59 protein-coding genes (1 of these 59 only partly in view) are annotated in these 55,668 nt (G+C 69.1%); 15 read left to right on the forward strand and 44 right to left on the reverse strand.

Translation table 11 applies throughout. The features are described from left to right. Window positions 1-532 precede the first annotated feature (532 nt). The 3 genes from AB0C16_RS31970 to AB0C16_RS31980 all read left to right on the forward strand — a co-directional run bounded on the left by AB0C16_RS31970 (window position 533) and on the right by AB0C16_RS31980 (window position 3,841). A complete protein-coding gene (locus AB0C16_RS31970) occupies window positions 533-1,105 on the forward strand; it encodes a hypothetical protein (RefSeq protein ID WP_357688376.1) in 573 nt (190 codons plus the stop codon). Further along, the gene (locus AB0C16_RS31975) at window positions 1,102-2,073 is read left to right on the forward strand and encodes a hypothetical protein (protein ID WP_357688378.1); all 972 of its coding nucleotides are present in this window, start codon (window positions 1,102-1,104) and stop codon (window positions 2,071-2,073) included. The genes AB0C16_RS31970 and AB0C16_RS31975 overlap by 4 nt, the downstream gene beginning before the upstream one ends. Window positions 2,074-2,461: 388 nt before the next feature. Continuing rightward, a complete protein-coding gene (locus tag AB0C16_RS31980; RefSeq protein WP_357688380.1) occupies window positions 2,462-3,841 on the forward strand; it encodes a recombinase family protein in 1,380 nt (459 codons plus the stop codon). On the opposite strand, the gene AB0C16_RS31985 is transcribed toward AB0C16_RS31980, so the two are convergent. Then, the gene (locus tag AB0C16_RS31985; RefSeq protein WP_357688382.1) at window positions 3,803-4,417 is read right to left on the reverse strand and encodes a histidine phosphatase family protein; all 615 of its coding nucleotides are present in this window, start codon (window positions 4,415-4,417) and stop codon (window positions 3,803-3,805) included. The genes AB0C16_RS31980 and AB0C16_RS31985 overlap by 39 nt on opposite strands. Before the next feature lie 235 nt (window positions 4,418-4,652). Beyond that, complete coding sequence (locus AB0C16_RS31990) at window positions 4,653-5,987, reverse strand: PEP/pyruvate-binding domain-containing protein (RefSeq protein WP_357688384.1); 1,335 nt, start codon at window positions 5,985-5,987, stop codon at window positions 4,653-4,655. On the opposite strand from AB0C16_RS31990, the gene AB0C16_RS31995 reads away from it, so the two are divergent. Together AB0C16_RS31995 and AB0C16_RS32000 are read left to right on the forward strand one after the other, a co-directional pair. After that, the gene (locus tag AB0C16_RS31995) at window positions 5,961-6,356 is read left to right on the forward strand and encodes a DNA-binding protein (protein WP_357688386.1); all 396 of its coding nucleotides are present in this window, start codon (window positions 5,961-5,963) and stop codon (window positions 6,354-6,356) included. The two genes, AB0C16_RS31990 and AB0C16_RS31995, sit on opposite strands and share 27 nt — an antisense overlap. Next, entirely contained in the window at window positions 6,353-6,988 is a 636-nt protein-coding gene (locus AB0C16_RS32000; RefSeq protein WP_357688388.1) for a transcriptional regulator, read from the forward strand. The genes AB0C16_RS31995 and AB0C16_RS32000 overlap by 4 nt, the downstream gene beginning before the upstream one ends. A gap of 265 nt (window positions 6,989-7,253) precedes the next feature. On the opposite strand, the gene AB0C16_RS32005 is transcribed toward AB0C16_RS32000, so the two are convergent. Both AB0C16_RS32005 and msrA read right to left on the reverse strand, forming a co-directional pair. Further along, window positions 7,254-7,757 (reverse strand): hypothetical protein, encoded by a 504-nt coding sequence (locus AB0C16_RS32005; protein WP_357688390.1) that lies wholly within the window; start codon window positions 7,755-7,757, stop codon window positions 7,254-7,256. An 83-nt stretch (window positions 7,758-7,840) separates the two neighbouring features. After that, window positions 7,841-8,530 (reverse strand): peptide-methionine (S)-S-oxide reductase MsrA, encoded by a 690-nt coding sequence (msrA, locus tag AB0C16_RS32010; RefSeq protein WP_357688392.1) that lies wholly within the window; start codon window positions 8,528-8,530, stop codon window positions 7,841-7,843. A 121-nt stretch (window positions 8,531-8,651) separates the two neighbouring features. On the opposite strand from msrA, the gene rarD reads away from it, so the two are divergent. Next, complete coding sequence (rarD, locus tag AB0C16_RS32015) at window positions 8,652-9,575, forward strand: EamA family transporter RarD (RefSeq protein ID WP_357688394.1); 924 nt, start codon at window positions 8,652-8,654, stop codon at window positions 9,573-9,575. Here rarD and AB0C16_RS32020 read toward each other — a convergent pair. The 17 genes from AB0C16_RS32020 to AB0C16_RS32100 form a co-directional block, all read right to left on the reverse strand. Further along, the gene (locus AB0C16_RS32020; protein ID WP_357688396.1) at window positions 9,543-10,532 is read right to left on the reverse strand and encodes a polyprenyl synthetase family protein; all 990 of its coding nucleotides are present in this window, start codon (window positions 10,530-10,532) and stop codon (window positions 9,543-9,545) included. The genes rarD and AB0C16_RS32020 overlap by 33 nt on opposite strands. 12 nt (window positions 10,533-10,544) lie before the next feature. Beyond that, window positions 10,545-12,131: an NADH-quinone oxidoreductase subunit NuoN gene (gene nuoN, locus AB0C16_RS32025; protein WP_357688398.1), complete on the reverse strand. Its 1,587-nt coding sequence runs from the start codon at window positions 12,129-12,131 to the stop codon at window positions 10,545-10,547. Further along, window positions 12,128-13,693 (reverse strand): NADH-quinone oxidoreductase subunit M, encoded by a 1,566-nt coding sequence (locus AB0C16_RS32030; protein ID WP_357688400.1) that lies wholly within the window; start codon window positions 13,691-13,693, stop codon window positions 12,128-12,130. Before AB0C16_RS32030 ends, nuoN begins: the two co-directional genes overlap by 4 nt. After that, window positions 13,693-15,537, reverse strand: a complete 1,845-nt coding sequence (gene nuoL, locus AB0C16_RS32035) for an NADH-quinone oxidoreductase subunit L (RefSeq protein ID WP_357688546.1) — start codon at window positions 15,535-15,537, stop codon at window positions 13,693-13,695. Before nuoL ends, AB0C16_RS32030 begins: the two co-directional genes overlap by 1 nt. 73 nt (window positions 15,538-15,610) lie before the next feature. Then, window positions 15,611-15,907 (reverse strand): NADH-quinone oxidoreductase subunit NuoK, encoded by a 297-nt coding sequence (gene nuoK, locus AB0C16_RS32040; RefSeq protein ID WP_189124928.1) that lies wholly within the window; start codon window positions 15,905-15,907, stop codon window positions 15,611-15,613. Then, a complete protein-coding gene (locus AB0C16_RS32045) occupies window positions 15,904-16,662 on the reverse strand; it encodes an NADH-quinone oxidoreductase subunit J (RefSeq protein WP_357688402.1) in 759 nt (252 codons plus the stop codon). Before AB0C16_RS32045 ends, nuoK begins: the two co-directional genes overlap by 4 nt. Continuing rightward, the gene (gene nuoI, locus AB0C16_RS32050) at window positions 16,655-17,170 is read right to left on the reverse strand and encodes an NADH-quinone oxidoreductase subunit NuoI (protein ID WP_357688404.1); all 516 of its coding nucleotides are present in this window, start codon (window positions 17,168-17,170) and stop codon (window positions 16,655-16,657) included. Before nuoI ends, AB0C16_RS32045 begins: the two co-directional genes overlap by 8 nt. Further along, a complete protein-coding gene (gene nuoH, locus AB0C16_RS32055; RefSeq protein ID WP_357688406.1) occupies window positions 17,157-18,473 on the reverse strand; it encodes an NADH-quinone oxidoreductase subunit NuoH in 1,317 nt (438 codons plus the stop codon). Before nuoH ends, nuoI begins: the two co-directional genes overlap by 14 nt. Continuing rightward, window positions 18,470-20,857, reverse strand: a complete 2,388-nt coding sequence (locus AB0C16_RS32060) for an NADH-quinone oxidoreductase subunit G (protein ID WP_357688408.1) — start codon at window positions 20,855-20,857, stop codon at window positions 18,470-18,472. Before AB0C16_RS32060 ends, nuoH begins: the two co-directional genes overlap by 4 nt. Then, window positions 20,854-22,143, reverse strand: coding sequence for an NADH-quinone oxidoreductase subunit NuoF (gene nuoF, locus AB0C16_RS32065; protein ID WP_357688410.1), 1,290 nt, complete (start codon window positions 22,141-22,143; stop codon window positions 20,854-20,856). Before nuoF ends, AB0C16_RS32060 begins: the two co-directional genes overlap by 4 nt. After that, a complete protein-coding gene (gene nuoE / locus AB0C16_RS32070) occupies window positions 22,140-22,817 on the reverse strand; it encodes an NADH-quinone oxidoreductase subunit NuoE (protein WP_357688412.1) in 678 nt (225 codons plus the stop codon). The genes nuoF and nuoE overlap by 4 nt, the downstream gene beginning before the upstream one ends. Window positions 22,818-22,860: 43 nt before the next feature. Next, a complete protein-coding gene (locus AB0C16_RS32075) occupies window positions 22,861-24,186 on the reverse strand; it encodes an NADH-quinone oxidoreductase subunit D (RefSeq protein ID WP_357688414.1) in 1,326 nt (441 codons plus the stop codon). Window positions 24,187-24,232: 46 nt separating this feature from the next. Further along, on the reverse strand, window positions 24,233-24,877 hold the full coding sequence (locus AB0C16_RS32080; protein WP_357688548.1) for an NADH-quinone oxidoreductase subunit C: 645 nt from the start codon (window positions 24,875-24,877) through the stop codon (window positions 24,233-24,235). 59 nt (window positions 24,878-24,936) lie between these two features. Next, complete coding sequence (locus tag AB0C16_RS32085; protein WP_189124919.1) at window positions 24,937-25,488, reverse strand: NADH-quinone oxidoreductase subunit B; 552 nt, start codon at window positions 25,486-25,488, stop codon at window positions 24,937-24,939. Between the two features lie 2 nt (window positions 25,489-25,490). Continuing rightward, window positions 25,491-25,886, reverse strand: a complete 396-nt coding sequence (locus AB0C16_RS32090) for an NADH-quinone oxidoreductase subunit A (protein ID WP_189124918.1) — start codon at window positions 25,884-25,886, stop codon at window positions 25,491-25,493. Window positions 25,887-25,962: 76 nt separating this feature from the next. Then, the gene (locus AB0C16_RS32095; protein WP_357688416.1) at window positions 25,963-27,219 is read right to left on the reverse strand and encodes a geranylgeranyl reductase family protein; all 1,257 of its coding nucleotides are present in this window, start codon (window positions 27,217-27,219) and stop codon (window positions 25,963-25,965) included. Between the two features lie 458 nt (window positions 27,220-27,677). Further along, window positions 27,678-28,394 carry a demethylmenaquinone methyltransferase gene (locus tag AB0C16_RS32100; protein WP_357688418.1) on the reverse strand — a complete coding sequence of 239 codons (717 nt, stop codon included), beginning with the start codon at window positions 28,392-28,394 and terminating at the stop codon, window positions 27,678-27,680. 78 nt (window positions 28,395-28,472) lie between these two features. On the opposite strand from AB0C16_RS32100, the gene AB0C16_RS32105 reads away from it, so the two are divergent. Beyond that, window positions 28,473-29,684, forward strand: a complete 1,212-nt coding sequence (locus AB0C16_RS32105) for a hypothetical protein (protein ID WP_357688420.1) — start codon at window positions 28,473-28,475, stop codon at window positions 29,682-29,684. Here the strand turns inward: AB0C16_RS32105 and AB0C16_RS32110 are convergent. Further along, a complete protein-coding gene (locus AB0C16_RS32110) occupies window positions 29,681-29,899 on the reverse strand; it encodes a DUF4229 domain-containing protein (RefSeq protein ID WP_357688422.1) in 219 nt (72 codons plus the stop codon). The genes AB0C16_RS32105 and AB0C16_RS32110 overlap by 4 nt on opposite strands. A gap of 256 nt (window positions 29,900-30,155) precedes the next feature. On the opposite strand from AB0C16_RS32110, the gene AB0C16_RS32115 reads away from it, so the two are divergent. Beyond that, window positions 30,156-30,377 carry a BldC family transcriptional regulator gene (locus tag AB0C16_RS32115; RefSeq protein WP_181616591.1) on the forward strand — a complete coding sequence of 74 codons (222 nt, stop codon included), beginning with the start codon at window positions 30,156-30,158 and terminating at the stop codon, window positions 30,375-30,377. Between the two features lie 199 nt (window positions 30,378-30,576). Here AB0C16_RS32115 and AB0C16_RS32120 read toward each other — a convergent pair whose 3' ends face one another. Both AB0C16_RS32120 and AB0C16_RS32125 read right to left on the reverse strand, forming a co-directional pair. Beyond that, the gene (locus AB0C16_RS32120) at window positions 30,577-30,819 is read right to left on the reverse strand and encodes a hypothetical protein (protein WP_189124913.1); all 243 of its coding nucleotides are present in this window, start codon (window positions 30,817-30,819) and stop codon (window positions 30,577-30,579) included. A 10-nt stretch (window positions 30,820-30,829) separates the two neighbouring features. After that, a complete protein-coding gene (locus AB0C16_RS32125) occupies window positions 30,830-31,780 on the reverse strand; it encodes a hypothetical protein (RefSeq protein WP_357688424.1) in 951 nt (316 codons plus the stop codon). Between the two features lie 160 nt (window positions 31,781-31,940). On the opposite strand from AB0C16_RS32125, the gene AB0C16_RS32130 reads away from it, so the two are divergent. Continuing rightward, entirely contained in the window at window positions 31,941-32,246 is a 306-nt protein-coding gene (locus AB0C16_RS32130) for a PLD nuclease N-terminal domain-containing protein (RefSeq protein ID WP_357688426.1), read from the forward strand. A gap of 66 nt (window positions 32,247-32,312) precedes the next feature. Here the strand turns inward: AB0C16_RS32130 and ccsB are convergent, their stop codons facing one another. The 5 genes from ccsB to AB0C16_RS32155 all read right to left on the reverse strand — a co-directional run bounded on the left by ccsB (window position 32,313) and on the right by AB0C16_RS32155 (window position 36,923). Continuing rightward, a complete protein-coding gene (ccsB, locus tag AB0C16_RS32135) occupies window positions 32,313-33,287 on the reverse strand; it encodes a c-type cytochrome biogenesis protein CcsB (RefSeq protein WP_357688428.1) in 975 nt (324 codons plus the stop codon). After that, window positions 33,277-34,836: a cytochrome c biogenesis protein ResB gene (locus AB0C16_RS32140; protein WP_357688430.1), complete on the reverse strand. Its 1,560-nt coding sequence runs from the start codon at window positions 34,834-34,836 to the stop codon at window positions 33,277-33,279. Before AB0C16_RS32140 ends, ccsB begins: the two co-directional genes overlap by 11 nt. After that, window positions 34,836-35,558, reverse strand: a complete 723-nt coding sequence (locus AB0C16_RS32145; RefSeq protein ID WP_357688432.1) for a cytochrome c biogenesis protein CcdA — start codon at window positions 35,556-35,558, stop codon at window positions 34,836-34,838. Before AB0C16_RS32145 ends, AB0C16_RS32140 begins: the two co-directional genes overlap by 1 nt. After that, window positions 35,551-36,117, reverse strand: coding sequence for a TlpA disulfide reductase family protein (locus AB0C16_RS32150; protein ID WP_357688433.1), 567 nt, complete (start codon window positions 36,115-36,117; stop codon window positions 35,551-35,553). Before AB0C16_RS32150 ends, AB0C16_RS32145 begins: the two co-directional genes overlap by 8 nt. 164 nt (window positions 36,118-36,281) lie before the next feature. Beyond that, window positions 36,282-36,923 (reverse strand): histidine phosphatase family protein, encoded by a 642-nt coding sequence (locus AB0C16_RS32155; protein ID WP_357688435.1) that lies wholly within the window; start codon window positions 36,921-36,923, stop codon window positions 36,282-36,284. 154 nt (window positions 36,924-37,077) lie between these two features. Here AB0C16_RS32155 and AB0C16_RS32160 point away from each other — a divergent pair, with 154 nt between their 5' ends. Further along, window positions 37,078-37,929: a DMT family transporter gene (locus AB0C16_RS32160; RefSeq protein ID WP_357688437.1), complete on the forward strand. Its 852-nt coding sequence runs from the start codon at window positions 37,078-37,080 to the stop codon at window positions 37,927-37,929. Here the strand turns inward: AB0C16_RS32160 and AB0C16_RS32165 are convergent. Next, complete coding sequence (locus tag AB0C16_RS32165; RefSeq protein WP_357688438.1) at window positions 37,922-38,842, reverse strand: LysR family transcriptional regulator; 921 nt, start codon at window positions 38,840-38,842, stop codon at window positions 37,922-37,924. The genes AB0C16_RS32160 and AB0C16_RS32165 overlap by 8 nt on opposite strands. 183 nt (window positions 38,843-39,025) lie before the next feature. Here AB0C16_RS32165 and AB0C16_RS32170 point away from each other — a divergent pair, with 183 nt between their 5' ends. Further along, window positions 39,026-39,967, forward strand: coding sequence for an EamA family transporter (locus AB0C16_RS32170; RefSeq protein ID WP_357688440.1), 942 nt, complete (start codon window positions 39,026-39,028; stop codon window positions 39,965-39,967). Here the strand turns inward: AB0C16_RS32170 and hemL are convergent. The 7 genes from hemL to AB0C16_RS32205 form a co-directional block, all read right to left on the reverse strand. Then, a complete protein-coding gene (gene hemL, locus AB0C16_RS32175; protein ID WP_357688442.1) occupies window positions 39,865-41,154 on the reverse strand; it encodes a glutamate-1-semialdehyde 2,1-aminomutase in 1,290 nt (429 codons plus the stop codon). The genes AB0C16_RS32170 and hemL overlap by 103 nt on opposite strands. A 49-nt stretch (window positions 41,155-41,203) precedes the next feature. After that, window positions 41,204-41,833: a bifunctional DNA primase/polymerase gene (locus AB0C16_RS32180; RefSeq protein ID WP_357688444.1), complete on the reverse strand. Its 630-nt coding sequence runs from the start codon at window positions 41,831-41,833 to the stop codon at window positions 41,204-41,206. Window positions 41,834-41,961: 128 nt separating this feature from the next. Then, the gene (gene hemB / locus AB0C16_RS32185) at window positions 41,962-42,945 is read right to left on the reverse strand and encodes a porphobilinogen synthase (protein ID WP_357688446.1); all 984 of its coding nucleotides are present in this window, start codon (window positions 42,943-42,945) and stop codon (window positions 41,962-41,964) included. Then, window positions 42,942-44,486 carry a bifunctional uroporphyrinogen-III C-methyltransferase/uroporphyrinogen-III synthase gene (locus tag AB0C16_RS32190; protein WP_357688448.1) on the reverse strand — a complete coding sequence of 515 codons (1,545 nt, stop codon included), beginning with the start codon at window positions 44,484-44,486 and terminating at the stop codon, window positions 42,942-42,944. Before AB0C16_RS32190 ends, hemB begins: the two co-directional genes overlap by 4 nt. Next, window positions 44,483-45,388: a hydroxymethylbilane synthase gene (gene hemC / locus AB0C16_RS32195; RefSeq protein WP_357688450.1), complete on the reverse strand. Its 906-nt coding sequence runs from the start codon at window positions 45,386-45,388 to the stop codon at window positions 44,483-44,485. Before hemC ends, AB0C16_RS32190 begins: the two co-directional genes overlap by 4 nt. Continuing rightward, a complete protein-coding gene (locus AB0C16_RS32200) occupies window positions 45,385-46,641 on the reverse strand; it encodes a glutamyl-tRNA reductase (protein WP_357688452.1) in 1,257 nt (418 codons plus the stop codon). The genes hemC and AB0C16_RS32200 overlap by 4 nt, the downstream gene beginning before the upstream one ends. After that, the gene (locus AB0C16_RS32205; RefSeq protein WP_357688454.1) at window positions 46,638-47,315 is read right to left on the reverse strand and encodes a redox-sensing transcriptional repressor Rex; all 678 of its coding nucleotides are present in this window, start codon (window positions 47,313-47,315) and stop codon (window positions 46,638-46,640) included. The genes AB0C16_RS32200 and AB0C16_RS32205 overlap by 4 nt, the downstream gene beginning before the upstream one ends. A gap of 111 nt (window positions 47,316-47,426) precedes the next feature. Between AB0C16_RS32205 and AB0C16_RS32210 the strand changes: the two genes are divergently transcribed. Further along, entirely contained in the window at window positions 47,427-47,672 is a 246-nt protein-coding gene (locus AB0C16_RS32210) for a glutaredoxin family protein (protein ID WP_357688456.1), read from the forward strand. Window positions 47,673-47,678: 6 nt separating this feature from the next. Here AB0C16_RS32210 and AB0C16_RS32215 read toward each other — a convergent pair whose 3' ends face one another. After that, the gene (locus AB0C16_RS32215) at window positions 47,679-49,133 is read right to left on the reverse strand and encodes an antibiotic biosynthesis monooxygenase (RefSeq protein WP_357688458.1); all 1,455 of its coding nucleotides are present in this window, start codon (window positions 49,131-49,133) and stop codon (window positions 47,679-47,681) included. A 178-nt stretch (window positions 49,134-49,311) separates the two neighbouring features. Between AB0C16_RS32215 and AB0C16_RS32220 the strand changes: the two genes are divergently transcribed. From AB0C16_RS32220 to AB0C16_RS32230, 3 genes are all read left to right on the forward strand, one after another. Next, entirely contained in the window at window positions 49,312-49,950 is a 639-nt protein-coding gene (locus AB0C16_RS32220) for a sigma-70 family RNA polymerase sigma factor (RefSeq protein ID WP_357688460.1), read from the forward strand. A gap of 71 nt (window positions 49,951-50,021) precedes the next feature. Further along, window positions 50,022-50,663 (forward strand): DUF5667 domain-containing protein, encoded by a 642-nt coding sequence (locus AB0C16_RS32225; RefSeq protein ID WP_357688462.1) that lies wholly within the window; start codon window positions 50,022-50,024, stop codon window positions 50,661-50,663. A gap of 22 nt (window positions 50,664-50,685) precedes the next feature. Further along, a complete protein-coding gene (locus tag AB0C16_RS32230) occupies window positions 50,686-51,549 on the forward strand; it encodes an HAD-IB family hydrolase (protein WP_357688464.1) in 864 nt (287 codons plus the stop codon). Window positions 51,550-51,621: 72 nt separating this feature from the next. On the opposite strand, the gene AB0C16_RS32235 is transcribed toward AB0C16_RS32230, so the two are convergent. From AB0C16_RS32235 to AB0C16_RS32260, 6 genes are all read right to left on the reverse strand, one after another. After that, window positions 51,622-52,662, reverse strand: coding sequence for an LCP family protein (locus tag AB0C16_RS32235; protein WP_357688466.1), 1,041 nt, complete (start codon window positions 52,660-52,662; stop codon window positions 51,622-51,624). A 2-nt stretch (window positions 52,663-52,664) separates the two neighbouring features. Further along, window positions 52,665-53,246, reverse strand: a complete 582-nt coding sequence (locus AB0C16_RS32240) for a sigma-70 family RNA polymerase sigma factor (RefSeq protein ID WP_357688468.1) — start codon at window positions 53,244-53,246, stop codon at window positions 52,665-52,667. A gap of 87 nt (window positions 53,247-53,333) precedes the next feature. After that, complete coding sequence (locus AB0C16_RS32245; RefSeq protein ID WP_357688470.1) at window positions 53,334-54,233, reverse strand: lysophospholipid acyltransferase family protein; 900 nt, start codon at window positions 54,231-54,233, stop codon at window positions 53,334-53,336. Continuing rightward, a complete protein-coding gene (locus tag AB0C16_RS32250; RefSeq protein ID WP_357688472.1) occupies window positions 54,230-55,225 on the reverse strand; it encodes an NAD-dependent epimerase/dehydratase family protein in 996 nt (331 codons plus the stop codon). Before AB0C16_RS32250 ends, AB0C16_RS32245 begins: the two co-directional genes overlap by 4 nt. Before the next feature lie 22 nt (window positions 55,226-55,247). Further along, window positions 55,248-55,346 carry an AURKAIP1/COX24 domain-containing protein gene (locus AB0C16_RS32255; protein WP_018654693.1) on the reverse strand — a complete coding sequence of 33 codons (99 nt, stop codon included), beginning with the start codon at window positions 55,344-55,346 and terminating at the stop codon, window positions 55,248-55,250. Window positions 55,347-55,523: 177 nt separating this feature from the next. After that, a protein-coding gene (locus AB0C16_RS32260; RefSeq protein WP_043629748.1) for a helix-turn-helix domain-containing protein crosses the window boundary here: on the reverse strand, window positions 55,524-55,668 show its 3' portion. 59 nt of this gene lie beyond the right edge of the window; 145 of the gene's 204 nt are visible here — the last part of the coding sequence; the start codon falls outside the window, past its right edge; the stop codon is at window positions 55,524-55,526.

Consider the following 55,668-nt stretch of genomic DNA (forward strand, 5'->3'; position numbering starts at 1 on the left):
TTCGCCCGCCTCATCGTGCCGGCCGCCAGCGCCGTCGAGCATGTCCTGGCCTGGTCCAGATTCCGGCAAGCCCACCAAACCCGCGCTCTTATCAGCCACTACCGCCGACGAGGCGACTTGTTACCACGCGATCTACGGATGTAGTACAGGTCCGCCGCCCGCGAAAAGACCGGCCGGGCCGCCGGGCGTTCGACATAGCCGCCGAGGGCGACAACGGCTACCGCGGGCCGCACAACGATCATCCCGAGCAGGCGAATCGATCGCCTCGCTGGTGTCCGACCGCGCCGCGATGCGGTAACCACCGCGATACACCCATCACCCGACGAGCTCAAGCCAGCACGTCCCAACCGCTATTTCCCATGAGGCCGTAATGGCCCCGGCGGTCGTCCCGGCCCTTTCTCGCGACGTGGGATCCTCAACGCATGTCCACGATCATGAACGGTATTCCCGATCCTCTACCCGAGTTCTCTGACTGCGGTTGCTCGGACATCTACTACTGTCCGCGAGTCGGTGAGGAGGACGGAAGGCGTTGATGGCCGGTTACGAGGGTGCGTGGGACACCGAATACACCTGGGAGGAGTTCTGGAACGGTCTTTCACCGATATGGCGGCGGGTGTTGTGCGGCTCCGACACCCTCACGCCTCCGCCTGCGGATCCGATTCTGCGACGCCGCCGCCTCACCACCGACTTTGAGTGGGTATGGCACTTCGACCCCATCAGGACGCTACCGAAGGTGACGGAGGCGCTGCTGTGGGACATCAACGGCATGGACCTGGGACCGTTGACGGGCCGGTCGTGGCAGTTGCTCCAGCTGGCCGGCCCTGCCAACGTGGATGTGGCGCAGTTGAGCGGCACCCCTGTTCGTCGGCTTATCCTGTCGAACGTGGACGTGGAGTGCCTGTCCGGCTTGCAGGGCATCGCGGGCCTGGAATCCCTCACTCTGGCGCATGGCGACTTCGGGGTGTTGCCGCCCCTTGATCACCTCGCCGAGCTCGTTTTGTACGCAGATGTTGACATCGATATCGCCGCTGCGCAGAACCCCGGCCTTCGGGTCACCCGCCTTGACGAGCCCTATTTCCCACCCTTCGGCCCCGACGACGTGTGACCGTCGAACTGGAACGGCGGTCGGGGAAGAACTGGACGGGGTCGGGCAGACGAGACTGGAGGTTGTCCTGCTCGGTCATCGTGGGTGTGGACATCACTAGGTCTTTCCCTTTCTCGATCTTCAGCGGCGCGTTCGAGACTTGTGACCTGGTGGGGCCGGTCCCCCATCACGAAGTGGCCGGCCGCGGGGACGATCACGCGTTCCGACGCCGGTTCTCGACGGCGATCCGCGTACCGGCCAGGCTCGCTGAGCTTTCCTGCGGGCAGCCCGTTCGCTGTCTTCACCCCTGCCGCACCGTCGAGGAGTCACCCATGTACCTGCGTGTCGCGATCGCCCTGCAAACCCTGGCCGTCTTCACCGCGCCGATCACCGCCGGACTGCTGCTGTCCTCGCCCGACGGACGAACGTTGCACAGTGTTTCGGCGTACGGGGTGTTCACCGCGGCGGTGTTGCATCTGATCACCGCGATCTCGGTATGGCGGCCGGGCGGCGGCTCGCCCAGGCCCATCCTGTACGCGGTCGCGTTCCTGGGGCTCACGCTGGCCCAGATAGCGCTGGGCATCGCACAGGTGATGACCCTGCACGTCCCGTTGGGCGTGCTGATGTTCGGCATGAGCGTCCTTCAGCTCAGCCAGGTCCTGGCCGACCGCCGCACTCACCTGGTCACCGCAGGTCAGAGGGGTGGCCACGTTCACGCGGCACACCCGATCCATCTTGAACCGGTAGAGAAGTGGTCGCCGGAATCGTCATCCGTGGTGACTCCCGAATCAGATCAACGCCGGCAATGCTCGCCGTGGTGCATCGCCCACTCGTCGGTGTCTCGATGGCAATCCAGCCCCACGGCTGCGAACAGGTCGCGAGAACTTCCATCGGAGCGGATACCGAGCCTCGCCAAGGCGGCGTTGACCGGCCAGGCGTCCGCAGGCCCGGCAAGGTCCTCGTCCATGTACGGAGCCATCACAACATGACGTGATTCCCACACAGCAGCGGCCTGACTGCCTGCGCCGCCAAACAGCTCCACTTCGATGTAGGCCACAACGCCGCCGTGCGACCAGCTTCTGAAGAGATCCTCCCCACTGCCCGGGAACTTCCAGAAGATGTCGTCCTGTGGCTTCTCTCCATCGGCCTCGTTGATGACGTCGAACAATTCGTCCGTCAGGGGCAGCATGGCGACGCCGTGCCTCAGGGCCACGACCCTCGCCTCAGCGAACGGCTCTGCTGACGAGCGTAGTAAGGCATGGCCACCGAGAATCGCCTCAAGCCGATAACCCACGACGGCCGAGCTTAGTCCCCCGCAGGCGCGACGCCCACCGGGCAAGAGACCCCGGTCCCCACCAACGTGTATCTATGTGACCCATGCGCAGAGCTGCGATCTACTGCCGGATCAGCCAGGACCGCGAGGGCGCAGGACTGGGCGTCGCCCGCCAAGAAGCCGACTGCCGAGCCCTGGTCGAGCGCAAAGGGTGGACCGTGGTGGACGTCTACCCCGACAACGACGTCAGCGCCTATTCCGGAGCCCCACGCCCCGCCTGGAAACGACTGCTGGCCGACATCGAAGACGGAACCGTTGACGCCATCGTCTGCTGGCACGTCGACCGATTGACCCGTTCCCCGCGTGAGCTGGAAGACGTGATCGACCTGGCCGACCGGCGCGGCGTTGAGCTGGCCACCGTCACCGGGGAGATCGACCTCGCCACCCCGACCGGACGCCTGATCGCCCGGATGCTCGGAGCCGCCGCCCGGCATGAAGCCGAGCACAAGGCCGAACGGCAGAAACGTCAGCGCCGCCAAAGTGCCGAGGCGGGCAAGGTCTCCGGCGGAGGGATGCGCCCGTACGGCTACGCCGAGGACCGCGTCACGGTCATCGACGAGGAAGCTGAGGTGATCCGGGAGGCCGCTCGGCGGTTGCTCGCCGGAGAGTCGCTGTCGAGCGTGTGTCGAGACTTCCGAAAGCGTGAGATCACGACTCCTGCTGGAGGTCAGTGGATCCCGACGACATTGCGCCGGCTACTGGCCTCGGCGCGGATCAGCGGACGACGCGAGCACACGCCTCGCAGCGCAGCGGAGACCACACGTCCGCTGCTGGGCGAGATCGTGGCCGATGCCGTCTGGCCCGCCATCATCAGCGCCACCGACTCCGACCGGCTACGCACCTTGTTGAGCAATCCGGGCCGTGACTTCCGCGCCCAGGCCGCCACCGGACGCACCTATCTGCTGTCCGGAATCCTGCGGTGCGGGCGATGCGGCTGGCGGATGAACGGACGCCCCCGCTCCGGCGTACCGCGCTACGTCTGTCCGAACGTGCCCGGCACCGCGGCCTGCGGCGGAGTGGCCACCAACGCCGCCCGCACTGATGAGTACGTGCGGGACATGGTGCTGACCGCACTCGACTCCCCCGAGCTGGCCAAGCGGGTACGGCACCAGGCCGGAGACGATGACGGCTTGGCCGAGGAGGTACGGGCGGACGAAGAACAGTTGGAAGAGCTGGCCCAGGCATGGGCGGCGAGGGAGATCAGCCGCAAGGAGTGGATGGCCGCCCGCGCCCCAATCGACGCGCGATTGGAGAAGTCCCGCGCCCAGTTGGCCCGCATGTCGCGCACGTCCCCACTGCTGGGCTTCATCGGCACGGCCGAGGAAATGCTGGGCCGGTGGGAGGCGATGAGCCCCGGGCCGACCACACATTGCCAAGGAGCTACCTCACGGCCTGACGCCTTCGGGAAACCCGGTCCAGCGTAGGTCGGGCAGGAGGTGGCTCATGTCGTTGAACATCACGATCGTGGGCGGCAGGCCGTTGTGGTACTCGATGACCGTCAGCGCGGTGTTGGCGCTGTTCAACCCGAGCCACCGGGATGGCGGCGCGTCCAGTGCGTGCCGTACCAGCCACGCGATCGGGTAGGCGTGCGTCACCAGGACCTCATATGTGTCGGGCTGGGTCCCTTTCGTGGTTGTGTCGGGGACCTTCGCGAACCGGGCGACCAGGGCCTCGGCGAGCCTCTGGCCCGAGGCTGCCTCGGTTTCGTCGTAGCCGTCGAAGAAGCCGGCCCAGGACGGGGGCGTTTCGGCCGCGCTGGGAACGTAGGGCACGTGGTCGACGAGTTCGGCGGCCTCGGTTACGGGCACGTTCGGTAGATGACGGACGAGTTCGTGCGCGCTTGCTACGGCGCGTGGTAGCGGAGAGTGCCATACGGCGTCGACCGGTACGCCGGCGAGCCGTTCGCCCAGCAGACCTGCCTGCCGGCGCCCGATGTCGGTGAGTTCCCCAAACGCGTCGGCCGCGCCGTGGCGTGCTAGGTAGAGGTGTCGAGTTGTCATGCGTAGTTAGGGGCGGGGTCCGTGCGGGCCTGTTTCCCGTCTCCTTTCGATCGGTACGTGTGGGTTCGGCGGCGGGATGCTTGGGTGGGGTCGGCTTGGTGGTGCGCGGCCGGGCGGCGCGATCATCGTCAGCGAACGAGGCGGGGTTCGTGCCGTTGCGGCTGCCGGCACTGTTGCCACGTCGGCGGCGTGCGACTTCTGGCGATGACTCCCGGCCGGGGACGGAAGTGATCAGTCACGCGTTGATCGCCGTGACGGTGCCGGTGGTGCCGTCGATGGTGATGATGGTGTCGTCGCGGAGCCTGCTCGTCACGTTCGGGATGCCGAGGACGGCGGGGATGGCGTGCTCTCGAGCGACGATCGCGGCGTGGGAGAGCACGCCTCCGGTTTCGGTGACGACGCCGGCGGCCATGCGCAGCAGCGGCGTCCAAGCGGGGTCGGTGAAGGGGCAGACGAGGATGTCGCCCGGGTGCACGCGCGCGAAGTCGCCGAGACCACGGACGATCCTCGCGGTGCCGGTCACGGTCCCATGGCTGCCTGGTGTTCCGGCGAGTGTGGCGGCTGGGGTGTCCGAGGCGCCGGAAGGCGATATCGGTGGTGGGGGTGCGGCGGTGACCGGTCGTGCTTGCAGAACCCAGATGCGGCCGTCGGCGATCGCCCACTCGATGTCCTGCGGTCCACCGAGTACGGCAGCAATCTGTTTGCCCAGCTTGGCCAGCTGCATGGCGGTCGCGTCATCGACCGTCGGTTGGTCCCGGGTAGCGGTGGGCACGTCGCGGATGACGAGCTGCGTGCCGCGCCGGTCAAGGCGCTTCTGTTTGTCTGCGACGGTGCGGGTGACCGACCCGTCCTCGGCGACGCAGTAGGCGTCAGGGGTGACCTTGCCCTCGACGATGCTGGGGCCGAGGCCCCAGGACGCCTCGATCCGGGTGGCGTCGTTCGGGTCCGCGGGGGTGAACATGACCCCGGATACCTCGGCGTCCAGATGGCGTTGGACGATGACGGCCATCACAAGATCGTCGGACGGTTGGTCGTCGCGGCCGGAGGTAGCCCGGTAGTCGATGGCACGCGGGGAGAACAGCGAGGCCCAGCAGGCACGTACGGCATCGGCGACCTCGCTGACTCCGTGTACAGCGAGGAAGCTCTCGTGCTGACCGGCCGCCGATGCCTGACCGGTGTCTTCATTTGCTGCCGATGATCTTACCGCCACGGGCGGATCGCCGAGCTCGTCGAGTGCGCGTCCCAGCGCATCGATCACGGCGGCGTGGACCGGGCGGGCCTCGATCGCCTGCCGCGCCGCATCAAGATCTTCCGACTCGCCGGCGAACCGCCCGAGGTCCAGGTCGCGGACAGCGGCGAGGTAGGCGGCGAACGAGACGACGAGGCCGTCAGGAACCGGCAGACCCGCGCGGAGCAACACGCCGAGTGCGCCGGCCTTGCCCCCGCAGGTATCGGCGACAGCCTCCATGAGAGGTACGATCATCCATCCCAACCCTTCAACAGAAAATTGACAACAATTTGTTGATTGTGCATCCTGAGACGCATGCAACGCAAGCACGACATCGCTCACAACGTGCACGCTGACCACGCCCAGGCCCAGCGTGAGCAGGACGCACGTGAACGTCTTCTGAGCCTGGGCGCAGATGAGCTCGACGCCCGCCCGTGGCGCCCCTCACCCGCCCCGCCATCGGCGGTCGACCTCGCGCACTTCGCCGTCTGGCGCTGGGCCGACCTTGGCCCGGAGGACATCCTGAGTGCGCTCGCCCTCCTGCCCGCCGCGCGCGCCGAGGTCGAAGGACTCGAAGCCGCCCTGCTGTTCACGGCCCGGAGCGCAGGACTGACCTGGGCGCAGATGGCGCACGCGATGGGGTTCAACTCCCCGCAGGCGTGCCAGCAGCGGTACATGCGCCTGGCAGCGCGACAGGACGCCGACTCGTGACGCGGGACTCTCCGCTCAGCCTCCTGGTCCTGCACGCCGTGCGTATCACCGGGTTCGCAGACACTCCGGTGATCGCTCGTCGGTACGGGCTCGATGGGGCCACGACGAAAGAGGTGCTGCGCCACGCCGAGGCACGTGGCTGGGTTGAGCACACCGCCTTCGCCGGCGCCGGAGGCTGGTCGTTGACCGAACCGGGCCGGGCCGAGAACGAGCGCCGGCTCGCGGCCGAGCTCACACTCGTCGGCGCCGCCGACGAGGTCCGAGACGTCTACCGCAAGTTCCTCCCGCTGAACGCCCTCCTGCTACAAGCCTGCACCGACTGGCAACTCCGGCCCACCGCCGACGATCGGCTCGCCGTCAACGACCACTCCGATCCCGCCTGGGACGCCGGAGTGCTCCATGAGCTCGCCTGCATCGACCGGGCACTCACGCCACTCGCAGACCGGCTCGGTCGCGTCCTCACCCGGTTCCGCGGATACGACACACGATTCACCACAGCCCTGGCGCGCGCCCGAGCCGGGGAGGGCGCCTGGGTCGACCGCACCGACGTGGACTCCTGCCATCGTGTCTGGTTCGAGCTCCACGAAGACCTCATCGCCACGCTCGGCCTCGACCGGCACGCGGAACCCTGACCCGCCATCCCGGCAAACAAGGCGAACAAGGCGAACAACGCCGCACTGTGCCTGGAAGGTGGTAGATCCCCTGCAGCGGACCGGTCTTTTGGCCCGATGTTGTGATAACGCAGTTCCTCGGCGATGGTGAGCAGCTCGGCGGCACCGCGGCCCAGGGCATGACGGCACAACTCGTCCCATCCCTTGACCGCATCACTGGTACCGAACCGGATATCCCATTCGTCATCCGAAGGCGGGACCGTGACCCGGTCGCCACGCTTCGGACTCATGCTGAAACCTCTACCGGCCCGAAGTCGCCACTTGTGGCCTTGCGAGCCTGGGCGTAGTGCGCGGGGTCGGCCTTGATCCGAGCGGTCGCCCGCCAGCCTGCGATGACTTCCTGTGTGGTGACATCGACATCGAGTTCCGCGGCGTCAGAGAGCGCCTCCACCAGTTCGAGCGTGAAAGCACGCAGTTCGGCGGAGGTGAGGTGGCGAACCCAGGGGAAGACCTCGGGCATGGCGATGACCAGCGCGCGGGCGGTCGGATCGTGCTTGATGAGGACGAGGAACAGACGGGATGCCGTAGCCAGTGTCTGCCCGCGCTGATCCTCACGGTCGGCGGCGGTCAGGTAGAAGTCCGGGGCATCGCGGTGGGTGACGCGTACCCGGCCGATCTCAGCGCGAAAAACAGTCATGAATCGTGCAGCAGCCCTTAGAAGGTCGCCCTGAATCAGTTCCCAGCTCGATGAAGGAGCAACGGCGAGGCCATGCAGACGGACACGGCTCACGACCAGGAAGGCAGAGGCCAGCCCCACAATCGGGTACGGCTCAGCCCAGAAGCCGGGCGCGAGCCGTACCGGTGAAGTCGGCGCTACTCCTCGGTCGAGACCAGGCCCGTCTGGCAGGCGGCCCACTCGGATGGGTCACCTAGCTTGACGTTGGTGCCCCCAATCCCGCAGTAGCCGTTTTTGTTGTGGTGAAGATACTGCTGGTGATAGTCCTCGGCGAAGTAGAAGGGGCCCGCGGGGGCGATCTCCGTGGAGATCTCGCCGTAGCCGGCCTCCTTGAGAACCGACTGGTACGCGTCGCGCGAGACCGTGGCCGCCTTCTGCTGCTCCGGGGAGTGGTAATAGATGGCCGAACGGTATTGGGTGCCGACGTCGTTGCCCTGGCGCATGCCCTGCGTGGGGTCGTGGGACTCCCAGAAGATCCTGAGGAGCTCCTCGTACGAGATCTTCGACGGGTCGAAGACGACCCGCACCACCTCGGCGTGGCCGGTCTGGCTGCTGCAGACCTCTTCGTAGGTCGGGTTGGGCGTGTAGCCGCCCTGGTAGCCGGCCGCGGTGGTCACGACGCCGGGCGTCTGCCAGAACTTCCGCTCGGCGCCCCAGAAGCAGCCCAGCCCGAAGTCGGCGATCTCCACACCCGAGGGATAGGGCGGGGCGAGAGGGGCGTCCAGGACCGCGTGCCGCGCCGGGACCGACATGGCCGTGGCGCGCCCCGCCAGGGCGTCCTCCGGTCGAACCATCGATGTCTTGTTGCCGCCGAACAGCCACCCCATGGTGCCACCTCCGTAGCCTCTGTTCACCATACCTAAGCCGCAACCTTTAAGGGTGGCTAAATAATCCCGTATAGCGATACGCATTTGTGTTTAAGCATGGTAATGCCCGAAACTCTAGTACATGCCTGACCTTCGACGCGGTGTCCTGTTCGGGGTCGCCGCCTACACCATGTGGGGACTGTTCCCCCTGTACTGGCCGCTGCTCAAACCCTCCGGGCCCATCGAGATCCTGGCGCACCGGATCGCGTGGTCGCTGGTGGCGGTCGTCGTGGTGCTGGCCGTGCGAAGGCACTGGTCATGGTTCAAGGCGCTAGTCCGGCAGCCGAGGAAGCTCGGGTTGCTGGCGCTGGCGGCGGCGATCATCACCGTCAACTGGGGCGTCTACATCTACGCGGTCAACAGCGATCACGTGGTGGAAGGCGCGCTCGGATACTTCATCAATCCGCTGGTCAGCGTGCTGTTCGGGGTGGTGTTGCTGCGGGAACGGCTGCGGGCGCTGCAGTGGGCCGCCGTGGGGTTCGGCGCGCTGGCCGTGGTGGCGCTCACGATCGACTACGGGCGGCTGCCCTGGATCGCGCTCACGCTGGCCGTCAGCTTCGGGGTGTACGGGCTGGTCAAGAAACAAGCGAACGTGGGGGCGGCCGAGAGCCTCACCGTCGAGACGCTGGTGCTGCTGGCGCCCGCCCTGGGCTACCTGGTCTATCTGGAGGGCGCGGGGCAGGCGACGTTCGGCCACGAGGGTACGGGACACGTGCTCCTCATGGCGGGAGCGGGCGTGATCACCGCGATCCCGCTGCTGTGCTTCACCGCGTCGGCGATCAGGATGCCGCTCAGCACGCTCGGGCTGCTGCAGTACATCGCGCCGGTCCTGCAGCTCCTGTGCGGGGTGCTGGTCGTGAAGGAGACGATGCCGGCCAGCCGGTGGATCGGCTTCTCGATCGTCTGGCTGGCCCTGGCGATCTTCACCTACGACGGCATCCGTACGGCTCGCAGCACCGCCCGGGTCAGGAAATCAGCCCGAACGCTCGACCACGTAGTCACATAGCGTCAAAAATGCTGTCTTGGCTGGGATGTCGGGAAGGCCGGAGATGTCGAGACGGGCCCGGTCCACCCAGGCGGTCAGCTCGGCCCTGGCCTGCTCCATCGCCGGGTGCGCGCGCAGCAGCGTCAGCGCCTCCTCGATGTCCTCCTCGCCCACCGGACCCGACAGCAGCCGGCCCAGCCGCGACTCCGGATCCGAGCCGAGCACGTACAGGACCGGCAGCGTGCGGATGCCCTCGCGCAGGTCGGTGCCGGGCGTCTTGCCCGACTGCCTGGATGTGGACGCCACGTCCAGGAGGTCGTCGCCGAGCTGCCAGGCCACCCCGATCGCCTCGCACGCCCTGCTGAGCCGTTCCTCGACGTCCGCGGGCGCCCCGGACAGCAGCGCGCCGAACCTGCCCGAGGCGGCGATCAGCGAGCCCGTCTTGTCGGCCAGCACGTTGATGTAGTGGGTCACCGGGTCCTCGTCATCGTGCGGTCCCACGGTCTCGCGGATCTGCCCCTGCACGAGGCGGGAGAACGTCTGGGCCTGGATGCGGATCAGCTCCGGCCCGAGGTCGGCCAGGAGGTCGGAGGCCTGGGCGAACAGGTAGTCGCCGGTGAGGATGGCCACGGTGTTGTCCCACCGGGCGTTGGCCGACGGCGAGCCCCGGCGCACCGGAGCCTCGTCCATGACGTCGTCGTGGTAGAGCGACCCGAGATGGGTCAGCTCGATGACCACGGCGCCGGACACGACGCCCGGCGCCGACGCGTCGCCGAACTGGGCGGCCAGCAACACCATCAGCGTGCGGAACCGCTTGCCACCGGCCTCGATGAGGTGCTTGGACGCCTCCGTGACGAAGGCGTCCTCGCTCTCCACCGACGAGCGCAGCAGCTTCTCGACCGCGGCCAGCCCGTTGGCCACGTCCTGCGCCAACCGCGCGTCCTCAATGGGAAGGTCAACAACGGGAGGCGCAGACATACGAAGTCCCCTTTATCTGATGAACAGGCCGGATGCCGCCTGGTTGGCGAGGTCGAGCATGGGCTGCGGGAAGAGCCCCACTCCTACCGTAACCAGCATCGCGACGGAGATGACGGCCACGGTCCCCGTACTCGGCACAGCGATCGTCGGACCGTCCGCCGCCGCCTCGCTGAAGAACATCAGCACGATGACACGGACATAGAAGAACGCGGCGATCGCCGAGGCGATGACACCCAGCACGACCAGGCCGACCATCCATCCGCCCAGCGAGTCGCCTATCTCCGCTCCGCTGCCGAGCGCCGCCGTGAACACGGCGTACTTTCCGAAGAAGCCGCTCGTCAACGGGATGCCGGCGAAGGCCAGCAGGAAGAAGGCGAAGATCCCGGCCAGCAGCGGCGACCGCTTGCCCAGCCCGGCCCAGCGCGACAGGTGCCACGCCTCACCGCCGGGATCGCGGACCATCGTCACGACGGCGAACGCGCCCACGGTCGTGAAGCCGTAGACCACCAGGTAGAACAGGATCGCCGAGAGCGAGCCCGCGTTACCGGCCGCCTTGTCGAACGTGGCCATGACGCCGATGAGCAGGAAGCCGGCGTGCGCGATCGACGAGTAGGCGAGCATCCGCTTGATGTCGGTCTGCGTGATCGCCAGGATCGCGCCCACCAGCATCGTCAGGGCGGCGACGGCCCACATGACCGGGCGCCACTCCCAGTCGAGGTTGCCCAGCCCCACCCAGAACACCCGCAGCAGCGCGCCCACGGCGGCGACCAGCGTGCCGGAGGCCATCAGCGCGGTGACGGGCGTCGGGGCGCCCTGGTAGACGTCCGGCTTCCATGCCTGGAACGGCGCGGCGCCGATCTTGAACAGCAGTCCCACGCCGAGCAGCGCCATGCCGATCAGCAGCAGCGGGTCGAGCAGCACGCCGGCGGCCAGCGCCCTGTTGATGCCGGGCAGCGACACCGTCCCGGCATAGCCGTAGATCATGGCCATGCCGTACAGGAAGAACGCCGAGGAGAACGCGCCGAGCAGGAAGTACTTCATCGACGCCTCCTGCGAGAGCAGGCGGCGACGGCGGGCCAGGCCGCACAGGAGGTACAGCGGCAGCGACATGACCTCGAGGCCGACGAACATGGTCAGCAGGTCGTGGGCGGCGGGGAAGAGCATCATGCCGCCGACCGCGAAGAGCACCAGAGGGTAGACCTCGGTGTGCCCGCCGCCCACGGACTCGGCCTCCTCCTCGTCGGCGCTGCCGGGCACGGCCGCCGCCGAGGCGACGAAGTGGCCCTCGTCGTTGATCAGCAGCACGCACACGAACGACAGGACGAGGATGACGCCCCAGATGAACAGCGACGGCCCGTCGACCGCGACCGCGCCCATGGCGGCCGCCGTGGTGGGCAGGTCGCCCTTCATCACCTGCACCAGCACCAGCGCGAACGCCCCGGCGAGGGAGAGCAGGGTGAGCGGCACGTGGATCGACTTGCGCAGGTAGCGAGGCGCGAACGCCTCCACGAGCACACCGATCACGGCCGCACCGAAGACCAGCAACAGCGGCGCCAGCAGGCCGTACTCGATCGTCGGCGCCTCGATGGCTGCGTTCACTGGCCGGCTCCCTTCTCAGCGATAGCCGGGTTGTTCACTTGTACGTTGACCAGCGTGTGGGTCACCGCGGGGTTGATCACGTCGAGCAGCGGCTTGGGGTAGAACCCGAATCCGATGATCAGCGCGACCAGCGGCGCCAGCACGAAGATCTCACGCACGTTGAGGTCCTTGAAGGCCTTGACCGGCTCGGCGGTCGGCCCGTTCAGAGTCCGCTGCACCATCCACAGGATGTAGACGGCGGCCAGGATCACGGCCAGCGCCGAGACGATCGCGGCCACGGTCAGCGCGCCCGACCCGAAGGCCACGCTCGAGTAGGCGCCGATCATGACCATGAACTCGCTGACGAAGGACGAGAGCCCGGGCAGCGACAGTCCGGCCAGGCCGGCGATCAGGAAGAAGCCCGCCAGCAGCGGGGCGACCTTCTGGGTGCCTCCGTAGTCGGCGATGTGCGGCGAGCCGCGCCTGGAGATGAGGAACCCGGCGGCCAGGAAGAGCGCGCCGGTGGCGAAGCCGTGGTTGACCATGTAGAGGGCGGCGCCCGCCTGGGCGACCTGCGACATGGCGAACACGCCCAGCACGATGAAGCCGAAGTGGGAGATCGACGTGTAGGCGATCAGGCGCTTCATGTCGCTCTGCCCGATGGCCACGATCGCGCCGTAGATGATGCTGATGACCGCCAGCACCACGATCGGCATGGTGAACGCCTTGGCCGCGTCGGGGAACAACTCCAGGCAGAAGCGGAGCATCCCGAACGTGCCCACCTTGTCGAGCACGCCCACGAGCAGCACGGCGGCGCCGGCCGGAGCCTGCGCGGCCGCGTCGGGCAGCCAGGTGTGCACCGGCCAGAGCGGCGCCTTGATGGCGAAGGCGATGAAGAACCCGGCGAACAGCCACTTCTGCGTGGCCGGATCCTGGATGACCCCGACGAGCTCGGGGAACATGAACGTGCCCTTGCCCGCGACCACGTAGAGGCCGATCACCGCGACCAGCATGAGCAGGCCGCCGAACAGCGAGTAGAGCAGGAACTTCACGGCCGCGTAGGACCGCTGGGCGCCGCCGTACGACCCGATCATGAAGTACATCGGGATCAGCATGGCTTCGAAGAACACGTAGAAGAGGAAGATGTCGGTTGCCGCGAAGACGCCGATCATCATCGCCTCGAGCACGAGCAGCAGCGAGAAGTACGTCTTGACCGACCGCTTCGGCGTGATCAGCGTGCCGTCGGCGGTCCTGACCCCGTCGGCGTCGTGCCACGAGGCCAGCACCACGATCGGCACCAGCACCGCCGACAGCGCGATCAGGACGAGCGCGATGCCGTCGACGCCGACCCCGAAGTGCACCCCGAAGCTCGGGATCCAGTCGTAGACCGCCTCGAACTTGAACCGGTCACCGCTCGCGGACGGGAACTGGAACGCCATGACGAGAGTCAGCACCAGGACGACCAGCGACACCGCCAGCGTGACCTGCTTGGCCAGTTTGTCGCCGCCCTTGGGAAGCAGCGCCACCACGATGGCGCCCAGCACGGGCACCACCATGAGGATCGGAAGCCAGAGTGACGACATCAGATGTTCCCAACGAGGAGCAGGGCGCCTGTCAGCAGTGCGGCGCCGATCAGGATGGACAGCGCGTACGTTCTGGCGAAGCCCGTCTGGATCCGCCGCAGGCGGCCCGAGGTCCCGCCGATGCCCGCGGCCAGGCCGTTGACCACCCCGTCGATACCGCGGTTGTCGAAGAACACCGCGATCCGGGTCAGCCACTGGCCGGGACGCATGATCAGCGACTCGTTGAGCGCGTCGCCGTACAGGTCACGCCGGGCGAACGTGGTGAGGAACGAGCCGCGCGGAGCCGCGACGGGCACCTCGGCCCGGCCGTACCTGACCCACGCGAAGCCCGCGCCCACGGCCACCAGCGCCAGCGTCGCCAGGCCGGGGACGCTCGCGAAGTGGAACGTCGGCAGCACCGCGGGCAGCCCGACCGCCGGAGCGAGGAACTTCATGAGCGTGTTGCTCAGAATCAGGTAGCCGCCCAGGAAGACCGAGCCGATCGACAGGACGATCAGCGGCCAGGTCATGACCGACGGCGACTCGTGCGGGTGGGCGTCGGCGTCCCAGCGCTTCTCGCCGAAGAAGGTCATGAAGACCATCCGCGACATGTAGAAGCCGGTGACGCCGGCGCCGAGCACGGCCAGCCAGCCCAGGACGGGCTGGTGGTGCACCGCGGTCTCGATGATGCCGTCCTTGGTGAAGTAGCCGGACAGCAGCGGGAAGCCGATGATCGCCAGGTAGCCGACGACGAACGTGACGAAGGTGATCGGCATGTACTTGCGGAGACCGCCGTACTTGCGCATGTTCACCTCGTCGTTCATGCCGTGCATGACCGAGCCGGCGCCGAGGAACAGGTCGGCCTTGAAGAAGCCGTGCGTGATCAGGTGGCCGATCGCGAACGCGTAGCCCGCGGGGCCGAGACCGGCGCCGAGCATCATGTAGCCGATCTGCGACATCGTCGAGCCGGCCAGGCCCTTCTTGATGTCGTCCTTCGCGCAACCGATGATCGCACCGGCGAGCAGCGTGGCCGCGCCGACGATGGCGACGGCGAGTGCCGCGGCCGAGCCCTCGGGGAAGAAGAACGCGCCCGAGCGGACCACCAGGTAGACGCCGGCGGTGACCATGGTCGCGGCGTGGATGAGGGCGGAGACCGGGGTCGGGCCCTCCATCGCGTCGAGCAGCCAGGACTGCAGCGGCAGCTGGGCCGACTTGCCGCACGCGCCGAGGAGCAGCAGCAGGCCGATGGCCAGCGTGGTGCCGTTCTGGACGCCGTCGACCTTGGCGCCCAGGTCGCCGAAGGCGAGGGTGCCGAACGAGGTCCAGATGATGAACATGCCGACCAGCAGCCCGAAGTCGCCGACCCGGTTGACGATGAACGCCTTCTTGGCGGCGACCGCGGCCGACGGCTTGAACTGCCAGAACCCGATCAGCAGGTAGGAGGCCAGACCCACGCCCTCCCAGCCGATGAACAGTGCGACGTAGTTGTCGGCCAGCACCAGCAGGAGCATCGCGGCGACGAACAGGTTGAGGTAGGCGAAGAACCTGCGCCGCTCGGGGTCGTGCGCCATGTAGCCGATCGAGTAGATGTGGATCAGTGATCCGACACCGGTGATCAGCAGCGCGAAGCTGATCGACAGCGGGTCGATGAGCAACCCCATGTCGACCATGCCGGGTATGAACTCATACAGATGTACGGCTAGCCGGCGCTGCTCGGCCGGTAGGCCGATCAGCGCGAAGAAGCCCAGCACCGCCACGACGAACGAGGCGAGGGACATGGCCACGCCCAGCAGATGGCCCCACCGGTTGGTCTTCCGCCCCAGGACGAGCAGGATCGCCGCGCCCAGCAGGGGGAACGCGATCATGAGCCATGAGGCCCCGATCACGCCACCGGCGGTGTGCTGGACGATCTCAACAGGAGATTCCACCAGTCACCTCTTAGTACTTCAGCAGGTTGGCGTCGTCCACGGACGCCGACCTGCGGGTTCGGAAGATCGTCACGATGATGGCCAGGCCTACCACGACCTCGGCCGCGGCCACCACCATCACGAAGAACGCGATGATCTGGCCTTCGAGATTGCCGACTTGCCGGGCGAAGGTGACGAACGCGAGGTTGCAGGCGTTGAGCATGAGCTCGACGCACATGAACACCACGATCGCGTTGCGCCGGATCAGCACGCCCATCGCGCCGATGGCGAACAGCAGGCCCGACAGGATGAGGTATTGGGTGGTCACTTGGACTCCTCCTCAGCCGAGTGCTTGATGGCCTCGGCCAGCTCGGGGTCCTCGGGGAGGTGGCCCTGCTCGACGTCGAAGCGCGCGATGTAACGGTTGACCGAGGACTCCGCGACCGTGCCGTCGGGCAGCCGGGCCGGCATGTCGATGGCGTTGTTGCGGGCGTACGTGCCGGGGCCGGGCAGCGGCGAGGGCCGGCCGCCGGCGAACCGGGCGCGCGAGAGGTCCTTCTGGGTGACCTTCTCGGTCAGCCGCTCGCGGTGTGCCAGCACCATCGCGCCGAGCGCGGCGGTGATCAGCAGGGCGGAGGTGACCTCGAACGCGAACACGTACTTGGTGAAGAGCAGCAACGCGATCGAGCGGATGTAGCCGCCCTGTTGCGTGGCCGCGGCCAGCCCCGTCGGCTCGGCGAAGACCACGTTGCCGACGGCCAGCACGATCAGCGCCGCGAAGCCGATGCCGGCGATCGCGGCCCAGAAGCGCTGCCCCCGCAGGGTCTCGACGAGCGAGTCGGTGGAGTCGACGCCGACCAGCATGAGCACGAACAGGAAGAGCATCATGACGGCGCCGGTGTAGACGATGATCTGCACCGCGGCCAGGAAGGGCGCGTCCTGGACGGCGTACATGACCGCCAGGCAGAGCATCACGGTGCCGAGCATCAGCGCCGAGTAGACGGCCTTCCGGTTGAAGACCATGCCGAGCGCGGCGCCGACTGACACGACGGCGAGCACCCAGAACGTGATGGCCTCACCCATTGGTCCGTCCCAGCCGGTAGTAGTCCTCTTCGGTCTCGCCGAGCCGCATGGGGTGAGGAGGCTGCTCCATGCCCTGCGTCAACGGGGCGAGGAGCATCTCCTTGGTGTAGATGAGGCCCTCGCGGTTGGTGTCGGCGAGCTCGTACTCGTTGGTCATGGTGAGCGCCCGGGTCGGGCACGCCTCGATGCAGAGGCCGCAGAGGATGCACCGCAGATAGTTGATCTGGTAGGTGCGGCCGTAGCGCTCGCCCGGCGAGAAGCGTTCCTCGTCGGTGTTGTCGGCGCCTTCCACGAAGATCGCGTCGGCGGGACACGCCCAGGCGCACAGCTCGCAGCCGATGCACTTCTCCAGCCCGTCAGGCCAGCGGTTGAGCTGGTGACGCCCGTGGAAGCGCGGGGCCGTGGGCCTCTTCTCCTCGGGGTAGTTGACCGTGACGGGCTTCTTGAACATCGTGTGGAAGGTGACCCCGAAGCCCTTGACGGGGTTCAGCCAATCAGTTAGTCCCACTGGGAATCTCCTTGTGCTGCACCCCGTGGTAGTGCGGCAGATCGAGCGGCGGCACAGGGAAGCCACCTGCCGTCGGCTCGTTGGACAGCTCCTCGAACTCGGCCTCGACCTCGGCCTTCCTCGCTTCCTTGCGCCGCTGGTTGACCGTGTCGAACCTGAGCCAGATCGCGATCGCACCGAACAGGATGAGCACGCCCATTCCGACGACCACGTACAGGTCTCCGGGGAACTGCTCGTTCCAGACGTACATGACGGTCCGGACGGCGGCGACGAGCAGGATCCAGGCCAGGTTGACCGGGATCAGCACCTTCCAGCCGAGGGCCATGAGCTGGTCGTACCGTACCCGTGGCAGGGACGCGCGCACCCACACGATGAAGCAGAAGGTCAGCGCGAACTTGATGAAGAACCACAGGAACGGGAGCCAGCCCTCGTTGGCGCCGTCCCAGAGCGAGATCGGCCAGGGCGCCCGCCAGCCGCCGAGGAAGAGCGTGACCGCGATTCCGGAGGCGACGAACGTGTGCAGGTATTCGCCCATCATGATCAGGGCGAACTTCAGCGACGAGGAGTATTCGGTCTGGAAGCCGCCGACCAGCTCGCCCTCGCCCTCGGGCAGGTCGAACGGGATGCGCGCGGCTTCGCCGAACATGCAGAACACGTAGACGACGAACGACGGCAGCAGCAGCACCGCGAACCAGGTCGGCTCCTGCGCCTTGACGATCTCCGAGGTGGACAGTGTCCCGGCGAACAGGAAGATGCCCACGAACGACAGGCCCATCGCGATCTCGTACGAGACCACCTGGGCCGCCGACCGCAGCCCGCCCAGCAGGGCGTACGGCGAGCGGGACGACCAACCGGCGAGCACCACGCCGTAGACCGAGATGGCGCCCATGGCCAGCATGAACAGCACGGCCACCGGCAGGTCGACGAGCTGCAGCGGCGTCTCGACGCCGAACAGGTTGACCATCGGCCCCATCGGGATGATGGAGAAGGCCAGGAAGGCCGGGATCACCATGATGACGGGCGCCAGCAGATAGAGCACCCTGTCCACGGTCCGCGGGAAGAGGTCCTCCTTGAGGCCCATCTTGATGCCGTCGGCGACTGATTGCAGCAGGCCGAACTTGCCGGCCCGGTTGGGGCCGATCCGGTTCTGCATCCGCGAGATGAGCTTGCGCTCGAACCAGACGCCGAACAGGATGCCCAGCATCAGGAAAGCAAAGATCATCACGGCCTTGATGATGATGATCCAGAGCGGATCCTTGCCGAAGTCGGCAAGGGTCGGATCGGCCGCGAGAACGTGGATCATGAAGCGCTCCCGATCGTGACGATGTCGCCGGCCACCGCGCCGAGATCACGGGTGACCGAGCAGCCGCCCGAGTTGGACGGGACCCAAACCACCCGATCGGGCAGGTCGGCGACCCGGACAGGCAGCGTGACGGGGTTGGGTCCCGGCCCGCCGACGACGACCTTGTCACCGTCGACGACGCCGATCTCCGCCGCCGTGCCCGCCGAGAGTAGCGCCTCGACGGGGCGCGCGGTGCCCGCGAGGTACGGCTCGCCGTCCTGCAGGCGGCCGTCGTCGAGCAGCAGGTGCCAGGTGGACAGCACCGCCTCGCCCTTGCCGGGCGCGGCCTGGGAGCGGGTGGCGGTGCTGGGCGCCGCCACACGGGTGCCGCGCCAGGCGCCGAGCGCGCTCAGCTCACGGCGGGCGGCCGCGGCGTCCGGCAGGCCCAGGTGCACGTCCATCCGGTCGGCGATGGCGCCGAGCGCGGCGAGCTCGCTCTGCAGGCCCGGCACCTTGAACGGCGCCTCGAACGAGCGTCCGCGGCCTTCCCAGTTGACGAACGTGCCGCCCTTCTCCTGGACGGCGGCGACCGGCAGGACCACGTCGGCGCGGTCGGTGACGGCGCTGGCCCGGATCTCGAGGCTGACGATGAACGGCGTGCGCTCCATCGCCTCGAGCGCGGCGGCGGGATCGGCCAGGTCGAAGGGATCGACCCCGGCCACGACCAGCGCGTCGAGCTCGCCTTCGCCGGCCGCCGCGAGGATGCCCGCGGTGTCGAGGCCCGGCGTGGCGGGCAGCGAGCTGACGTTCCAGGCCCTGGCGACCTCGGCCCGGGCGCTCTCGTCGTCGACCGGGCGGCCGATCGGCAGCAGGTTGGGCAGCGCGCCGGCCTCGATCGCGCCCCGCTCACCGGCCCTGCGCGGGATCCAGGCGAGCCTGGCGCCCGACGCGGCGCTGAGTCGTACCAGGGCGGACAGGGCGCCGGGGACGGTGGCGAGCCGCTCGCCGGCGAGCACGATCGTGCCCTCCGCGAGCGAGCCGGCCAGGCCGCCGATCGCGTCGGCCTCGCCGCCCGGCAGGGTGCGGACGAGCGTGCCACCCATCTTGGCCAGGCCGTTGGTGGCGAACGGCGCGATCGCGGTGACCTTGAGCCCCCGCTTCATCCACGCCTTGCGCAGCCGCAGGAAGACGATCGGCGACTCGTCCTCGGGCTCGAACCCGACGAGCAGCACGGCGGGCGCGCTCTCGAGGTCGGTGTAGGAGATGTCGATGCCCCGGCCCGCGACCTCGTGGGCCAGGAACCGCGCCTCCTCGGCGGAGTGCGGCCTGGCGCGGAAGTCGACGTCGTTGCTGCCGAGGGCGATCCTGGCGAACTTGGCGTAGCCGTACGCCTCCTCGACCGTGGCCCGGCCACCGACCAGCACCCCGGCCTTGCCGCGGGCGGCGGCGAGGCCCCGGGCGGCGACGTCGAGCGCCTCGGGCCACGAGGCGGGCACCAGCACGCCCTCCTCGTCACGGACCAGCGGCGTCTGCAGGCGGTCGGGCTGCGTGGCGTAGGTGAACGCCCAGCGGCCCTTGTCGCAGTTCCACTCCTCGTTGACCAGCGGGTCGTTGCCCGCCAGGCGGCGGGTGACCCGGCCGCGCCGGTGGTCGGTGCGCAGTGAGCAGCCGGAGGCGCAGTGCTCGCACGCGCTCGGCGTGGACACCAGGTCGAACGGGCGGGCCCGGAACCGGTAGGCGGCGCCGGTCAGCGCGCCCACCGGGCAGATCTGCACCGTGTTGCCGGAGAAGTAGGACTGGAACGGCTCGCCGTCGGCGATGCCGACCTGCTCCTTGGCGCCCCGCTCGAAGAAGTCGATGAACGGGTCGCCGGCGATCTGATCGGAGAAGCGGATGCACCGCGCGCACTGGATGCAGCGCTCACGGTCGAGCAGCACCTGGGTGGACAGCGGGACGGGCTTGGCGAAGGTGCGCTTCTGCTCCTGGAACCTCGACTCGCCCTGGCCGTTGGACATGGCCTGGTTCTGCAGGGGGCACTCGCCGCCCTTGTCGCAGACCGGGCAGTCGAGCGGGTGGTTGATCAGCAGGAACTCCATGGCCCCCCGCTGCGCCTTCTCGGCGACCGGCGAGGTCAGCTGGGTCTGCACCACCATGCCCTCGGCGACCTCGATCGCGCACGACGGCTGCGGCTTGGGGAAGCCGCGGCCGTTGCCCGCGTCGGGGATGTCGACCAGGCACTGGCGGCAGTTGGCCGCCGGGTCGAGCAGCGGGTGGTCGCAGAACCTGGGGATCTGGATGCCGAGCAGCTCGGCCGCCCTGATGATCAGGGTGCCCTTGGGGACGCTGACCTGGAACCCGTCGATCGTGAGGGTCACCAGGTTGGTCTCTACGGCGGTTGTCGTCACAGGTCACCCCACAGAGTGGACTTCTTCGCGTCGAACGGGCAGCCGCCGACCTCGAAGTGCTTGAGGTACTCGTCGCGGAAGTACTTCACCGAGGAGTGGATCGGGCTCGTCGCGCCGTCGCCGAGGGCGCAGAACGCGCGCCCCAGGATGTTGTCCGCGATGTCGGTGATCGTGGACAGGTCCTCCTCGGTGCCCTGACCCGCCTCCAGGCGCTTGAGCACCAGCTTGAGCCAGTAGGTGCCCTCGCGGCACGGAGTGCACTTGCCGCACGACTCGTGGGCGTAGAACTCCGTCCAGCGCAGCACCGTGCGGACCACGCAGGTGGTCTCGTCGAAGATCTGCAGGGCGCGGGTGCCGAGCATGGAGCCCTTGGCGCCGACCGCCTCGAAGTCGAGCGGCACGTCGAGGTGCTCGGCGGTGAAGATCGGCGTGGACGAGCCGCCCGGGGTCCAGAACTTGATCTCGTGGCCGGCGCGGATCCCGCCCGCCATGTCGAGCAGCTCGCGCAGCGTGATGCCCAGCGGCGCTTCGTACTGGCCCGGCCTGGTGACGTGGCCGCTCAGCGAGAAGATGCCGAAGCCCTTGGACTTCTCGGTGCCCATCGCGGCGAACCAGTCGGCCCCGTTGGCCACGATCGAGGGAACGCTGGCCACGGACTCCACGTTGTTGACCACGGTGGGCGAGGCGTAGAGGCCCGCCACGGCCGGGAAGGGAGGCTTGAGCCGCGGTTGACCCCTGAAGCCCTCCAGCGAGTCGAGCAGCGCCGTCTCCTCGCCGCAGATGTAGGCTCCCGCGCCGCTGTGCACGACCAGGTCGAGGTCGTAGCCGGTGCCGAAGATGTCGGCGCCGAGGTAGCCCTTCTCGTACGCCTCCCGCACGGCCGCGTGCAGCCGGCGGATGACGTGCAGCACCTCGCCCCGCACGTAGATGAAGGCGTGGTTGGCCCGGATCGCGTAGGCCGTGATGAGGACGCCCTCGACCAGCGCGTGCGGGTTGGCCATCATGAGCGGGATGTCCTTGCAGGTGCCCGGCTCCGACTCGTCGGCGTTGACCACGAGATAGTGCGGCTTGCCGTCGCCCTGGGGGATGAAGCCCCACTTCATGCCGGTCGGGAAGCCCGCGCCGCCGCGGCCGCGCAGGCCGGAGTCCTTGACGGCCTGGATGACGGCGTCGGGGTCCATGCCCAGCGCCTTCTTGGCCGCCTCGTAGGGTCCGTAGCCGTCGATGGTGAAGGAGTCGGCCTGGTCCCAGTTGGCGGTCAGGACCGGTGTCAAAGTGGTGCTCATGCCTCGGGGGCCTTCCATCCGTTGGCCTTGGCGACCTTGAGGCCCTCCAGCGAGGCGCCCGCGGCCGACGGGCCGTCGCCCGCCAGGTCGTCGGGCAGCCCGGCGAGCACTCGCGAAGCCTCCTTGAAGGTGCACAGCTTCTTCGGGCCGCGCGTGGGCCGCACGTCCTTGCCGTCGCGCAGGTCGTCGACGAGCTGCTTGGCCGACTCGGGCGTCTGGTTGTCGAAGAACTCCCAGTTGACCATCATGACCGGGGCGAAGTCGCAGGCCGCGTTGCACTCGAGGCGTTCCAGCGAGACCTTGCCGTCGGGCGTGGTCTCGTCGTGGCCCACACCGGCGTGCTCGGTCAGCTCTTCCCAGATCTGGTCGCCGCCCATGACCGCGCAGAGCGCGTTGATGCAGACGCCGACGTGGTAGTCGCCCGCCGGCCTGCGCTTGTACATGGTGTAGAACGTCGAGACCCCGACCACCTCGGCCTTGCTGACGCCGAGCATCTCGGCGCAGAACTCCTGCCCGTCGTCGGAGACGTAGCCGTCCTCCGACTGCACGAGGTGGAGCAGCGGAAGCAGGGCCGACCGCGCCTTCGGGTAGCGGCCGATGATCTCCTTGGCGTCCTGCTCGAGACGCTCACGGACTTCCGGTGAGTATGTCACGCGTCCTCCTCCGTCGGACACGTGACCTGCGTGCTGTGTCCGATTGTTCGTTCGCTGCGCTCACTCACCTGTCCACACCTCCCATGACGGGGTCGATAGATGCCACCGCGGCGATGACGTCGGCGACCTGACCGCCCTCCGACATCGCGGGGACGGCCTGCAGATTCGTGAAGGACGGCTCGCGGAAGTGCACCCGGTAGGGGCGGGTGCCACCGTCGCTCACCACGTGGGCGCCGAGCTCACCCTTGGGCGACTCGATCGGGACGTACGCCTGCCCGGCCGGCACCCTGAAGCCCTCGGTCACCAGCTTGAAGTGGTGGATGAGGGCCTCCATGGAGCTGCCCATGATGTGCGCGATGTGGTCGGGCGAGTTGCCGAAGCCGTCGGGGCCGAGCGCGAGCTGGGCCGGCCAGCCGATCTTCTTGTCCTCGATCATCACCGGGTCGCCCTTGAGCGGGCCGGCGATCCGGTCCAGAGCCTGCTCGACGATCTTGAGCGACTCCTCCATCTCCTGCATGCGCACCAGGTAGCGGGAGTAGACGTCACAGCCGCGCTGGGTGGCCACGTCGAACTCGTAGGTCTCGTAGCCGCAGTAGGGCTGCGACTTGCGGAGGTCCCACGGCAGGCCCGCGGCCCGCAGGATCGGCCCGGTGATGCCGAGCGCCATGCAGCCGGTCAGGTCGAGGTAGGCCACGTCGCGGGTGCGGCGCAGGTAAACAGGGTTCTCGTCGAGGAGCTTGCGGATGTCGTTGATCCGCCTGGGCATCTCCTTGAGGAACTCGCCCACCTTGTCGACCGTGCCCGCGGGCAGGTCGACGCTCACGCCGCCCGGGCGCACGTAGGCGTGGTTCATGCGCAGACCGGTGATGTACTCGAACAGGTCCATGACCATCTCGCGGTCGCGGTAGCCGAAGAGGAACGGCGTGGTCGCGCCCAGCTCCATGCCGAACGTGCCCATCGCGACCAGGTGCGAGGAGATCCGGTTGAGCTCCATCATCATCACGCGGATGGCCTGGGCCCGGTCGGGCACCCGGTCCTCGATGCCGAGCAGCTTCTCGACGGCGAGGCAGTAGGCCGTCTCGTTGAAGATCGGCGACAGGTAGTCCATCCGGGTGACGAACGTGGTGCCCTGGGTCCACGTCCGGTATTCCATGTTCTTCTCGATGCCGGTGTGCAGGTAGCCGATGACGCTGCGCGCCTCGGTGACCGTCTCACCGTCGAGGGTCAGCACCAGCCTCAGCACGCCGTGCGTGGACGGGTGCTGCGGACCCATGTTGACGACCAGGCGTTCCTCACCGGAGTCGCGGACCCCGCTGACGACCTCGTCCCAGTCGCCCCCGTTGACCGAGTAGACCTTGCCTTCGGTGGCCTCGTCGTAGCCGGTGGTCATGAGTGATCCTCGCTTCGCTCGTCAACGCTCAGCTCGACACGCTCGCTCACGAGTACGACCTCCTGTGGTCGGGCGAGGGGATCGTGGCGCCGCGGTATTCGACCGGGATGCCGCCGAGCGGGTAGTCCTTGCGCTGCGGGTGACCGTCCCAGTCGTCCGGCATCATGATCCGGGTCAGACCGGGATGGCCGTCGAAGACGATCCCGAAGAAGTCGTACGCCTCGCGCTCGTGCCAGTCGTGACCAGGGTAGACGCCGACCGTCGATGGAATGTGCGGGTCGGCGTCAGGGCAGCTCGCCTCGACGCGGACGCGCCGGTTGTGCGTGATCGAGCAGAGGTGGATGACCGCGTGCAGCTCCTCGCCCACCAGGTGCGGGTAGTGGACGCCGGTCACGCCGAGCGAGAGCTCGAAGCGCAGGGCCGGGTCGTCGCGGAGCTTCTGGCAGACCTCGACCAGGCGCTCGCGCCTGACGTGCAGGGTGAGCTCGCCCCGGTCGACGACCACGCGCTCGATGGCGTCGTCGAGGCCCAGGGTGTCGACCACCTCGTCGAAATAGCCGCCGTAGGGCCGGGGCGTCGACAGCTGCGGCGCCCGGCGCACGACGAGGCCGGCGTAGCCGGAGGTGTCGCCGGAGTCGCTCACGCCGAACATCCCGCGCCGGACGACCGGCGCGTCGGTGGCACTGGGCACCTTGGCGACCTCAGGCCCCTCCGCCGAAGCGGGGACCTCGGGGAGATTGTCTGGCGAGGTCACTTCGCGGCCCCCTGGTCGATCAGCGGCAGCGTGCGCAGCGCCCGCAGTTCGAGCTCATCGATCTGCTTGGCCCGGTGCGCGCCGAACTTCATGTTCTGGATCTTGTCGTGCAGCTTCACGATCGCGTCGATCAGCATCTCGGGCCGCGGCGGGCAGCCGGGCAGGTAGATGTCGACGGGCACGACGTGGTCGACGCCCTGCACGATGGCGTAGTTGTTGAACATGCCGCCGCTGGAGGCGCACACGCCCATCGCGATGACCCACTTGGGCTCGGCCATCTGGTCGTAGATCTGCCGAAGCACGGGGGCCATCTTCTGCGACACGCGGCCCGCGACGATCATCAGGTCGGCCTGGCGAGGAGACGCCGAAGCGCGCTCCATGCCGAAGCGCGCGAGGTCGTAGTGGGGGCCGCCGGTGGCCATCAGCTCGATGGCGCAGCAGGCGAGACCGAACGTGGCCGGCCACACGGAGTTCTTGCGCGCCCAGCCCGCGGCCTGCTCGACCGTGCTGAGGATGAACCCGCTGGGGAGTTTCTCTTCAAGTCCCATTTTCAGTCCCAGTCCAGACCCTTGCGACGCCACACGTACGCGTACGCGACGAGCACGGTGAGGATGAACAGCAGCATCTCCACCAGCGCGAACACCCCGAGGCCCGAGGAGAGCACGCTGCCCGCGTCGTTCGTCAGCGGCGCGAAGGAGACGGCCCACGGGTAGAGGAAGATGATCTCGATGTCGAACACGATGAAGAGCATCGCGGTGACCATGTATTTGAGCGGGAACCGTCCGCCACCGACCGGCTGGGGCGTCGGCTCGATGCCGCATTCGTATGCGTCAAGCTTGGCGCGGTTCCAGCGCTTGGGACCGGTGAAGGGGGCGATGGCGACCGAGAAGATCGCGAAGCCCCCCGCGAGAACGGCGAGCACCAGGATGGGCACGTAAAGGTCCATCGCTACGCCTCCTCCGGAGTCGCCGCGCGCGCGGGCGCGCAGCCTGATCTATGCGTTTGCCTGGCAAGTCTGAGATTCATGCTGGTGGCGCGACCTTCGAGAGTGCGTTGATGATCTTGTCCGACGCATCGCCCCGCCGGTCGGTGAGATTACCAAGGAGTTTGAGTGCGAAGCGCATCAGCCTCGGGTGGGGCAACCCGTGCCGGGTGCCGAAACTCATCACACCCGGCTTCCCAATCGCCTCGACGAACCACCTGCCCAAGGTGAAATATCCACCGTAAGCTTCCTTCAGCACCCGAGGGTACGTGCGCAGGACGCGTTCCCGGTGCGCGGGGGTGGCGCCACGGAGCGCCTTCGCGACCACCTCGGCGGCGATCTCGCCCGTCTCCATGGCGTACGCGATGCCCTCGCCGTTGAACGGGTTGATCGCCCCGCCCGAGTCGCCCACGAGCACGAGACCGCGCGTGTAGTGCGGCTGACGGTTGAAGGCCATCGGGAGAGCGGCGCCCCGGATCGGGCCCCGCATGTTCTCCTCGGTGAATCCCCACTCGGCCGGCATCGCCTTGCACCACCGCTTCAGCAGGTCGCGGTAGTCGATGTTGCCGAAGTGGGCGCTGGTGTTGAGCAGGCCCAGCCCCACGTTGGAGGTGCCGTCGCCGACGCCGAACACCCACCCGTAGCCGGGCAGCAGCGTGTCGCTGTCCCAAAGCTCCAGCCAGGTCTCGAGGTAGTCGTCGTCGTGGCGCGGGCTCTCGAAGTAGGTGCGTACGGCCACGCCCATCGGGCGGTCCTCACGCTTGTGCAGCCCCATTCCCAGGGCCAGCCGCGTGCTGTTGCCGTCGGCGGCCACCACCACCCGGCCGCGGTAGGTCACCCTGTCCTTGGTCGTCACGCCCACCACGTGACCGCTGCGGTCGTCGAGCACCGGCCCGGTGACGTTGACGCCCTGCATCAGGCGCACCCCGCCGTTCTTGACGGCGTTGACCGCGACGATCTCGTCGAAGTCCTTGCGGGTGCGCACCAGTCCGAAGTCGGGGAACCGTTCGAGCCGCGGCCAGTCGAGCTCGAACCGCAGCCCTCCGCCGACGACCCGGAGCCCCTTGTTCCTGATCCAGCCGGGAGCGTCGATGTCGACGCCCATGTTCATCAGCTGCTTGACCGCCCGGGGGGTGAGCCCGTCTCCGCAGACCTTCTCCCGGGGGAACCTGGTCTTCTCGAGGAGCAGCACGTCGAGCCCGGCCCGAGCGAGGTAATAGGCGGTCGCGGAGCCGGCGGGACCAGCGCCGACGACGATGACGTCGGCGTCAGCCTGATTGGCTGTTGACACGGTCACTGGACTGTCCTGTCCTACACGGTCGAAGGCTTGGGGGTGTCGCGCCTTCGTTCCTTTGTGAACCCCTTCACAAACTTGTCGGCCCGCAGTCTAACCCTTTTCGAGGACAAAGTGGCAGTCGGAGCGGCGGGCATGACCAAATCAGGCCCCCCGGACACCGGCGGACGACCCAACCTTGATCAACATCTGCCACGAGCCCTCGAGAACGTCGTCGCGGACCCCCGGCGAGGAGCGCTCGCACCCGCTGCTGTCAACCCGGCGGGAATTACGGCGGGAACATTCCGCGGCATGCCCTGAGAATGGCCCGGAGAAGGCGGAACCCGCAGGAAGAAGGCGTTACTCAAGGCGTCCATGGCGAAAGAGCCATGACGGAAGAGCCTTGGCGGAAGAGCGACGCCAAAGAGTAATAGGACACGGCTGCGGCCATCGACGCGGAGGACAGCCGCTCACCATCGACTTCAGGCGGGCTTGAATCCCCTGTGGACGGCGACGATGCCCATGGTGAGGTTGCGCCAGGCCACCCGTCGCCAGCCGGCCTCCTGAATCGTGCGCGCGAGCGCGGGCTGGTCGGGCCAGTCTCTGATCGACTCGGCGAGATATTCGTAGGAGTCGTCGTTGGACCCGAACACCTGGGCCACCTTCGGCAGGAGCCTCATCAGGTATTCGCGGTAGACCCGGTCGAACAGGGGGACCGTCACGTGGGAGAACTCCAGGATCACCAGCCGCCCGCCCGGCCTGGTCACGCGCAGCATCTCGCGCAGCGCCCGCGAGGTGTCGTGCACGTTGCGCAGCGCCACCGAGATCGTCACCGCGTCGAAGACGTCGTCGGCGAACGGCAGCCGCATCGCGTCACCGGCGACGAAGGGCACGCCCCGGCCGGTCAGCGCGTTGCCGCCATGACGTCGCACACCGGTGCGGAGCATGCCGAGCGAGAAGTCGGAGGCGATCGCGCGCGCGCCCAGCGTGGTGAACGCGTCGGTGGACGTGCCGGTGCCGGCTCCGAGGTCGAGGACGACCTCGCCGGGCCCCGCGTCGACGGCGGCGGCCACCGCCCGGCGCCAGAACCGCACCTGCCCCAGGGAGATCACATCGTTGACCAGGTCGTAGCGCCGGGCCGTGCGATCGAACATCGCGGCGACCTCGTCCGGCTGCTTGTCCAACTGAGCGCGCGTCATGTCCCCAAGCCTATGGCTATCCCGACAATCAACCGAAAGTAGTCACGTGACTACTCTATGTCTGCTAGAACTTGGCGAATGCTTGCCCGTGCCGCCCTTGCGGCGTTCATCGCCCTCGCTCCAACCGCGCACCCGCGTGTGGTGACGGCCGATCCGGTCGACAACACCCCGCACGTGCTCGACGGCATCGTCAACAGCATCGCCCTGGTCGACGGCACCGTCGTCGTGGGCGGCTCGTTCAGCGAGGTGGCCGACTCCTCACGTTCGTTCTCGGTGATGCGCGACAACCTGTTCGCCTACGACCTGGCCTCCGGGCGCATCCTGCCGGACTTCGCGCCGGATGTGGAAGGGACGGTGTACGGCCTGGCCGCCGGCGACGACGGCACCGTCTACGTGGGCGGCGACTTCCCCATGGTCAACGGCGAGCGGGCGAAGGCGCTGACACGGCTCCGGGTGGCCGACGGCTCCATCGTGCCCGGGTTCGATCCCGGTGTCGCGGGCGGCATGGTGACCACACTGACCAGGCGCGGCTCCCAGCTCTACGCGGGCGGCGACTTCACCCGGCCGCGGACGGCGCTGGCCAGGCTCGACGCCACGACCGGCGCGGCCGACCCGAAGTTCGCGATCGAGCCCGGGGCGCCGCTGACCCCGAAGGTCAAGGTCTACGCCATCGCCGCGACGGCCGACCGGCTCGTGGTCGACGGCAGCTTCACCACCCTGGACGGCAGATCACGACCCCAGCTCGGGCTGATCGACATCCGGAGCGCCACGGCCAGGGTCGCCCGCTGGCGGACCGGCGCCTACGCGACCAAGTGCATGGACGTGTTCCCGTCGTACGTGCGAGGGCTGGACGTCTCGCCGGACGGGTCCTACTTCGTCGTGGTGACCACGGGCGGTCCCACGAGCGGCAAGCGGATGTGCGATTCGGCGGCCAGGTTCGAGACGCTCACCAGGAGCGAGGACGTCCGGCCGACGTGGATCAACCACACCGGCGGCGACTCGCTCTACTCGGTCTCGGTGACAGGTGCGGCCGTTTACGTCGGCGGTCATCTGCGATGGCTGAACAACCCCGGGGGCCGCGACTCTGCCGGGCCGGGGGCGGTGCCCCGTGAGGGCATCGGCGCCATTCATCCGCGTACGGGAAGGGCGCTCGGCTGGAATCCGGGACGGGCTCGCGGGATCGGGGTCAAGGCGTTTCTCGCCCATCCGGGTGGCCTACTGGTTGGTAGTGACACGACGAGACTCGGCGGGGAGTACCATGCCCGGATTGGCATGTTCCCCCTGCCCTAGTCGCCTTGCGGCTTCGGCCGGTCGATCTTGTCGCTGATACGCGCGCTCAAGGCGTCGCGCTGCTTTGACAGCAAGACGTAGCTGACCACGCCGCTGACCAAGAAAGACACTCCGATCAGCAGCAACGGGTATCTCATGCCGAGCAGGTAGAGGACACCCATGGTCACCAGGAACAGGACGATCCGCGACGCGGTGTAAACGAGAACATGACGCACCCTGTCGAGGTTACTCGCCCGACAGTGCGGTCGCTCTTCGCGTCCGGCGCGAGCGCTGCTACTGTGCCCAGTTAGGGAGTTTCGTAAAGAAACACCCACGAGAGCCCCAAAGAGGCTCTATCATATAACAATCGGGCAGTCAGCTGATAACAACCCGTGATCTTTGTCGAAAACCACGGATAAATCAGGCTTCGCTCGACACACTAGTTACCTGTCCGCCCGCTGGCAGGAAGCGGGATGCGAGGGGGAGAGATTGGTGGAGAGTAGCAGCGAGCGTCTGCTGACCCCGGGAGAGGTTGCCGCCCTCTTCCGGGTAGACCCAAAGACGGTTACGCGCTGGGCTGCGGCAGGCCGCATCAGTAGTATCCGCACCCCCGGAGGGCATCGGCGGTTCCGCGAGTCGGAAGTGCACGCCCTTCTCCGAGGCGAGGACGTTCTTACGGCCGACAGGCCAACAGGTGAGTCCCCGCGCGTCTGACGTTCCGTCACCATCGGTGATCCTGTGAGGCAGGATCACCGCGACGGAATGCCGTCCTGGAATGTGCACGGCATGGAAAGGCGCCAACCGCCGATCGTGGCTGGCGCCTCTCCAGGCCTGTGACACGCCCTCCAGCCCGGCCCGGACCATACCCGACCCGGAAGGCCTTCCTCCTGCCGCCAAGGCCTCCCCGGGACCGCTAGGCCTCTTCCTGCTCCGCCTTGAACGCGAGGAACTCCTGCTCCAGCTCGTCGTTGCCGGCCTGCCACAGGCGCCGCCGCTCGGCCAGCTCCTCCTCCGTCAGCGACTCCGGCAGCCACTGGTCGTATTCGGGGTCACCAGGTTCGAGCTCGACGTACGCGTTTCCGATGAGCCGCCCGTCTTCGCTGGTCAGGCTCCGCGGCACGCGCAGGGTCCCGTCAGCGAGCCGGATGACGTGCATGGCTGATCACCTAGATTCCGTAGCGCCGGTTGAAGAACAGCATGACGTTGAGCGCCATCCGCGTGTCGCCCTTGAGCATGTCGAGGAGTGCCGGCCGCTGGCGCGAGGCGATCGCGGCGAAGGCGTCGGCGAAGAACTCCTTACGGCCCAGCCCGCCTCCCTGACGATGGAAGGCCGACGCCAGCAGCGGCGTGACCTCCTCGTACAGTGCCACGAACGCGGGCGAGTCGGAGACCCAGTCGCCGTAGGCCGAGTCGACGTCGTCGATGGCGTGTCCGACCTCGTGCATCATCACGTCGGGCGTGGGTGACGGCCGGTCGCCCACCACGATCTTGCGATCGCCATACGCCCCCGCGCAGATGTCCCACGAGGCCCGTCCCGACGGCAACGGGGCGCCGCGCAGGTAGCCCATGTCGTCGAGGTCCGGCACGCCGCCGGGGCCCACATAGATCCCTTCGAGCCCACCGGCCAGGAGTTCCTTCAGCCGGTCGGGCAGCCTGGCGAGGCTCTCCACGGCCCGTACGACGTCGGCCGGAGGAGGTCCGAGGCGCGCGTCCCACTGGCGGTGCAGGATCGCCTCCAGCTTGCCGCAGTGGCGCAGCCCGTCGCCCATCGAGGGCACGTCGGGCCGGTTCGGCTGCGCCCTGGGCGGTGTGTCGTCCAGCTCGAAGTCGTGCCAGGTGTACTGGGGACGCTCGGCCACGGCCGCGGACAGCCGCTCGCCGCCCTCCCAGCGCTGGCGGCGTTCGCGCGGCCGGACGCCCTCTCGCGTGGCCGGACGCGGGCGCTGGGTCTCCTGGGCGCCGGCGCGGCGGTCGGCGCCGTTGCGGGACGGCCGGTCGTTCACCCAGAAGGAACGGTCCGCCTCCGGGGGCGCCTCCCTGCGGCGGGAGAAGAGGTATGACCCGCGTCGCCACCAACGACCCCGCCGATGGCGGCCCTTGTCGTTAGAAAAGGCCATCGCACCTCTCCACGCGAGCCGCCGGGCGGCTGGAAGGACTGCCCGGGGAAGGCGGACTCCGCTGAATCGTGTTCTACCGTACGACGCCGATCACCCCTAGTCACCCGAAATGGTGCATGTAGCTGACACGATCACGTCGCGGATGGCTTACAGTTCGGGCATGGCAGGTGTCCTTGTCGGCCTGGCGCTACTGGCCTTCTGGCTCTACTCGTTGTTCGACGTCATCACCAGTCCGGAAGAAGAGGTTCGGAACGTACCAAAGCCGCTGTGGGTGATGATCGTGGCTTTGATCCCGGTTGCGGGTGGGCTGCTCTGGCTGCTCCGCGGCCGCCCCCAAGCCCCGCGTTCCGACCGGCAGTCGGCACCACAGGCCGGCCCCGCACGTCCGGCCGCTCCGCCCAAGGGCCCCGACGACGACCCCGAGTTCCTCCGCGAGCTCGAACGCCGCATGCGCGGCGACGACTGACCGCACACCGAAGAGGCCCCCGGTTCATCCGGAGGCCTCCCACGGCGAGTTCGTACGAGCCTCAGCTCACACGTCGGCGTAGCTGTGCAGCCCCGAGATGAGGATGTTCACGCCGACCAGGTTGAACATCAGGCAGGCGAACGCCACCAGCTGGATGATCGTCGCCGGCCGGCCGCGCCAGCCGCCGGTGGCCCGCGCGTGCAGGTAGGCGGCGTAGGCCACCCACGTGATGAAGGACCAGACCTCCTTGGGGTCCCAGCCCCAGTAGCGGCCCCACGCCTTGTCCGCCCAGAGCGCGCCCGCGATGACGGCGAACGTCCACAGCGGGAAGGCCACCACGATCGCCCGGTGGGCCACCCGCTCCAGGTCGGCCCGCGACGGCAGCCGCGACAGACCGTCACCCCGCACCAGATAGAGGCCCCCCGACGCCGCGGCCACCACGAACAGGCCGCTGGCCAGGATCGCCGCGCTGACGTGGATGGCCACCCAGTAGGAGTCGAGCGCGGGCACCACCGGACCGGCGGACGTGTAGAGCAGCAGCGCCGCGAAGCCGAGCCCCAGCGCGGCCGCGACCATGACGAAGGCGCCCAGGAACCGCACGTTGTAGCGGAGTTGCGTGAGGAGGAAGGCGGCCACCGCGGCGAAGCAGATCGCCACGACGAACTCGTACATGTTGCCCCACGGCCACCGCTCCACGGCGAGGCCGCGCGTGAGGATGGCGGCGAGGTTGGCCGCCATGCCCAGCCAGCCGAGCGCCAGGCCCGCGACACCGGCCATGGCCGCCCAGCGCGGCGGCTCGACCCCGGCCGGCTCGGCCGAATCGGCCGGCTCGGCGGGCTCGGCGGGCTCGGCGGGCTCGATCGACGCCCCACCGGAGCCCGCCCCGACGGCGACGGGCCGCCTCGCGGGCACGGCGGGCGCGTTGGCCCGGACCCGCCCGAAGGCCAGCTCCAGCGCGAACGCGATCATGGAAAAGAGGTAGAGCAGGACGGTGACGACCACGAACAGGTCGCTCACCTCGGCTAGCTGCTCAGCGGACATCCTTGTCTCCTGCTGATAGGACCTTCACGATGTCGTCGAACTCCTCGGCGAAGCCCGCCGCGGAGCCCTCGGTGCGGGTCAGGCCGCCCACCTCGACCGTGCCGTCCTTGACCCGCACCCACACCCGGCGACGCCGGATCGTCAACGAGAGCGCGATGGAGACGGTGGCGAGCGCGGCGAACACCAGGGCGGGCACCCGGCCCGGATCGTAGGCGATCTGGAGCGTGATCCACTCCTTGACGCCGGTGAACTCCAGTTTGCCCGCCTCCTGCGGCAAGTCGAGCGACTGGCCGACGGCGAGCGGCTTGGGCACGGCGGTGCCCATGACGAGCGGGGTGAGCTTGCTCATGAGCTCGGGCGGCGCGAGCTCGTAGACGGACTGCGGCTTGCCCGAGCGCATCCCCAGGTCGCCGGAGAAGGCCCCGAGGACCTGCACCTCCGGCTGGATCGCGCCGGGGAAGGCCGAGGCGTGGCCGCCGTCGGTCAGCGGCACGCTCGTCGGCAGGAACCGCAGCAGGAACCCGAGCTGCTGAGGCTGGGCGTCGGGCACCTTGACCACGCAGCCGGAGGTGAGCGTGGGTCTGTCCTCGATGAGGCACGGCACCGGCCCCTCGAAGGCCACCTCACCCTTGCCGTCGGTGATCCGGAACACGGGCGCGTAGCCGTGGCCGATCAGGTAGGTCTGCGTGCCGTTGACTTCCAGCGGCTCGTTGACCTTGAGCTCGTAGGGCCGCTCGGACGCCCCCGGCGAGTCGTTGACCTTGAGGAAGGCGGAGAAGTCGAGCTCCTGCCCCTTCTTGTCGCCCTCGACCTGGTAGGTGGCCAGGAAGTCGGTCAGCTGGAACGCGAACGGCTCCAGCGACTCGGCGGACACCTGGCTGCCGGGGATGAACCGGTCGTAGGCTGCCACGGTGTTGGCGAAGCCGTCGCCCTCGACGATCAGGACGTTGCCGCGGTAGCCGTACAGGGAGCCGAAACCCACGGCGACCAGCAGGCCGAGCAGCGAGATGTGGAAGACCAGGTTGCCGGTCTCGCGGAGGTAGCCCTTCTCGGCGGCCACCCACCCGTCGCCGGTGTCGACCCGGAAGCGGCGCTTGCGCAGCCGCCTGGCGGCCTCCTCGACCGTGAGGTCGCCGGAGAAGGCGGCCGAGTGCGGCAGCCGCGACAGGTTGCGCGGCGCGGCGGGCGGGCGGCGGCGCAGCTCGCGCAGGTAGGTCGAGGTGCGCGGGATGATGCAGCCGATCAGCGAGGTGAACAGCAGCAGGTAGATGGCGGCGAACCAGACGGAGGTGAAGACGTCGAAGAGCTGGAGCCGGTCGTACCACTCGGCCAGCGTCGGGTTCTCCTGGTAGAGCCGCGCCACCTTGTCGGGCTCGACCCCGCGCTGCGGCACCAGCGAGCCGGGCACGGACGCCAGCGCGAACAGGAACAGCAGGATCAGCGCCGTCTTCATCGAGGTGAGGGTGCGCCACGCCCAGCGCAGCCAGCCCAGCGGGCCCAGCCCGGCCGGCTTGACCGCCCGGGCCTTCTCGAGCTCGTCGACGGTCATCAGATCACCGGCCTGAACGTGCCGATGAGCCCCTGCATGCTCGCGATGATCTCTCCCCACAGGCCGGTCACGAGCAGGACGCCCACGGCCACCATCATTCCGCCGCCGATCCTGGTGATCAGGCGGGAGTGCCGCCGGACGGCCCGGAACGTACGCAACGCCCTGCTGTAGGCCAGGGCCGCGGCCACGAAGGGCAGCCCGAGCCCCAGGGAGTAGGCCACGGCGAGCAGCGCTCCCCTGGACGCGCTCCCCTCGTTGAGCCCGAGCGTGAGCACGACCGCCAGCGTGGGCCCGATGCACGGGGTCCAGCCCAGGCCGAACACCACCCCGAGCAGCGGTGCCCCGGCGAGCCCCGCCGAGGGCAGCCGGTGGATGCGCACGTCGCGCATCAGCCCGGGCAGCACGCCGAGGAAGGCCAGCCCGAGCAGAATCGTCAGCACGCCGAGCACCCGCGTGATGATCTCGGCGTTGCCCAGCATCGCCGAGCCGAGCCCGCCGAAGATCGCCCCGCCGAGCACGAACACGGCCGCGAACCCGGCCACGAACAGCGCCGTGCCGAGCACCAGCCTGCCCCGCTTGGGGTCGGCGCTCATGCCCGTCACGTAGGACAGGTAGCCGGGCACGAGCGGCAGCACGCACGGCGACAGGAACGACACGATCCCGGCGAGGACCGCGATGGGCACGGCCAGCAGCAGCGAGCCGGAGGCCACGACGTCACTCATCGCGCACCTTGGTCACCGTGTTCATCAGGTCGGTGTAGCGGACCTCGCCGAGCGCCCGGGCGGCGATCCTGCCCTGCTTGTCGATGATCAGAGTGGACGGGATGGCCGCGGGCGGCACCGTGCCCTGGAAGGCCAGCGCGATCTTGCCTGGCTGGTCGAAGATGCTGGGGTAGCCGGTCTGCTCGGTGCGTTCGAACGCCAGCGCGTCGGCCTTGCGGTCCTTGAAGTCGACGCCGATGAACTCGACCCCGCTGGCCTTGGTCTTGGCGGCGACGTCCTTCAGCACCGGCGCCTCGGCCCGGCACGGCCCGCACCAGGACGCCCAGAAGTTGAGCACCACGACCTTGCCCTTGTGGGCGGCCAGCGACGCGGTGCCGCCGTCGAGCGTCGGGCCCTCGACCGCGGGCGCCGCCTGGCGGTCGGCCGCGGCGAAGACCTGCATCTTCCCATCGCCCGCGACGAACCGCGTGTCGCCGGCCTGAGGCTGCCCGCCCGGGTTGCCCGCGCAGCCCGCGGCGAGGGCCGCGAGCAGGACGAGGGAGATGGACTTCGCGCGCACGGGGAAGATCTCCTTGTACTACAACGGGTAGAGCTTGCAACTCTACCGGCGAGGCCGGGCGCCCAGGACTCTGGGGCCTTCCGGCTCGGGCGGTCAGGCCGGGGCCTCAGGCCGGGACTCAGACGGGGCCTCAGACCAGGGCTCAGACCGGGGCTCAGACCAGGTCAGGCCCCGGGAATCGCCGACCCCTGGGCGAGCGATCCGGCGGGCTCGCTGTAGCCGACGCTGACCAGGCGGTCTCCGTCGAAGGTGAACGTGGTGAGGCTGGCCAGCCCGCACTGCCTGCGCCTCGGGTCGTGCCAGAACCTGCGCCGCCCCTCGGCCGCCATCCTGATCGTCCAGATCGGCAGTTGGTGGCTGACCAGCACCGCCTCGTGGCCGCGCGCCGCCTTGCGGGCGTCGTCGACCATCGTCCGCATGCGCTCGATGATCAGCGGATAGGGCTCGCCCCACGAGGGCCGCATCGGGTTCCAGAAGTAGCGGTAGTTACGCGGGTTGCGGAGGATCGCCAGGCCCTGCCCGACCATGCGGCCTTCGAGCATGTTGCCGGCCTCGATCAGCCGATCGTCGGCCTCGGGTTCGAGGCCGAACGTCGCGGCCAGCGGAGCCGCGGTCTCCATGGCCCGCTCGAGCGGCGAGCTGTAGAGGGCGACGATGTCGCGGGCGGCCACCGCCTTGGCGACCGTCTCGGCCATCAGGCGGCCGGTCTCGGACAGGTGGTAGCCGGGCAACCTGCCGTAGAGGATGCCGCCGGGATTGTGCACCTCACCGTGACGCATCAGATGGACGACAGTGGTTTCAGCCATGGTGTGCTTCAGCCTATCCGCTCCCCTGCCGCTCGCCACTCCCGGCCTGAGCCCCCCTGGCCGGGTCCGGTCTGGCTCTTTCCTCCTCATGGCCGGAAGGTAAAGTCGTGGTCATCTCGATCAGAACCCAAGGTGTGAGCAGGAAGTCGCCCGCGTGAGTCCGTGGGCGCTCGTCCTCGTCCTCGTGGCCGCCGTGACCCACGCCTCGTGGAACGTGCTGAGCAAGCAGGCCGCGCGGGCCGACGGCATCGTGTTCGTCTGGCTCGTCGCGCTCGCGTCCACGGTCGTCTGGGGTCCACTGTTCGCCGGTTTCCTGCTGGTCACGGGCACCCGGCCCGACCTGACCGACCTGGGGTTGATCGCCGTCAGCGCGGCCATCCACCTCGGCTACTTCGTGCTGCTCCAGAAGGGGTACGGCAAGGGCGACCTGTCGGTCGTCTACCCGGTGGCGCGCGGCACGGGGCCGATGCTGGCGAGCCTGGTCGCCGTGCTGGTGCTGGACGAGCATCCCGGTCCCGCGGGCGTGGCGGGGATCGTCCTGGTCGGGGTGGGCGTGTTCATGATGAGCGGGGGCGGCCGGGGCGACCTCAGAGGTCTGGCGTTCGGGCTGGTCGTGGGGGTGTTGATCGCGGGCTACACGATCTGGGACTCCCAGGTGGTGAGCGCCTTCGCGGTGGCGCCGCTGATGCTCGTCTACGCCGGGGAGGCCGGGCGGGCACTCATGCTCCTGCCGGTCGTGCTCGGCAGGCGCGAGCTGATCCTGCCCACCTGGCGCGAGCACCGGTGGCCGGTCCTGGGGGCGGCCGTGCTCAGCTTCCTGTCCTACCTGCTCGTCCTGTTCGCCTTCACGATGGCGCCGGTCAGCGTGGTGGCCCCGGCTCGCGAGGTCAGCGTGCTGGTCGCGGTCCTGCTCGGCGGCCGGCTGCTCTCCGAGGGCCACCTGCCGCGCAGGCTGATCGCCGCGAGCGTGATCCTCGGCGGCATCGTGGCGATCGCGCTCAGCTGACCGCCCAGGCGTTCTCCTGGCTGCGGCTGGCCTCGGCGAGCGCCTCGACCGCGGCCCTGATCGTGGGGCGGCGGGCGGCGTCGGTGCGCCAGACCGCGTAGATGCGGCGCGACTGCCTGGGCCGGATGGGCACGATGCGCACGCCGTCGGGCACGCAGTCGCGTCCGAGCCGCGGGATGATCGCGCAGCCGAGACCGGCGGCGACCAGCGCCATCTGGGTGGGATATTCGTCGGCGTTGCAGTGGATCTCGGGCTCGATCGAGGCGTTGCGCAGCGTGAAGACCAGCCAGTCGTGGCAGACGGTGCCGGGCGTGGAGCTGATCCACCGCTCCCCGGCCATCGCGGCCAGCCCGACCTCCTTGCGGCCGGCCAGCGGGTGATCCGCGGGCAGCACCAGGTCGGCGACGTCGTCGAGCAGCGTCGACCTCGACAGGCCGTCGGGCAGCGCTATCGGCCGGTTGAGCCAGTCCTGGATCACGCCCAGGTCGAGCTCGCCCCGGGCGACCTCGCGCACCACGCGCTCCGGCTCGCGCTCGTTGAGCTGGACCAGCAGGTCGGGATGCCGCTCCCTGAGCCCGGCCAGCGCACTGGGCAGCAGCCCGCGCGCGGCGGTGGGGAACGCGCCCATGTTCAGCCGGCCCACGACCTCGCCCCGCAGCGCCTCGAAGTCGGCCTCGGCGGTCTCGACCAGCGCCAGGATGCGCTCGGCGTGCTCGGCGAGCAGCCCGGCGGCGTCGGTGAGCCGGACGCCCCGGCCGCTGCGCTCCATCAGCCGGGCGCCGGTCTCGCGCTCCAGCTTGGCGATCTGCTGTGACACGGCCGACGGCGTGACCATCAGCGCGTCGGCGGCGGCGGCCACGGAGCCGTAGACATGAACGGCGTGCAGTGCCTTGAGCCGGTTCAGGTCCAACATGTAAGCCAGCCTAAAGGGTTAAGCGTAGAAAGTCTCGCTTGTCTTCCAATCTGTAGCGGATGAAAATATATGCATGAGAAACATTAAGCCGAAGCAGCAGCAGTCCTCCTCCGTCTCCTACCTCAAGGTGCTGGCCGAGCAGGCCCGCGAACTGCGCGTTCGCTACCAGAAGTCGCACGCTGCGTGACCCCGCGCCACCTGGTCCTGGCCATCGGCCTGGCGGCCGTGTGGGGCTTCAACTTCGTGGTGATGGAGGTGGGCCTGCGCCACTTCCCGCCCCTGCAGTACGCGGGACTCAGGTTCGCCCTGGCCGCCTTTCCCGCCCTGCTGTTCGTGGGGCGCCCGGCGGTGCCGTGGCGGTGGATCGCGGGAGTGGCGGCCACGCTCGGCGCGGGACAGTTCGGCCTGCTGCTCATGGGGATGCGGGCCGGCATGCCCGCCGGGCTCACCTCGCTCGTCCTGCAGGTGCAGGCCATCTTCACCGTGCTGTTCGCGGTGACACTCCTCGGCGAACGGCTCAGCGCGCGCCGGGTGCTCGGGTTGACCGTCGCCTTCGGCGGCCTGGCCCTGGTCGCCTACGACTTCGGCCTGTCGGGCCCCGTGGGCGCCTTCGCCCTGTGCGTGGCCGCCGCCGCGGCGTGGGGGCTGGGCAACGTGGCGCAGCGCAAGGCCGCGCCGCCGGACTCGCTGCGCTTCATGGTGTGGGTCAGCGCCCTGTCCGCGCCGCCGCTCCTCGCGCTGTCGTTTCTGCTGGAGGGGCCGCCCTCTCTGGTCGCCCCGGCGGAGGGATGGCTGTCGCTGGGGTACGTGGCCTTCGTCTCCACGCTCGGTGGGTTCGGGCTGTGGGGCTGGCTGCTACGCACGTACGACGCCTCGACGGTGGCGCCGTACACGCTGCTGGTGCCGGTCTTCGGCATCTCCTCCGCGGCCCTGGTGACCGGTGAGTCGATCTCCTGGGTCAAGCTCGTCGCGGGCGCCCTCATCGTGTCGGGGGTGTTGTACGCCGGCACCCGCGGCCGGGCTCAGAGAACCGAGGCGGCGGCCTTGGCGGCGGACGGCAACGCGTCGGTCACCCGGGCCAGCGCCTCGTCGTCGTGGGACGCCGAGAGGAACCACGCCTCGTAGGCCGACGGCGGCAGGTAGACCCCCTGGTCGAGCATCGCGTGGAAGAACGCCCGGAACGCCTCGGTGTTCTGCGCGCGAGCTCCGGCGAAGTCGGTCACCTCGTCGTCGGTGAAGAAGATCGAGAACAGGTTGCCCGCCCGCTGCAGCCGGTGGGAGACCCCTGCCGCCGCGAGCGCGTCGGAGGCGGCCTGGCCGACCGCCAGCGCCGCCGCGTCCACCCTGGCGTAGGCGTCGGCGTCGAGCGCGCGCAGCGTGGCCAGCCCGGCGGCGCAGGCCAGCGGGTTGCCGGAGAGCGTGCCCGCCTGGTAGACGGGCCCCTCGGGCGCGAGGTGGGCCATCACGTCGGCTCGCCCGCCGAAGGCCGCCGCCGGCAGGCCGCCGCCCATGACCTTGCCGAACGTCATCAGGTCGGCGTCGACCGGGTCGAGGCCGTACCAGCCGGCGGGCGAGACCCGGAAGCCCGTCAGCACCTCGTCGACGATCAGCAGCGCGCCGTTGGCCGTGCACAGCTCGCGCAGCCGGGCGTTGAAGCCCTCGCGCGGCGGCACCACGCCCATGTTGGCCGGGCACGCCTCGGTGATGACGCAGGCGATCTCGGCCGAGGCGAACGCCTCCTCGACCGCCGCCGGGTCGTTGTAGGGCAGCACGATCGTGTCGGCCGCCGAGGCCCCCGTCACGCCGGGGGTGTCGGGCAGGCCGAACGTCACCACCCCGGACCCGGCCGAGGCGAGCAGCGCGTCGACGTGGCCGTGGTAGCAGCCCGCGAACTTGATGATCTTGGATCGGCCGGTGAAGCCCCGGGCCAGGCGTACCGCGCTCATGGTCGCCTCGGTGCCCGAGCTGACCAGGCGGAGCCTCTCGACGGGCGCGACCCTGCCCACGATCTCCTCGGCCAGCTCGACCTCACCCGGCGTGGCAGTGCCGTAGCCGAACCCGTGGGAAGCCGCCCGCGCGACGGCCTCGACGACCTCGGGGTGGCGGTGGCCGAGGATCATCGGCCCCCAGGAGCAGACCAGGTCGACGTAGCGGTTGCCGTCGACGTCGGTGATGTAGGGCCCCTGTCCCGCGGCCATGAACCGCGGTGTGCCGCCGACCGCGCCGAACGCGCGAACGGGTGAGTTGACGCCTCCCGGCACGACGGCGCGGGCGCGGGCGAACAGGTCCTCGGACTTCTTTGTACGGCTCACGCGTCCAGATTAGTCCCGGACCGCCGCGCCGCCTTCGCCGGGAAAGCCACTAGTCGGCGAGAACGTCCAGGATGCGCAGCGGATCGGGCAGGGGCCGGCCGTCGGGCGGGCGCAGCCAGGAGACGGGCTGGCCGGTGGGAAGCGTGGAGGGCGGGGCGAGGACGTAGCTGTCGCGGCAGTGCCAGCGCAGCCCCGGCGTGTCGTCGATGGTGGCCGGGTCGCAGTCGAGCTGGCAGGACCACCACTCGTCCTCGTCCTCGGGATTGCCGCGGGTGGCCACATAGAACAGGACCCGGTCGCCGTTGGCGGCGACCGGGCCCGAGTGTGCTCCGCCCGCGTCGATGCGGGACAGGGCCGCGAGGCCCGTGGGAAGGGGTACGTCGAAGACGTCGAACACCCGCCCGGTGGGCAGGATCACATTGGCCTCGGGCTCGCGCTGCCACCAGCGCGTGAGCTGCGTGGGGTCCGTCGTGGCCTGGACGTTCCAGGCGGGCGAGACGGGATGCGCGCCGGGGTCCGGACACCCGAGCCGGTCACAGGAGCACGCGCGGGAGCCGTGGCGCAGCGGGTGGGCACCGGGCACGACCGGCCAACCGAGAGCGGCGTAGCCCAGCACGGAGTCGATCCGAGTAGGGCGAGACCGTTTTCTGGTACGCCGAGCGAGTGGTACCCCCACCATGGTGTCTCCCGTCGAGTTTCCGCGCCTGAAGCGGCCCCGTCTCCTGGCCATTAGCGCATGCGGGGCACACCAGCACTTGTTACGCACTCTAACGCACAGGCCCCACGAGTTGACGGGAAACCCCCTCGTTAGAGGGTGCGCGCCACCTCGGTCGCCCAGTAGGTCAGGATGAGGTCGGCGCCCGCCCGCTTGATCGCGACGAGGGATTCCATGATCATTCGTTCGCGGTCGATCCATCCGTTGGCCGCGGCCGCCTCGACCATCGCGTATTCGCCGCTGACCTGGTAGGCCGCGACCGGCACGTCCACCGCGTCGCGGAACTGCCTGATGACGTCGAGATAGGCCAGCGCGGGCTTCACCATGACCGCGTCGGCGCCTTCGGCCAGGTCGAGGCGCACCTCGCGGAGCGCCTCGTCCAGTGGGCCCGCGGGGTCCTGCTGGTGGGTGCTGCGGTCGCCGAACCGGGGGGCGCACTCGGCGGCGTCGCGGAACGGCCCGTAGAAGGCGGAGGCGTACTTGGCGGTGTAGGCGAGGATCGGCACGCCCGCGAACCCGTCGGCGTCGAGGGCGGCGCGGATGGCCCCGACCTGGCCGTCCATCATGCCGCTCGGCGCGACCATCTGTGAGCCGGCCCGAGCCTGGGCGACGGCGATGGACGCGTAGCGCTCCAGCGTCGCGTCGTTGTCTACGTCGCCGCTGTCGGTGAGGATCCCGCAGTGGCCGTTGTCGGTGAACTCGTCGAGGCACGTGTCGGCCATCACCACGACGGTGTCGCCCACCTCGGCGCTGACGTCGCGCAGGGCCACCTGCAGGATGCCGTTGGGGTCGTCGCCCGCCGAGCCGCGCGCGTCCTTGACGGCCGGGATGCCGAACAGTATCAGCCCGCCGACCCCGGCCTCGGCCGCCTCGTGGGCGGCCTTGCGCAGCGAGTCACGGGTGTGCTGGAACACGCCGGGCATCGAGGCGATCGGCGCGGGCTCGTCGATGCCCTCCTTGACGAACATCGGCAGGATCAGATCTGCGGGATGCAGCCTGGTGCCGGCCACCATCCGCCGCATGGCCGCGTTGCGGCGCAGCCTGCGGGGACGGGCGACAGGGAACTCGGCACTCACTTGGCTCTCCTCCTGGCTCCTCTTCGGTTCTGGGAAGGACGCCGCGGGGTGTCGCCGGCGGCCACGGCCGCCTGGCGCTGCTTCGCACCGTACTCGGCCAGCGCGGCCGCGAGGGCCGAAGCCGAAGGTTTGTCGGCCATGACATCGACGCGCAGCCCGAACTCCTCAGCGGTGCTGGCGGTCTGCGGCCCGATGACGGCGATCACGGTGACGTTGTGCGGTTTGCCCGCGATGCCCACCAGGTTGCGCACGGTCGACGACGAGGTGAAGAGCACGGCGTCGAACCCGCCCCCCTTGATCGCCTCACGGATCGGCGCGGGTGGCGGAGCGGCGCGCACGGTCCGGTAGGCCGTGACGTCGTCGCATTCCCAGCCTAGCTCGGTGAGCCCGGCCACCAGGGTGTCAGTGGAAATATCGGCACGCGGCAGCAGCACCCGGTTGATCGGGTCGAGCATCGAGTCGTACGGCGGCCACTCGTCCACCAGGCCCTCCGACGACTGCTCGCCCGAGGGCAGCAGATCGGGCTTGACCCCGAACTCGACCAGGGCCCGCGCGGTGGCGTCGCCCACGGCGGCGACCTTGAGCCCGGCGAACGCACGGGCGTCGAGGCCGTATTCCTCGAACTTCTCGCGCACCGCCTTGACCGCGTTGGCGCTGGTGAACGCCACCCACTCGTAGCGGCCGGTGACGAGCCCCTTGATCGCGCGGTCCATCTGCTGCGGAGTGCGCGGCGGCTCGACCGAGATGGTCGGCACCTCCTCGGGCACCGCGCCATAGGAGATGAGCTGCTCGGTCAGGCTCTTGGATTGCTCCTTGGTGCGCGGCACCAGCACCCGCCAGCCGAACAGCGGCTTGGTCTCGAACCACGACAGTTTGTCGCGCTGCCCCACGGCGTCACCGACCACGATCAGCGCGGGCTCGGTGATGCCGGCGTGCTTGAGGTCGGCCTGCAGCCTGCCGAGCGTGGAGACGACCGTGTATTGCTCGGTGGTGGTGCCGCCGCTGCTGACCGCGACCGGGGTGGAGTCGGACCTGCCCCCGGCGATCAGCGCCTTGCCGATCGGGACGGCGTCGGCGACGCCGTTGTAGATCACCAGCGTGCCCGGGCAGCCGGCGTGCGAGGCCCAGTCCTGGGACTGGGCGGCGTCGACCACCCTGAACTCGGGCACGGACGTCGCGGGCGGGATGCCCGCGTAGGCGAGCACGGCCGTCGCCGGCGGCACGCCGGGCACGATCTCGAAGTCCACCTCCGCCGCGACGCAGGCCGCGACCTCCTCGGTGATCGAGGAGAACAACATCGGGTCGCCCTCTGACACGCGCACGACAAGCCGGCCCCGCTTAGCGTGGCCGACCACGTCGCCTGGCACCACCTCGACACCCGTGCGGCAGTGCCGCAGCAGCGCGCCGAACCGCTCCTCGTCGACCACGACCACATCGGCCTTGCCGAGCAGCTCGGCGCCGCGGAGCGTGAGGAGGTTGGGATCGCCGGGACCCGCGCCCACGAAGGCGACGAATCCGGAGGCTGGACTATCGGAGCTCAATGGGAATGCTCCCCCATCAATCTGTCGGCCCCTTCGGCGATCATCTCTGCCGCGAGGACGCGGGCCAGATCGACAGCCTCCGAAGGAGAACCGGCGGCGGACTTGCGGATCGCCCGTTGGCCGTCGAGAGCGACGACCACGGCGGTCAGGTTGAGAGTCTGCCCGTCATCGAGGGCGAACGCACCCACGGGTGCCGAGCATCCGGCCTCGAGATCGGACAGGATGGTGCGCTCGGCCGCCACCGCGGAACGGGTCCGCGGGTCGTCGAGCACGCCGAGAAAGTCGATCAGGTCGCCACGGTCGGACAGGCACTCGACGGCCAGGGAGCCCTGACCCGGTGCCGGCGTCAGCTCCTCGACCTCGAAGATCTGGGCGATCTCGGCGGTGCGCCCGATCCTGGTCAGACCGGCCGCGGCGAGCACGACGGCGTCGAGCTCGCCCGAGGTTACCTTGCCGATCCGGGTGTCGGCGTTGCCGCGGATCGGGACGTACTCGAGGTCCGGCCGCATCGCGCGGAGCATGGCGACCCGGCGCGGGGAGCCGGTGCCGACCTTGGCCCCGGCGGGCAGGTCGGCGAACGCGACCGGGCCGACCAGCGCGTCGCGGTGGTCGTGGCGGGCGGGAAGCGCGGCCAGGGTCATCCTGGGGTCGGGCTTGGTCGGCAGGTCCTTCAGCGAGTGGACGGCGAAGTCGATCTCGCCCTCGAACAGCTTGTCGCGCAGCGCGCTGACGAACACGCCGGTGCCGCCCAGCTGGGCCAGGTGGGCCCTGCTGACATCGCCGAAGGTCGTGATGCCGACCAGCTCGATGTCCCGCCCGGTGCGCTCGGTGTAGGCGTCGGCGACCATCTGGGACTGTGTGGTGGCCATCAGGCTGCGCCGGGTCCCCAACCGCAGCGTCACAGCTCCACCTCCCTCACGGCTCGGGGCATCTTCGGATCCAGGTCGAACAGCTCGCGCAGCGCTTCCGCATAATGATCGCCTCCGGGTGAGGTGGCGAGCTGCTTGACACGCACGGTCGGCTCGTGGAGCAACTTGTCGACGACCCTCTGCACTGTCTGGGTCACCTCGTCTCTGGTCTTGCGGTCGAGATCGGGCATACGCAGCAGCAGGCGGCCCAGTTCGGCCTCGACCACGCCCGCCGCCTTACCGCGTAGCGCCACCACGGTCGGGGTGACCTTGGAGGCACGTCCGGCGTCGAGGAACGCGGCCAGCTCGCGGGTGACGAGCTCGCGCACCGACCGGACCGCGTCGCCCTCGCGCGAGCCGATGCCGGACTCCTGGATCGTCTCCAGGTCGACCAGCGTGACGCCCGGCACGGCGCGCACCTCCGGGTCGATGTCGTGCGGCAGCGCCAGGTCGAGCAGGAACGCCTCGCGGGACAGCATGTCGGGAGTGATCACGTGGTGCCCGGCGCCGATGCAGGTGATGACGATATCGGCCGTCGCCAGCTCTCGGGGAACCGCGGCGAACTCGACCGCCCGGCCGCCGACCGTCTGCGCGAGACGTACGCCTCGGTCGTAGGTGCGGTTGGCCACGACGATGTCGGTCACGCCCGCGCGCGCCAGGGTGGCGGCGGCCAGCGAGCTCATCGAGCCCGCGCCGACCACCAGCGCCCGCCGGCCGGGCAGCTCGCCCGCCAGCGCGAGCCCGGCGCTGACCAGCGAGGCGCCGGCCTGGTCGATGCCGGTGTCGGTGTGGGCGCGCTTGCCCACGCGCAGCGCCGACTGCACCAGCTCGTTGAGCGCGGCACCGATCGTGCCCTGCTTCTGCGCCAGCTTGAGCGCCCTGCGGACCTGGCCGAGGATCTGGCCCTCGCCCACCACCATCGAGTCGAGGCCGCACACCATGGAGAACAGGTGCTCGACGGCTTGGTCCTCGTAGTGGACGTACAGGTGCGGCCTCAGCTCGTCACCGGGCACGCCCGAGTGCACGCTCAGCAGGTCGCTGATGGAGGTCACGGCTGCGTGGAAGCGGTCGACCGCCACGTAGACCTCGACCCTGTTGCAGGTCGAGACCACCATGGTCTCCGCCACGCAGATGTCCCGCTGCACGTCGTGCAGGAGTTTGACGAGCGCGTCGCCGGTCACCGAGACGCGCTCCAGCATGGCCACCGGTGCTGTCCGGTGGCTGAGTCCGATCGCCAGAATGCTCACTGGCTTTCCACGGCCATGAGTGGCCCCCCTGCTTTGCGTTGCTCGTGGAACGCAAGGATCTGCAGTTCGATTGATAGGTCGACTTTACGGACATCGACGCTGTCAGGCACGGAAAGCACGACGGGAGCGAAGTTCAGGATGCTGGTCACACCGACGGCGACGACCCGATCGCAGACTTTCTGCGCTGCCGCCGCCGGAGTCGCCAGGACCACGATCGAGACTCCACGCCGTTGGATCACAGCTTCCAGTTCGTCAATGTGTTCAACATTCAACCCCGCTATGTCGTCGCCTACCACCTCGGGGTCGGCATCGATGAGCGCGGCCACCCGAAAACCTCTGGAGACGAACCCGCCGTAGTTGGCGAGCGCACGGCCGAGGTTACCTACTCCGACGATGGCCACGGCCCAGTCCTGGGTGAGACCGAGCTCGCGGGAGATCTGGTAGACGAGGTATTCGACGTCGTAGCCGACGCCCCGGGTGCCGTACGAACCGAGATGGGAGAGGTCCTTGCGGAGCTTGGCCGAGTTGACTCCGGCGGCCACCGCGAGGTCCTCGGAGCTCACGGTCGCGATGCCTCGCTCGGCCATCCCGTGCAGCGCCCGCAGGTACAACGGGAGCCTGGCGACCGTTGCCTCGGGTATGCCGCGATCACGGGGGTGGGACGGGCTCTTCACGTGCCGGAGCTCCAGGGAAGCGGGCGGTCGGTGACCGCGATGGGATAGAACCGTCTTTCAGGTTAATCCCTTTGTGAACCGACGCACAAAGTGTGGCGCTACGGTGGAGTCATGCATCACATCACCTTGCTCAGCCGACCCGGCTGTCACCTGTGTGACGACGCCCGAGCGGTCATCGCCCGGGTGGCCGGTGAGCTGGGTGTGCCGTGGGAGGAGGTCGACATCGACACCTCCGACGAGCTGCGGGAGAAATACTGGGAGATGATTCCCGTCACACTTGTCGACGGGGTCCAGCACGACTTCTGGCGGGTCTCCGAGGAGCGCCTGCGGGCCGCGCTCGGCGAGCGTAACGTCTAGAGCCGTCTAGAACATCGCGGTCGGCAGCGGCACGACCTTGGCCGCGTTGACGTTGAGCTCGATGATGTTGGTGGCCAGCACCATGGCCTGGCGGTCGTTGACGAAGCGCTCCACGTGCGGCTGGCGCTGGTGGTCGCGGTAGGCCACCTCGTCTCGGTAGAGCTCGTAGACGATGCGCTGCAGGGGGGCCGACTTGACCGCGTGGCAGGCGTAGATCAGCGTGTCGGGCTCGCCGCGCCGCACCGCCTCGACGGTCTGCTCGGCCAGCCGGTCAAACGCCTCACCCGAGCCGTCCATGAGCGTGAAGACGGTCAGCATGCCGTAGATGCTCGGCGAGGGCTTGCCGGAGACGGCCTGGGGCTGGACCTGGGGCTGGACCTGGGGCTGGACCTGAGGCTGGATCTGAGGCTGGGGTGGCTGCTGCGGCTGCGCGCTGTAGGCGCCGGTGGCGAACAGCTCGGCGCCGGGGTAGACCGCGCCGGTCGCCGGCATGGCGTAGTCGGGCGCGGATGTGCCGTGCCTGCCGTTCATGATGTAGCCGGTGGAGGGGCCCGACTCGGGTGGGGGCGCCATGCGCGCGGCGTAGTCGACCTCGCGGTCGCCCGCGCGGTATTCGGCCACCAGGTCTCCCAGCCCGGACGACCTGCGGGGCTGGACGGACGGCGGCATCTCGCTCGCGACGACAGGGTCGGGCCGCGGCTGGGGTGCCGGGACGGCCCGGTGGCCGGCCTGGGCTCGCTCGGCCCGCCGGGGGGCGATCATCTCGTCGTCGTCCTCCTCCTCGTCGTCGTACGGCGCCAGCGGGCGCAGCACGGAATACCAGATCGCGGCGGCGGCCACGACGAGCAGCGCCGTCGTGAACAGGCCCGGCACCGCGAAGCGCATCGCGCCCAGGAGCGCCAGGCTGGACGGCACGATGACCAGCACCGCGTGCAGGTTGTCGGTGTCGTAGTCGTCGCCGTCGCGCCACCGGAGCGCCGCGACCACCAGGGCGCCCAGCAGGATGAGCCCGGTGATGGTGTGGGCGCCGATCAGCAGCTTGTCGGGGATGAGCCCCCAGTGCCCGGCGGCCGTGGGCAGCGCCTTGGTCATGTCGTCGGTCTTGCGCACCGGATCGACGAGCAGGATCACGCCGGAGACGATGGTGAACGCGATGCCGTAGAGCCAGGCGGCGAACTTCGGCGGCACCTTCTCGGCGAGCAGCTGGATCAGGCCGATCGACAGCCAGAGCGGCGCCAGGAGCGACCCGGTGAGCTGGTAGAGCTTGAAGGTGACCGACCCGAATCCCACCAGGTGGCCGATCGCGATCATCGCGAGCGACAGGCACAGCGCGGCCACCGCGACGGTCCAGGCGATCAACCACCCCTCGGGCTCGTCGCGCAGCCGGCGAACCAGCGCACCGGCTGCGATCGCGGCGAGGAGAGCACCGGCGAAGGCGATGACAGCAACGAGGATCTCCATGGTGACTCCAATGCTGCCGGACTATGCCTCCCAGCCGGTAGCCGAAGAGGGAACGGATCGATCCACACGCTATCCGCCGGTTACGGCAAGTCATGCCTCAGGGAAGCGGATTGTGGAATTTCCAGTTGATTTCTAGAGTGTTCGAGCACGCCGCACCCCTTACCCGTAGGGATACCGGATGCCTGACTCGTGGCCGTTCGCCGGGCTGCTCACTCCAGCGGTCGCTGGCCCCGCCCGGACGACCGAGCCTGCTGTGCGCGAAGAGATGCCCGACGACCTTCGTACGCTGGTGTTACATGCCAAAACCGGCGACTCGGAGGCTTTTGGCACGCTCTATGACCGCTATGTGGATCTGGTCTATCGCTACATCTATTTCCGGGTGGGGTCGCACCCGCTCGCGGAGGATCTCACGAGTGAGACGTTCCTGCGGGCGTTGCGTCACATCACCGATTTCACCTGGCAGGGGCGCGACTTCGGCGCCTGGCTGGTGACCATCGCGCGCAACCTGGTGGCCGACCATTTCAAGTCCGGGCGCTACCGGCTGGAGATCCCGACGGGCGAGGTGATCGACGTCCCGCTCGACGGGCCGCACATCCCGGAGAACGCCGTGGTCACGGCGATCATCAACGACCGGGTCCTGCGAGCGGTCCGCGATCTCAATCCCGACCAACAGGAGTGCGTGGTCCTGCGTTTCCTGCACGGGCTGTCGCTGGCGGAGACGGCATTGATCATGGGGAAGAAGAGTGGAGCGATCAAAGCGCTGCAGTTCCGTGCGATCCGTGCACTCGCCAGGGCTCTCCGTCACGACCTCGCGTAACCTCCCGCAGTATCCCTTCGTTAGGCATGTGTCACAGCAGGATCTTTTTCCGGGGGCGTCAGGGAGCGGTCATGGGTAGGTCGCGCAGATCGCGCGAGAAGGTGCTGGATCAACTCACGGAGCTGCGGAGGCTCCCTCTGGGCGGCAGACCGGCGGCCGCCTTCCGCGATCGGCTCCGCCGCGAGCTCCTGTCGGGCCCTCCCGCTCCCGAGCCGGCGCCGCGGCCCGCGCGCCGCGGACACCGCCGCCCGCCGCGGCGGATCTCCTGGTTCTCCCAGGTGTCCACGCTGGGACTGGCGGCGGCCATGATGCTGTCGGCCTTCGCCACCTACCAGGCGGTGCCGGGCGACACGCTGTATCCGCTCAAGCGCGCCGCGGAGAGCACGCTGGTCCGGCTCAGCAACGACGACGTCGAGCGGGCCGAGCGCGAGCTCGACTCGGCCAAGAACCGCGCGGCCGAGGTCGCCCAGCTCCTCGGCTCCACGGGCGACGGGCCGCTGGTCACCAAGACGCTCCAGGACATGGAGGACTCGACCCGCTCGGGCATCAGCAGGCTGGAGCGGGCGGAGCCGCGCTCCCCCAAGATCGACTCCTTCGCCAAGGACCAGCGCGACATGGTCGAGCCGATGCTCGAGCAACTGAACGAGGTGCACCAGGACCAGGCCACCGGTTACCTGGATTACATCGAAGGTCTCGTAGCCCCTTCTGGGTAAGCTGACGCACATGTGGCGGCTAATGCGACGACGGCACCAGGCAGAAGCGGAGATCGCCGGAGAGGCCGCGGCGGCGGCGGCCGTGACGGCGCCGCCGGCCGAGCCCGACCTGCAGGCGGCGGCCTTCTTCGACGTCGACAACACGATGATGCGCGGCGCCTCCATCTACCACTTCGCCAGAGGGCTCGCCACGCGCGGCATGTTCACCACCTCCGACCTGTTCAAGTTCGCCGTCGGCCAGGCGGTGTTCCGGCTGCGCGGCAACGAGAACCCCGACCACATCGCGGTCGCCCGCGAGACCGCGCTGGCCTTCGTCGCCGGCGCCAAGGTCGACGACGTCGTACGACTCGGTGAGGAGATCTACGACGAGGTGATGGCCGACCGCATCTGGGGCGGCACCCGGGCCCTCGCGCAGAGCCATCTCGACGCCGGCCAGCGGGTCTGGCTGGTCACCGCCACACCCGTCGAGCTGGCCAGGGTCATCGCCCAGCGGCTCGGCCTGACCGGAGCGCTCGGCACCGTGGCGGAGAGCACCGACGGCGTCTACACCGGGCGGCTGGTCGGCGACCTGCTGCACGGCCCGGCCAAGGCCGAGGCGGTGCGGGCACTGGCCCGCAGGGAGGGCCTCGACCTCACCAGGTGCACCGCCTACAGCGACTCGGCCAACGACCTGCCCATGCTCTCGCTGGTCGGCCACGCGGTGGCCATCAACCCCGACAGCGAGCTGCGCGAATACGCCAGGCAGCAGAGCTGGCCGGTCAAGGACTTCCGCACCGGCCGCAAGGCGACGCTGGCCGCGCTGCCGATCGCCGCGGGCGTGGGCGCGGTGGCCGGGGGCGTCGCCGCGGGCATGGCGCTCCGCAGGCACTACCGCTCCACGCAGTAGGCCGCGCAGCGCCCTGTCAGCGGTCTCGGGGTGTTCCGGCCCGATCAGGCGACCCACTCCGCGGCTGATCGTCTAATGAGACGACTTCAGCCTCTCGAAGAGCCTGTCCGCCTCCGGCTGCTTCCACTGGATCCGGTGGGGGTCATCAGGATGGGGAAGCCACGGCACCGTCAGGAAGCTCACCTCGGCCTTCGACAGGCTCCTGGCCAGCTCGTACATCGACTCCATGTCCAGATCGGTCTTCACGGACCTGCCCACCTCGCCGAGGAACGCGTTGAGTTTGGCGGGCTCGACCACCTGACTCCGCACCTTCTCCAGCATGGCCAGCATGAGCTGCTGCTGCCGCTTGATGCGCTGGATGTCGGAGCCGTCGCCGTAACGCCGCAGCCGGACGAAGCCGAGAGCCTGCTCACCGTTGACCAGGCTCCTGCCCGCGGGCAGGTCGAGCTTCGACGCCTTGTCGTTCACGGCCGTCGGCAGGGTGACCTCCACGCCGCCGAGCGCGTCCACCATGCCCTTGAACCCGGCGAAGTCCACCTCCACCGAGTGGTCGATGGTCAGTCCGGTCAGCTGCTCCAGCGTCGCGCCGAGACACGCGGCTCCGCCCTTGTCGTACGCGGAGTTGATCATGGCGGTCGTGGCGGGTGCGGAGGAACAGCGCGGGATCGGCACCAGCGAATCGCGGGGGATGCTGACCGCGGTCGCCTTCTTCCTGCCGGCGGACAGGTGGACGAGCACGATGGTGTCCGCCCGCTTGCCCGCGTTGCGCCTGGCCGCCTGGGGGCCGTACGCCGCGTTGCCGGGACCTTCCAGGGTGTCCGAGCCGATCACCAGCACGTTGCGCGCGCCCGACACGTCCGCGACGCGCGCGCCCGCCGGGGGCGCGGCCGTGTGGCGGACGCTGACCAGCACGGACGGCACCGCCACCACGGCGGCGGTGGTCACGGCGACGAGCCCGGCCGCCCACCAGCCGGCCCATCGGCCGGTCCATCGGCGGGTCAGCCGGCGCCGCGACCCACCCCGCAGCATGCGCTCGCGCTGCCGGACCATCGTCGCGGGCGGCCGGCTCTCCAGCTCCCTGCCGAGATCGCGGAGCATCCTCAGGTCGTCCATCGTCACTCCTCCTCGATCATCGGGTTGGTGTCACCGAGAGCCGCGCGTACCTTCCGCCTGCCCCTGTTGAGGCGGGAGCGCACGGTCCCGACCGGGATTCCGAGCGCCCGCGCGACCTCCTCGTACGTCAGATCACCCCAGGCGATCAGCAGCAGGACGTCACGGTCCTTGGCCGGGAGCGCCGCGAGCGCGCTGACCAGAACCGGGCGTGAGGCCCGCGCCGTCACCCCGGCGGCCACCCGGTCGGCCGGAGACTCCACGTGCCCGTCGACCGGCGCCCGCAGCAGCGCGCGATAGCGGGCCGCCTCGGTGCGGTGGTGGCGGGACATGAGCTTGGTGAGGATGCCGAAGAGCCACGGCCTGGCGTCGGTGTAGGCCAGGTCGTAGCTCCTGCGGCGGGAGAAGGCGACCAGGAACGTCTCGCCGACGAGGTCTTCGGCGGGTTCGGGGCCGAGCCGCTTGGAGACGTACCTGTAGAGCATGGCGGAGTAGCGGTCGAACAGCTCGGCGAACGCCTCCGGCTGGGTCCAGGAGGCGCTGACGAGGTCGGCGTCCGCGTCCCTGGTGGCGGGTTGCGTGATCATCTCCGCCCTTCTGTGGGGGGAAGTCGGTCACGCATGTCTCGCCACAACCCGTCGTACGGGTTCACGGCTCGTCCGGATCGGGCCCGGTCAGAGGAACGGCGGGAACGCGTGACCGCGGCGCAGCCGCAGCTCGTTGAGCATCTGCTGGACGACCTCGCGGACGTGGTCGGTGAGGTTGAACACCACCATCGGATCGTCGGCGGCCGACGGATCGTACTCGTCGGTGCGGATCGGCTCGCCGAACTCGATCAGCCACTTCGACGGCAGCGGCACCAGCCCGAGCGGGCCGAGCAGGGGGAAGAACGGGGTGATCGGCAGGTAGGGCAGCCCGAGCATCCTGGCCAGGAACGCCAGGTCGCCGATCTTGGGATAGATCTCCTCGGCCCCCACGATGGCGGTGGGCACGATCGGCACGCCCGCGCGGATGGCCGAGGCCACGAACCCGCCCCGGCCGAACCGCTGCAGCTTGTAGCGCTCGGAGAACGGCTTGCCCACGCCCTTGTAGCCCTCGGGGAACACCCCGACCAGCTCGCCCTTGCGCAGCAGCCGGTCGGCGTCCTCGGGGCAGGCCAGCGTGTGGCCGGTCTTGCGCGACAGGTGGGCGAGCACGGGCAACTGGTAGACGAGGTCGGCGCCGAGCAGCCGGAGCGGCCTGCCCACCTCGTCGTGCAGCGCCACCTGCATCATCAGCGCGTCGACCGGCAGGGTGCCGGAGTGGTTGGCCACGATGAGCGCGCCGCCCTCCTCGGGCACGTGCTTCAGCTCGGACGTCTCGACCCTGAACCAGTGGTGGTAGAGCGGCCGGATCAGCTCCAGCAGCACCTTGTCGGTGAGCTCGGCGTCGTAGCCGAACTCGTCGACCTCGTAGTCGCCGCTGATCCGCCTGCGGATGAAGGCCAGCGCCCTGGCCATGGGATCGGGCTCGTCGTAGGAGGGCGCCGCGCTGATCGGGATCACGCGTGCGTCTTCGTCCTCGGGAACACTCACCGCCGAGCACCTCCGAACGGATGCAGCCCGCGCGAGCGCAGGAAGTCCTCGAAGGCCGCGCCGGTCGTGAACTTGGGCTTCCAGCCCAGCTCGGACTCCAGCCTGCCGGAGTCGACCGCGCGGCCGTGGCTCATCAGCCGCACCTGCTCGGGCGAGTAGTCGACCAGCCCCACCCGGCGTACGACGTCGCCGAGCGTGCGGAAGACCGGCGCGAACAGCGGCAGCGACGCCCGCCCGGCCCGGCGCGCGCACTGCGACAGGAGCAGCACACCTGCCCCGGCCACGTTGAACGTGCCGGGGTGATCTTCCTTCGCCATCCGCCGGAACACCTCGACCGCGTCGTCCTCGTGGACGAACTGCAGGCGGGGGTCGAAGCCGAACACGGTCGGCAGCACCGGCTGGGTGAAGTAGCGGGTGAGCGGCGAGTCGACGCCGGGACCCATGAAGTTGGCGAAGCGCAGCAGCGACACGGCCACGTCGGGACGGCGGCGCGCGAAACCCCGCACGTAGCCCTCGACCTCGGCCGCGTCCTTGGCGTAACCGTGGACGGGGCCGTCGTGCGGCTCCATGTCCTCGGTGAACACCGCTGGGTTCCTCGGCGAGGAGCCGTAGACCGCGGTGGTCGAGCGCACCACCACGCGCCGCACGGTCGCCGACCGCTGGCAGGCGCCGAGCAGCTGCATGGCTCCGATGACGTTGTGCTCTTTCATCAGTGCCCGGCCGGTGCCCCTCGACGGAGCGCTCACCAGGCTCATGTGCACAACGGTGTCGATGTCCGCGGCCGCGATCACCTGGGCGATGTCGGGGCTGCGAAGATCCACCCGGACGAACTCCGTCCGGCCCAGAGAGACGCCGCCATCTCGCGTCAGCGAGGGCGGCGGCACGGTGTCGACTCCTATGACGCGGCTGACGTCCGGGTCCGCCGCGAGAACGCTCGCCACCCGGGCGCCTATGTGGCGCGAGACCCCGGTGACTAGCACGGTGTGGGTCATCAGCGCCTCACAGCTGCGTCTGTTACTTCTTGTTACGCCGCTGGATGCGCGTCTTCTTGAGCAGCTTGCGGTGCTTCTTCTTGGCCATCCGCTTGCGGCGCTTCTTGATCACAGAGCCCACGGGACCCCCAGGTACTGGTAGCAAGGCTGAAATCGATGTGCGAGCGCACACCGGATCACAGACTACCGGCGATCCATGGTAGATCGCCCCTTGGGGTGAGAGCCCGGCCGCGTCGCGCCGGCCGGACCTCTCCCGCGACGGTATTCACGGCGTACGGTCCACGCCGCTACTCCAGCATCAACCTGCCTCGATGTAGGCCTCCCGGAGATAGTCGTGGACCGCCTGCTCAGGCACCCTGAACGACCGGCCTACTCGTATCGCCGGCAGCTCGCCAGAGTGCACCAGCCGGTACACGGTCATCTTCGAGACCCGCATGACCGTG

This window comes from Nonomuraea sp. NPDC048916 (assembly GCF_040649575.1).
GTDB lineage: Bacteria > Actinomycetota > Actinomycetes > Streptosporangiales > Streptosporangiaceae > Nonomuraea.

Excerpts from the sequence above, each read along its gene's own strand:
- AB0C16_RS32130 (WP_357688426.1), top strand. The coding sequence starts at position 31,941 with ATGGCAGGTGTCCTTGTCGGCCTGGCGCTACTGGCCTTCTGGCTCTAC.
- nuoL (WP_357688546.1), bottom strand. The coding sequence starts at position 15,537 with ATGATCGCGTTCCCCCTGCTGGGCGCGGCGATCCTGCTCGTCCTGGGG.
- AB0C16_RS32220 (WP_357688460.1), top strand. The coding sequence starts at position 49,312 with ATGCCTGACTCGTGGCCGTTCGCCGGGCTGCTCACTCCAGCGGTCGCT.
- AB0C16_RS31995 (WP_357688386.1), top strand. The coding sequence starts at position 5,961 with ATGCAACGCAAGCACGACATCGCTCACAACGTGCACGCTGACCACGCC.
- AB0C16_RS32090 (WP_189124918.1), bottom strand. The coding sequence starts at position 25,886 with ATGGACCTTTACGTGCCCATCCTGGTGCTCGCCGTTCTCGCGGGGGGC.
- AB0C16_RS32100 (WP_357688418.1), bottom strand. The coding sequence starts at position 28,394 with ATGACGCGCGCTCAGTTGGACAAGCAGCCGGACGAGGTCGCCGCGATG.
- AB0C16_RS32215 (WP_357688458.1), bottom strand. The coding sequence starts at position 49,133 with ATGGAGATCCTCGTTGCTGTCATCGCCTTCGCCGGTGCTCTCCTCGCC.
- AB0C16_RS32230 (WP_357688464.1), top strand. The coding sequence starts at position 50,686 with ATGCGACGACGGCACCAGGCAGAAGCGGAGATCGCCGGAGAGGCCGCG.
- AB0C16_RS31980 (WP_357688380.1), top strand. The coding sequence starts at position 2,462 with ATGCGCAGAGCTGCGATCTACTGCCGGATCAGCCAGGACCGCGAGGGC.
- msrA (WP_357688392.1), bottom strand. The coding sequence starts at position 8,530 with ATGGGGTGGCTGTTCGGCGGCAACAAGACATCGATGGTTCGACCGGAG.
- ccsB (WP_357688428.1), bottom strand. The coding sequence starts at position 33,287 with ATGTCCGCTGAGCAGCTAGCCGAGGTGAGCGACCTGTTCGTGGTCGTC.
- AB0C16_RS32250 (WP_357688472.1), bottom strand. The coding sequence starts at position 55,225 with ATGACCCACACCGTGCTAGTCACCGGGGTCTCGCGCCACATAGGCGCC.
- AB0C16_RS32120 (WP_189124913.1), bottom strand. The coding sequence starts at position 30,819 with ATGCACGTCATCCGGCTCGCTGACGGGACCCTGCGCGTGCCGCGGAGC.
- AB0C16_RS31985 (WP_357688382.1), bottom strand. The coding sequence starts at position 4,417 with ATGACAACTCGACACCTCTACCTAGCACGCCACGGCGCGGCCGACGCG.
- nuoF (WP_357688410.1), bottom strand. The coding sequence starts at position 22,143 with ATGAGCACCACTTTGACACCGGTCCTGACCGCCAACTGGGACCAGGCC.
- rarD (WP_357688394.1), top strand. The coding sequence starts at position 8,652 with ATGCCTGACCTTCGACGCGGTGTCCTGTTCGGGGTCGCCGCCTACACC.
- AB0C16_RS32045 (WP_357688402.1), bottom strand. The coding sequence starts at position 16,662 with ATGGGTGAGGCCATCACGTTCTGGGTGCTCGCCGTCGTGTCAGTCGGC.
- AB0C16_RS32105 (WP_357688420.1), top strand. The coding sequence starts at position 28,473 with ATGCTTGCCCGTGCCGCCCTTGCGGCGTTCATCGCCCTCGCTCCAACC.
- AB0C16_RS32240 (WP_357688468.1), bottom strand. The coding sequence starts at position 53,246 with ATGATCACGCAACCCGCCACCAGGGACGCGGACGCCGACCTCGTCAGC.
- AB0C16_RS32225 (WP_357688462.1), top strand. The coding sequence starts at position 50,022 with ATGGGTAGGTCGCGCAGATCGCGCGAGAAGGTGCTGGATCAACTCACG.
- AB0C16_RS32235 (WP_357688466.1), bottom strand. The coding sequence starts at position 52,662 with ATGGACGACCTGAGGATGCTCCGCGATCTCGGCAGGGAGCTGGAGAGC.
- AB0C16_RS32155 (WP_357688435.1), bottom strand. The coding sequence starts at position 36,923 with ATGGCTGAAACCACTGTCGTCCATCTGATGCGTCACGGTGAGGTGCAC.
- AB0C16_RS32140 (WP_357688430.1), bottom strand. The coding sequence starts at position 34,836 with ATGACCGTCGACGAGCTCGAGAAGGCCCGGGCGGTCAAGCCGGCCGGG.
- AB0C16_RS32180 (WP_357688444.1), bottom strand. The coding sequence starts at position 41,833 with ATGGTGGGGGTACCACTCGCTCGGCGTACCAGAAAACGGTCTCGCCCT.
- AB0C16_RS32075 (WP_357688414.1), bottom strand. The coding sequence starts at position 24,186 with ATGACCACCGGCTACGACGAGGCCACCGAAGGCAAGGTCTACTCGGTC.
- nuoH (WP_357688406.1), bottom strand. The coding sequence starts at position 18,473 with ATGATCCACGTTCTCGCGGCCGATCCGACCCTTGCCGACTTCGGCAAG.
- AB0C16_RS32020 (WP_357688396.1), bottom strand. The coding sequence starts at position 10,532 with ATGTCTGCGCCTCCCGTTGTTGACCTTCCCATTGAGGACGCGCGGTTG.
- AB0C16_RS32030 (WP_357688400.1), bottom strand. The coding sequence starts at position 13,693 with ATGTCGTCACTCTGGCTTCCGATCCTCATGGTGGTGCCCGTGCTGGGC.
- AB0C16_RS32210 (WP_357688456.1), top strand. The coding sequence starts at position 47,427 with ATGCATCACATCACCTTGCTCAGCCGACCCGGCTGTCACCTGTGTGAC.
- AB0C16_RS32125 (WP_357688424.1), bottom strand. The coding sequence starts at position 31,780 with ATGGCCTTTTCTAACGACAAGGGCCGCCATCGGCGGGGTCGTTGGTGG.
- AB0C16_RS32085 (WP_189124919.1), bottom strand. The coding sequence starts at position 25,488 with ATGGGACTTGAAGAGAAACTCCCCAGCGGGTTCATCCTCAGCACGGTC.
- AB0C16_RS32165 (WP_357688438.1), bottom strand. The coding sequence starts at position 38,842 with ATGTTGGACCTGAACCGGCTCAAGGCACTGCACGCCGTTCATGTCTAC.
- AB0C16_RS31970 (WP_357688376.1), top strand. The coding sequence starts at position 533 with ATGGCCGGTTACGAGGGTGCGTGGGACACCGAATACACCTGGGAGGAG.
- AB0C16_RS32145 (WP_357688432.1), bottom strand. The coding sequence starts at position 35,558 with ATGAGTGACGTCGTGGCCTCCGGCTCGCTGCTGCTGGCCGTGCCCATC.